57 protein-coding genes, 1 tRNA gene and 1 pseudogene (2 of these 59 only partly in view) are annotated in these 57,671 nt (G+C 34.5%); 38 read left to right on the plus strand and 21 right to left on the minus strand.

Translation table 11 applies throughout. The annotated features are described in order from the left end of the window. The 5 genes from WBM_RS01295 to WBM_RS01310 form a co-directional block, all read right to left on the minus strand. Window positions 1-496, minus strand: the 5' end (the start) of a protein-coding gene (locus WBM_RS01295; protein WP_041571405.1) for a type I secretion system permease/ATPase. 1,247 nt of this gene lie to the left of the window's left edge; only the first 496 of its 1,743 coding nucleotides appear in the window; the start codon lies at window positions 494-496; its stop codon lies off the left edge, out of view. 187 nt (window positions 497-683) lie between these two features. Further along, window positions 684-1,691 carry a tRNA (adenosine(37)-N6)-threonylcarbamoyltransferase complex transferase subunit TsaD gene (tsaD, locus tag WBM_RS01300; RefSeq protein ID WP_011256418.1) on the minus strand — a complete coding sequence of 336 codons (1,008 nt, stop codon included), beginning with the start codon at window positions 1,689-1,691 and terminating at the stop codon, window positions 684-686. Window positions 1,692-1,760: 69 nt separating this feature from the next. Continuing rightward, window positions 1,761-1,952: a hypothetical protein gene (locus tag WBM_RS06185; RefSeq protein ID WP_233417518.1), complete on the minus strand. Its 192-nt coding sequence runs from the start codon at window positions 1,950-1,952 to the stop codon at window positions 1,761-1,763. Between the two features lie 72 nt (window positions 1,953-2,024). Then, the gene (locus WBM_RS06190) at window positions 2,025-2,231 is read right to left on the minus strand and encodes a hypothetical protein (protein ID WP_011256419.1); all 207 of its coding nucleotides are present in this window, start codon (window positions 2,229-2,231) and stop codon (window positions 2,025-2,027) included. 628 nt (window positions 2,232-2,859) lie between these two features. Next, window positions 2,860-3,222, minus strand: coding sequence for a hypothetical protein (locus WBM_RS01310; RefSeq protein WP_011256420.1), 363 nt, complete (start codon window positions 3,220-3,222; stop codon window positions 2,860-2,862). 176 nt (window positions 3,223-3,398) lie between these two features. Between WBM_RS01310 and WBM_RS01315 the strand changes: the two genes are divergently transcribed. The 4 genes from WBM_RS01315 (at window position 3,399) to glmS (ending at window position 8,267) form a co-directional block, all read left to right on the plus strand. Continuing rightward, window positions 3,399-4,007 (plus strand): superoxide dismutase, encoded by a 609-nt coding sequence (locus WBM_RS01315; RefSeq protein WP_011256421.1) that lies wholly within the window; start codon window positions 3,399-3,401, stop codon window positions 4,005-4,007. Between the two features lies 1 nt (window position 4,008). Beyond that, window positions 4,009-5,280, plus strand: a complete 1,272-nt coding sequence (locus WBM_RS01320) for a M16 family metallopeptidase (protein ID WP_041571407.1) — start codon at window positions 4,009-4,011, stop codon at window positions 5,278-5,280. Window positions 5,281-5,987: 707 nt separating this feature from the next. Beyond that, window positions 5,988-6,422: a preprotein translocase subunit YajC gene (yajC, locus tag WBM_RS01325; protein WP_011256423.1), complete on the plus strand. Its 435-nt coding sequence runs from the start codon at window positions 5,988-5,990 to the stop codon at window positions 6,420-6,422. A 24-nt stretch (window positions 6,423-6,446) separates the two neighbouring features. Continuing rightward, entirely contained in the window at window positions 6,447-8,267 is a 1,821-nt protein-coding gene (gene glmS / locus WBM_RS01330; RefSeq protein ID WP_011256424.1) for a glutamine--fructose-6-phosphate transaminase (isomerizing), read from the plus strand. Between the two features lie 724 nt (window positions 8,268-8,991). Here the strand turns inward: glmS and WBM_RS01335 are convergent. Then, a complete protein-coding gene (locus tag WBM_RS01335) occupies window positions 8,992-9,354 on the minus strand; it encodes a hypothetical protein (RefSeq protein WP_158676336.1) in 363 nt (120 codons plus the stop codon). Further along, window positions 9,351-9,644: a hypothetical protein gene (locus tag WBM_RS01340; protein WP_011256426.1), complete on the minus strand. Its 294-nt coding sequence runs from the start codon at window positions 9,642-9,644 to the stop codon at window positions 9,351-9,353. The genes WBM_RS01335 and WBM_RS01340 overlap by 4 nt, the downstream gene beginning before the upstream one ends. A gap of 133 nt (window positions 9,645-9,777) precedes the next feature. Between WBM_RS01340 and purM the strand changes: the two genes are divergently transcribed. Beyond that, on the plus strand, window positions 9,778-10,812 hold the full coding sequence (gene purM / locus WBM_RS01345; RefSeq protein ID WP_041571547.1) for a phosphoribosylformylglycinamidine cyclo-ligase: 1,035 nt from the start codon (window positions 9,778-9,780) through the stop codon (window positions 10,810-10,812). On the opposite strand, the gene purC is transcribed toward purM, so the two are convergent. Further along, window positions 10,813-11,535, minus strand: coding sequence for a phosphoribosylaminoimidazolesuccinocarboxamide synthase (gene purC / locus WBM_RS01350; protein WP_011256428.1), 723 nt, complete (start codon window positions 11,533-11,535; stop codon window positions 10,813-10,815). A gap of 68 nt (window positions 11,536-11,603) precedes the next feature. On the opposite strand from purC, the gene trmD reads away from it, so the two are divergent. From trmD to WBM_RS01375, 5 genes are read left to right on the plus strand one after another with little or no spacing between them, the layout of a single operon-like run. Beyond that, window positions 11,604-12,311: a tRNA (guanosine(37)-N1)-methyltransferase TrmD gene (gene trmD / locus WBM_RS01355; protein ID WP_011256429.1), complete on the plus strand. Its 708-nt coding sequence runs from the start codon at window positions 11,604-11,606 to the stop codon at window positions 12,309-12,311. Next, window positions 12,295-12,672, plus strand: coding sequence for a 50S ribosomal protein L19 (rplS, locus tag WBM_RS01360; RefSeq protein ID WP_011256430.1), 378 nt, complete (start codon window positions 12,295-12,297; stop codon window positions 12,670-12,672). Before trmD ends, rplS begins: the two co-directional genes overlap by 17 nt. Window positions 12,673-12,693: 21 nt before the next feature. Next, entirely contained in the window at window positions 12,694-13,053 is a 360-nt protein-coding gene (locus tag WBM_RS01365) for a hypothetical protein (RefSeq protein ID WP_011256431.1), read from the plus strand. Between the two features lie 24 nt (window positions 13,054-13,077). Continuing rightward, window positions 13,078-14,328, plus strand: coding sequence for a PstA family ABC transporter permease (locus tag WBM_RS01370; RefSeq protein WP_011256432.1), 1,251 nt, complete (start codon window positions 13,078-13,080; stop codon window positions 14,326-14,328). A 3-nt stretch (window positions 14,329-14,331) separates the two neighbouring features. Then, window positions 14,332-15,129: a phosphoribosylformylglycinamidine synthase subunit PurQ gene (locus WBM_RS01375; RefSeq protein WP_011256433.1), complete on the plus strand. Its 798-nt coding sequence runs from the start codon at window positions 14,332-14,334 to the stop codon at window positions 15,127-15,129. A gap of 131 nt (window positions 15,130-15,260) precedes the next feature. Here WBM_RS01375 and WBM_RS01380 read toward each other — a convergent pair. The 3 genes and pseudogenes from WBM_RS01380 to rpe all read right to left on the minus strand — a co-directional run bounded on the left by WBM_RS01380 (window position 15,261) and on the right by rpe (window position 17,742). Continuing rightward, a pseudogene (locus WBM_RS01380) lies at window positions 15,261-16,259 on the minus strand (LD-carboxypeptidase). Continuing rightward, window positions 16,259-16,876 (minus strand): lipoyl(octanoyl) transferase LipB, encoded by a 618-nt coding sequence (gene lipB / locus WBM_RS01385; protein ID WP_011256434.1) that lies wholly within the window; start codon window positions 16,874-16,876, stop codon window positions 16,259-16,261. Before lipB ends, WBM_RS01380 begins: the two are co-directional and overlap by 1 nt. Window positions 16,877-17,061: 185 nt before the next feature. Further along, window positions 17,062-17,742: a ribulose-phosphate 3-epimerase gene (rpe, locus tag WBM_RS01390; protein ID WP_011256435.1), complete on the minus strand. Its 681-nt coding sequence runs from the start codon at window positions 17,740-17,742 to the stop codon at window positions 17,062-17,064. 190 nt (window positions 17,743-17,932) lie between these two features. Between rpe and WBM_RS01395 the strand changes: the two genes are divergently transcribed. After that, window positions 17,933-18,006: transfer RNA gene (locus WBM_RS01395), tRNA-Arg, on the plus strand. Between the two features lie 9 nt (window positions 18,007-18,015). Here the strand turns inward: WBM_RS01395 and WBM_RS01400 are convergent. Then, window positions 18,016-18,966, minus strand: coding sequence for a complex I NDUFA9 subunit family protein (locus WBM_RS01400; RefSeq protein ID WP_011256436.1), 951 nt, complete (start codon window positions 18,964-18,966; stop codon window positions 18,016-18,018). 48 nt (window positions 18,967-19,014) lie between these two features. Further along, window positions 19,015-20,382, minus strand: a complete 1,368-nt coding sequence (locus WBM_RS01405; RefSeq protein WP_011256437.1) for a UDP-N-acetylmuramoyl-tripeptide--D-alanyl-D-alanine ligase — start codon at window positions 20,380-20,382, stop codon at window positions 19,015-19,017. A gap of 183 nt (window positions 20,383-20,565) precedes the next feature. On the opposite strand from WBM_RS01405, the gene WBM_RS05030 reads away from it, so the two are divergent. From WBM_RS05030 to mdh, 6 genes are read left to right on the plus strand one after another with little or no spacing between them, the layout of a single operon-like run. Beyond that, entirely contained in the window at window positions 20,566-21,540 is a 975-nt protein-coding gene (locus WBM_RS05030; protein WP_011256438.1) for a hypothetical protein, read from the plus strand. Further along, window positions 21,537-21,905, plus strand: coding sequence for an HIT domain-containing protein (locus tag WBM_RS01415; protein ID WP_011256439.1), 369 nt, complete (start codon window positions 21,537-21,539; stop codon window positions 21,903-21,905). Before WBM_RS05030 ends, WBM_RS01415 begins: the two co-directional genes overlap by 4 nt. Before the next feature lie 25 nt (window positions 21,906-21,930). Continuing rightward, window positions 21,931-22,284 carry an NADH-quinone oxidoreductase subunit A gene (ndhC, locus tag WBM_RS01420; protein ID WP_011256440.1) on the plus strand — a complete coding sequence of 118 codons (354 nt, stop codon included), beginning with the start codon at window positions 21,931-21,933 and terminating at the stop codon, window positions 22,282-22,284. 4 nt (window positions 22,285-22,288) lie between these two features. Continuing rightward, window positions 22,289-22,795 (plus strand): NuoB/complex I 20 kDa subunit family protein, encoded by a 507-nt coding sequence (locus WBM_RS01425; RefSeq protein WP_011256441.1) that lies wholly within the window; start codon window positions 22,289-22,291, stop codon window positions 22,793-22,795. A gap of 1 nt (window position 22,796) precedes the next feature. Next, entirely contained in the window at window positions 22,797-23,369 is a 573-nt protein-coding gene (locus WBM_RS01430; RefSeq protein ID WP_011256442.1) for an NADH-quinone oxidoreductase subunit C, read from the plus strand. A gap of 2 nt (window positions 23,370-23,371) precedes the next feature. Then, the gene (mdh, locus tag WBM_RS01435; protein ID WP_011256443.1) at window positions 23,372-24,322 is read left to right on the plus strand and encodes a malate dehydrogenase; all 951 of its coding nucleotides are present in this window, start codon (window positions 23,372-23,374) and stop codon (window positions 24,320-24,322) included. A gap of 14 nt (window positions 24,323-24,336) precedes the next feature. Here the strand turns inward: mdh and WBM_RS01440 are convergent, their stop codons facing one another. Further along, a complete protein-coding gene (locus WBM_RS01440; RefSeq protein ID WP_011256444.1) occupies window positions 24,337-25,125 on the minus strand; it encodes a TatD family hydrolase in 789 nt (262 codons plus the stop codon). 16 nt (window positions 25,126-25,141) lie between these two features. Beyond that, window positions 25,142-25,627 (minus strand): RNA pyrophosphohydrolase, encoded by a 486-nt coding sequence (locus WBM_RS01445; protein WP_011256445.1) that lies wholly within the window; start codon window positions 25,625-25,627, stop codon window positions 25,142-25,144. Between the two features lie 745 nt (window positions 25,628-26,372). On the opposite strand from WBM_RS01445, the gene rsfS reads away from it, so the two are divergent. The 11 genes from rsfS (at window position 26,373) to WBM_RS01490 (ending at window position 33,209) form a co-directional block, all read left to right on the plus strand. Beyond that, window positions 26,373-26,699 carry a ribosome silencing factor gene (gene rsfS, locus WBM_RS01450; RefSeq protein WP_011256446.1) on the plus strand — a complete coding sequence of 109 codons (327 nt, stop codon included), beginning with the start codon at window positions 26,373-26,375 and terminating at the stop codon, window positions 26,697-26,699. A 58-nt stretch (window positions 26,700-26,757) separates the two neighbouring features. Beyond that, entirely contained in the window at window positions 26,758-28,008 is a 1,251-nt protein-coding gene (gene tyrS / locus WBM_RS01455) for a tyrosine--tRNA ligase (RefSeq protein WP_011256447.1), read from the plus strand. Between the two features lie 340 nt (window positions 28,009-28,348). Continuing rightward, window positions 28,349-28,597: a hypothetical protein gene (locus WBM_RS01460; RefSeq protein ID WP_011256448.1), complete on the plus strand. Its 249-nt coding sequence runs from the start codon at window positions 28,349-28,351 to the stop codon at window positions 28,595-28,597. Then, the gene (rhuM, locus tag WBM_RS06195) at window positions 28,590-28,892 is read left to right on the plus strand and encodes a RhuM family protein (RefSeq protein ID WP_050707660.1); all 303 of its coding nucleotides are present in this window, start codon (window positions 28,590-28,592) and stop codon (window positions 28,890-28,892) included. Before WBM_RS01460 ends, rhuM (WBM_RS06195) begins: the two co-directional genes overlap by 8 nt. 276 nt (window positions 28,893-29,168) lie before the next feature. Beyond that, the gene (rhuM, locus tag WBM_RS06200; RefSeq protein ID WP_225416064.1) at window positions 29,169-29,321 is read left to right on the plus strand and encodes a RhuM family protein; all 153 of its coding nucleotides are present in this window, start codon (window positions 29,169-29,171) and stop codon (window positions 29,319-29,321) included. Further along, window positions 29,322-29,540 carry a hypothetical protein gene (locus tag WBM_RS06205; protein WP_050707661.1) on the plus strand — a complete coding sequence of 73 codons (219 nt, stop codon included), beginning with the start codon at window positions 29,322-29,324 and terminating at the stop codon, window positions 29,538-29,540. Between the two features lie 142 nt (window positions 29,541-29,682). After that, the gene (locus WBM_RS01470) at window positions 29,683-29,871 is read left to right on the plus strand and encodes an SWIM zinc finger family protein (RefSeq protein ID WP_011256449.1); all 189 of its coding nucleotides are present in this window, start codon (window positions 29,683-29,685) and stop codon (window positions 29,869-29,871) included. Window positions 29,872-30,111: 240 nt separating this feature from the next. Continuing rightward, window positions 30,112-30,702 carry a Holliday junction branch migration protein RuvA gene (ruvA, locus tag WBM_RS01475; protein WP_011256450.1) on the plus strand — a complete coding sequence of 197 codons (591 nt, stop codon included), beginning with the start codon at window positions 30,112-30,114 and terminating at the stop codon, window positions 30,700-30,702. Further along, window positions 30,680-31,660: a Holliday junction branch migration DNA helicase RuvB gene (gene ruvB / locus WBM_RS01480; protein ID WP_011256451.1), complete on the plus strand. Its 981-nt coding sequence runs from the start codon at window positions 30,680-30,682 to the stop codon at window positions 31,658-31,660. Before ruvA ends, ruvB begins: the two co-directional genes overlap by 23 nt. Before the next feature lie 86 nt (window positions 31,661-31,746). Next, the gene (locus WBM_RS01485) at window positions 31,747-32,643 is read left to right on the plus strand and encodes a hypothetical protein (RefSeq protein ID WP_179943609.1); all 897 of its coding nucleotides are present in this window, start codon (window positions 31,747-31,749) and stop codon (window positions 32,641-32,643) included. A 56-nt stretch (window positions 32,644-32,699) separates the two neighbouring features. Beyond that, entirely contained in the window at window positions 32,700-33,209 is a 510-nt protein-coding gene (locus WBM_RS01490) for a DNA-3-methyladenine glycosylase (RefSeq protein ID WP_041571549.1), read from the plus strand. 26 nt (window positions 33,210-33,235) lie between these two features. On the opposite strand, the gene purF is transcribed toward WBM_RS01490, so the two are convergent. Further along, window positions 33,236-34,621 (minus strand): amidophosphoribosyltransferase, encoded by a 1,386-nt coding sequence (gene purF, locus WBM_RS01495; protein WP_011256454.1) that lies wholly within the window; start codon window positions 34,619-34,621, stop codon window positions 33,236-33,238. A gap of 141 nt (window positions 34,622-34,762) precedes the next feature. Here purF and WBM_RS01500 point away from each other — a divergent pair, with 141 nt between their 5' ends. Together WBM_RS01500 and WBM_RS01505 are read left to right on the plus strand one after the other, a co-directional pair. Further along, window positions 34,763-35,392 (plus strand): oxidoreductase NAD-binding domain protein, encoded by a 630-nt coding sequence (locus WBM_RS01500; protein WP_041571410.1) that lies wholly within the window; start codon window positions 34,763-34,765, stop codon window positions 35,390-35,392. Next, a complete protein-coding gene (locus tag WBM_RS01505; RefSeq protein WP_011256455.1) occupies window positions 35,376-35,918 on the plus strand; it encodes a 5-formyltetrahydrofolate cyclo-ligase in 543 nt (180 codons plus the stop codon). Before WBM_RS01500 ends, WBM_RS01505 begins: the two co-directional genes overlap by 17 nt. Window positions 35,919-36,034: 116 nt before the next feature. Here WBM_RS01505 and WBM_RS05045 read toward each other — a convergent pair whose 3' ends face one another. Then, a complete protein-coding gene (locus WBM_RS05045) occupies window positions 36,035-36,202 on the minus strand; it encodes a hypothetical protein (RefSeq protein ID WP_158676324.1) in 168 nt (55 codons plus the stop codon). A 1,279-nt stretch (window positions 36,203-37,481) separates the two neighbouring features. Between WBM_RS05045 and mutS the strand changes: the two genes are divergently transcribed. Then, window positions 37,482-39,986, plus strand: coding sequence for a DNA mismatch repair protein MutS (gene mutS / locus WBM_RS01515; protein ID WP_041571413.1), 2,505 nt, complete (start codon window positions 37,482-37,484; stop codon window positions 39,984-39,986). 66 nt (window positions 39,987-40,052) lie between these two features. After that, a complete protein-coding gene (locus WBM_RS01520; protein WP_011256457.1) occupies window positions 40,053-41,252 on the plus strand; it encodes a ribonuclease D in 1,200 nt (399 codons plus the stop codon). Here WBM_RS01520 and coaE read toward each other — a convergent pair. Beyond that, the gene (gene coaE, locus WBM_RS01525) at window positions 41,235-41,822 is read right to left on the minus strand and encodes a dephospho-CoA kinase (RefSeq protein WP_011256458.1); all 588 of its coding nucleotides are present in this window, start codon (window positions 41,820-41,822) and stop codon (window positions 41,235-41,237) included. The two genes, WBM_RS01520 and coaE, sit on opposite strands and share 18 nt — an antisense overlap. A gap of 166 nt (window positions 41,823-41,988) precedes the next feature. Between coaE and WBM_RS01530 the strand changes: the two genes are divergently transcribed. The 4 genes from WBM_RS01530 to WBM_RS01550 all read left to right on the plus strand — a co-directional run bounded on the left by WBM_RS01530 (window position 41,989) and on the right by WBM_RS01550 (window position 49,642). After that, on the plus strand, window positions 41,989-43,392 hold the full coding sequence (locus WBM_RS01530; protein ID WP_041571415.1) for an NAD(P)H-dependent flavin oxidoreductase: 1,404 nt from the start codon (window positions 41,989-41,991) through the stop codon (window positions 43,390-43,392). A gap of 511 nt (window positions 43,393-43,903) precedes the next feature. After that, window positions 43,904-44,299, plus strand: a complete 396-nt coding sequence (locus tag WBM_RS05055) for a hypothetical protein (RefSeq protein WP_136132036.1) — start codon at window positions 43,904-43,906, stop codon at window positions 44,297-44,299. Between the two features lie 1,262 nt (window positions 44,300-45,561). Continuing rightward, window positions 45,562-48,378 carry an excinuclease ABC subunit UvrA gene (uvrA, locus tag WBM_RS01540; RefSeq protein ID WP_011256462.1) on the plus strand — a complete coding sequence of 939 codons (2,817 nt, stop codon included), beginning with the start codon at window positions 45,562-45,564 and terminating at the stop codon, window positions 48,376-48,378. 919 nt (window positions 48,379-49,297) lie between these two features. After that, entirely contained in the window at window positions 49,298-49,642 is a 345-nt protein-coding gene (locus WBM_RS01550; RefSeq protein ID WP_160119449.1) for a hypothetical protein, read from the plus strand. 1,311 nt (window positions 49,643-50,953) lie between these two features. Here the strand turns inward: WBM_RS01550 and WBM_RS06210 are convergent. Beyond that, entirely contained in the window at window positions 50,954-51,175 is a 222-nt protein-coding gene (locus WBM_RS06210; protein ID WP_083750408.1) for a DUF6444 domain-containing protein, read from the minus strand. Between the two features lie 144 nt (window positions 51,176-51,319). Beyond that, entirely contained in the window at window positions 51,320-51,580 is a 261-nt protein-coding gene (locus tag WBM_RS06215) for a tetratricopeptide repeat protein (protein ID WP_233417520.1), read from the minus strand. 2,769 nt (window positions 51,581-54,349) lie between these two features. On the opposite strand from WBM_RS06215, the gene WBM_RS05705 reads away from it, so the two are divergent. Next, on the plus strand, window positions 54,350-54,499 hold the full coding sequence (locus WBM_RS05705) for a hypothetical protein (RefSeq protein ID WP_158676325.1): 150 nt from the start codon (window positions 54,350-54,352) through the stop codon (window positions 54,497-54,499). Between the two features lie 206 nt (window positions 54,500-54,705). Next, the gene (secA, locus tag WBM_RS01565; RefSeq protein ID WP_011256465.1) at window positions 54,706-57,363 is read left to right on the plus strand and encodes a preprotein translocase subunit SecA; all 2,658 of its coding nucleotides are present in this window, start codon (window positions 54,706-54,708) and stop codon (window positions 57,361-57,363) included. Between the two features lie 80 nt (window positions 57,364-57,443). Here secA and WBM_RS01570 read toward each other — a convergent pair whose 3' ends face one another. Next, window positions 57,444-57,671 carry the 3' portion of a hypothetical protein gene (locus tag WBM_RS01570; protein ID WP_041571420.1) on the minus strand. It continues 6 nt past the right edge of the window, so only the last 228 of its 234 coding nucleotides appear in the window; the start codon falls outside the window, past its right edge — the gene reads right to left on this strand; the stop codon is at window positions 57,444-57,446.

Consider the following 57,671-nt stretch of genomic DNA (forward strand, 5'->3'; position numbering starts at 1 on the left):
CTATGAACCCTGTGGAAGTATGTATCATAAAGATCACAACAAGGTAAATTAACGACCATGGAGTGTCGAACAGTGAGAATATACTATTTCCTGTAATAAAATTTTTTATCACTCCAAGATCCCGTATTGCTTCACCACTAGAAGCTGAGCTTTGTACTGATGTTAGCCTAATTGACCTTACTATCAGGTCTGGTGTTACAGCTTTATCAATCCAATCACCAATTTTTGCCATAGCTAAATATCGGCAAGTTTCAAGCATTGCAGAGCACGCAAACGCGGATAAGGTGATGATTGTTAGCATAGTTAGTGTTGATACGCTTTCGCTTGATATCACTCGGTCAAGCACTTGAGAGGTGTAAAGTGGCAGAAATAACATTAATAAATTGATTCCTGAACTGAACCAAAAAATAAACCAAAATGCACTTTTACATTTTCTTAGGCAGACATACAGTGTGCTTTGCTTCAATTCTTTTTTTATTGATGGAGTAATTTCCACAATTTCTCTCTTAATCTGATTAATGCACCGTATACAATTTTTATTACAAAAATATTAATAAAGGTAGTTATTTTACTTTAAGTTAATATAATAAAATATTAACATATGTAAATAGAAAATATAAACGACAATAAGAAAGAAATAAAATTGATATTTTCTTCATTACCTAATTCAGAGTTGGAAATTTTTAATAACTTCCCAATTCCCACCTTGGTCTTGGTGCAAAATTGAGGGAGTCTATGTAATCCTTCTGTAATATTTCAATTCCTGTCCACCCAACCATTACTGCATTGTCTGTACATAGATTAATTGGGGGAAAAAGTATGTTTAAATTTATGTGTTTTTTTAATTTTTTTCTTAGGAAATTATTTGCTGCAACTCCACCAGTAACTACAAAGTCATTGATCTTGATATTTAAAGATTCGGCCATAATAACCGCATTTTTGACTCTATCCAATAATATTTCACTAATACACTCTTGAAATGAAGCGCATACATCACACACATCTTGTTCACTCATTTCAAGTTCTTGTACTAAGTTTTTTACTGCAGTTTTGATTCCAGAAAATGAAAAATTACACCCAGGACGTTTTCTCATTGCCCTTGGAAGCTTAAATCTTGTGCCATTGCCTTTTTTAGCTAGCTTTTCGATTAATGGACCTCCTGGATAGCTTAACCCCAACATCCTAGCAACTTTGTCAAATGCTTCACCTAACGAGTCGTCAAGTGTTTCTCCAAGTTTAATATATTTACCTACATTCTGTGCAATTAAAAATTGGCAGTGACCACCTGATATTAAAAGGACTAGAAATGGAAATTTGACTTCATATAGTAACCTAATAACCAACACATGCGCTTCTAGGTGATTAACGGCAATGAATGGTTTTTGTGTTACATGTGCAATTGCTTTTGCCATCATTGTGCCAACTATTAATCCACCTATGAGTCCTGGTCCTGATGTTGCTGCAGTCGCGTCCAGATTACAAAAATTGAGGTTAGATTTTTCTATAGAGTTTTTTATTAGACTGCTTAGATGCTCCATATGGGCACGTGACGCTATCTCAGGAATCACACCACCGCGTTTTTTGTGTTCTGTTTGAGAAAGAATTTCTTGAGCAAGGACTTGCTTTTCACTATTTACAATCGCCACTGCAGTTTCATCGCAGCTTGTTTCAACGGCCAGAATGGTTTTCATTTATATCCAGTTATGTATTACTGAAACTATACTTTAAAATATTGTGAAAGTTAATTGTATTCTGCTGAGTTAATCATCATTTCCAAATATAGAGCTAATCTTTTTGCCTCTAGGAGAAAATTTGTTAATCCAGCTGCTTTGCACTTTGGTTACGTCTTTAAAAGCAGTTTTATTGCTGTATTCCTTGATTTCCTTATCCACTGCGTCCATTATTTGTGGATCTAAGCAGCTTTTTTTCCACTGGTCAGTAGCAAAAGACACTTTGTTAAATCTCGGGTGCGAATTAAGTATTCTTTGCCTTTAAGATAAACCTCTTGCGCCTAAGCAAATAGCTCAAAATAGTGCAAATAACTCAGATGTGCGTGGTTTTGCAGCTTGATAAGCTTGTATTTCTTTAAAGATAACTTGACCAATAATTTTCTGTACAAAAATATTTGCCTGCTTTAAGTTCCGCTCAATATCTTGATAAACTTTATAGAGAAACTCCTGCTCTAGACTTAAGTTAAGCTCATTTTCAACCATATGTGAAAGTTCATGCACTATAACGTACGGGTTTAACCTCTTAGTACAATAACATACCTACTTTACACCACAGACAGACCTAATTGTCTTACATACCCCTTCCTCGATGTCCACTAGTTCCTTTTGATATATTTTAAACGAAAGCCTATTTTACTTTATTAGCGACAAAGTAAGGTTCAATGTGCTTCCAAACTTCTCAAATTGATAGAGATATTCAATATATTGTACTACATTTTCACTGTTCTCTACCTGAGTTGCCCGTTTTATTAAATTTCTGATTATCATACCTTATATTATTAAGGGAATATTTTTTATATTCAAGAATTGAGTAGGTATAAAATGCTTTCCATTTACTTGGGTAACACCTTTTCTAAAAGGCCCATGACTAAACATCAAAGTCATGTACATTATATTATGTAGATTAGCTATGCAATAGCATTCTCGTCAAGAAGGCCTTTAGTAGGCTCAGGTTCTTTTACTCCACTCAATTTACTTGACACTTTATCAACAATCCAAGTCAGTGGTGTCATAATTAACGCAGCAGTTCAGATAACAGCTGAAACAATGTAAGATAGGAGTGAACCAAAGAAATCGGCACATTTTCCACCATATCGTTCCGCTGTGTGCTGCCAATCATTTGAATATTCTACGAGAGATTTCGGGCCTTCTGTTCCTTTGAAATATGAAAATAATTTTTTTGGCAAGTACATAAGATATGCAACTCCTGTATAGAGTACAAGTAATAAATTTGCAAAGCCAGAATAGCAATCATTGCGTCCGTGCCCCAAACTACTTTCTCTCTTCTTCCCATAGTTATTCCTGAAGTGTTAAGATCATGCTTTACTCCTACGAGCATGCCCTTAATTGGCCATAAAACGCTATTGATATAGTAAACGGATTTATAAAAACTATTTTGTAGAACTTTGCTGCCATTATTTTGTTCTACAGCAGGAACAGTTCCTTGTTGAGCATATTGCTTAAAATTGTTATATGTTAATGTAATCAACACATTAATCTCCTAAAAAATTATATAATGAAAAATGTAATTATTATTTACATTACTATATTAGTATAACCTTTTTTTAAGTAATTGCAATGGATGCTCAATATTTTAACTAAATTATATATTGCACAGGAGCACATATTATCCTACTATAGAAGTAGGTCAAAAATGAAGAGTTTAGCATGAATTTTACTTTACCTGAGTTACCATATGATAAAACAGCTTTAGAACCTTACATATCTGCAAAAACCTTAGATTTTCATTATGATAAGCATCATAAGGGATATTTAAATAAGCTCAATGAACTAATTGAGAATACAGATTATCAAAATGTGAAAATTGAGGAATTAATAATGAAAGTTCACGGCAATAGTGACGAAGTTCCTGTGTTCAACAATGCTGCACAAGTTTGGAACCACACTTTTTATTGGAATTCAATGAAAAAAAGTGGTGGTGATAAGCCTAAAGAAGATGGTCTTTTAGCAAAAAAAATTCAAGATGATATTGGTGGCTTTGATAAGTTCCATGAGGAATTTTTCAATCATGGAATAGGCCAGTTTGGTAGTGGATGGGTATGGTTAGTGCTTGAAAGAGGGAAACTCAAGATCACCAAAACTCCAAATGCGGATTTACCATTAATTTATGATCAAGTACCACTACTCACTATGGATGTATGGGAGCATGCCTATTACTTAGATTGTCAAAATCGTAGAATTGACTACATAAAGATCTTTCTTGACCACTTAATTAATTGGGATTTTGCAGAAGAGAATTTAAAGAAGAATACATAGGATAAATGTGCCAGAGGTAACAAAACTAGATAATGGTCTGCGTATAATAACTGAGCAGATGCGTGATATTGATTCTGTAGCTTTGAATATACGAGTTGGTGTTGGCAGTAGAGCTGAAAGTGCAAATCAAAATGGAATATCCCATTTTCTAGAACACATGGCTTTCAAAGGAACAAAGACAAGAACTGCATTTGAAATTGCAAAAACTTTTGACGATATAGGTGGAGTGTTCAATGCTAGCACCGGTAGAGAGCGCACAAGTTACTATGCAAAAGTTCTCAAGAAAGACGTAAAAATTGGTATCGATATATTAATAGATATATTAATGAATTCTACATTTCCAAAGGATGAGTTGGAACGTGAAAAGGGTGTTGTAATACAAGAGATTTTTCAAATCAATGATTCACCTAGTGACATCATTTTCGATAAATATTTTGAGGCAGCTTACAAAGATCAACCATTTGGTAGGTCGATTTTAGGTACGCAAGATACTGTAAAATCGTTTGCTCAAGGGGACCTAAATAACTACATAAACGAACATTACTTTGGCGAGAATATAATATTTGCTGTTGCTGGCAACGTTGAGCACGAGGAAATTGCTCAGTTAACCAAAGATTTTCTCTCAAAGGTTTCTTCTCAAAAACTAAAAGAAAGCCAAAATGCAAACTGCACTGGTGGTGAGTATTTGGAGCACCGTAAATTAGATCAAGTGCACTTGCTAATAGGTTTTCCTAGTGTTTCTTGCCATGATGATAGGTATCATACGTTTCAAGTACTTGATTCTATACTAGGAAGCGGAATGTCATCACGTCTATTCCAGGAAGTAAGAGAAAAGCAAGGGCTAGCTTACTCTGTCTATTCATTTAATTCCAGTTATACTGATACGGGAATGCTTTCCATTTTTGCTGGCACAGACAGTAGTAACTTAGATAAGCTTTTAAAATCCATAACGACGGAGTTGAAAAAATTATCTACAAATGATCTGAGGGAAGAAGAAGTAAATAGAGTGAAAGAGCGAATTAAATCCCAAATTTTAATGTCGCGTGAAAGTGTTAGTTCTTGTGCTGAAGCTTTGGAACACTACTATGGTAACTATAATAGATACATCAGCAAAGATGAACTGATAGAAAAAACTAGCGCGGTTACCACCGCTGATGTAAAAAGAGCAGTGGAAGAATTGCTATCTAAGCACGAAAAAACTACTTTAGCTGCAATTGGAGAAATTAAATCATTGCCGGGCTACGATAAAGTGGTTTCTATGCTTAGGGCTTAGTTTGTTCTATACGTCTTTACCAGATCCTTTGCCAAAGATGTTGCAAAATGATTGAAAAACCCTTTCCATGAAAAGCTTGCTTTCTTGTTCACAAAATAAGATATCTTTTGTTTAAGACATCAGTCTCACTATTTTGTAAAAATGAAGGCTTTCTGTTGCTTGTATACCAGGACAAGACAGTTAAAATTCCTTCTATAACTTAGGCAAGCAGCTATAGGAAGTACGGTACCTACTGCAACTACAAGTTACATTAACAATAATCCAATTAGGGATGTGATGACTGAAATACAGAACGCTATTTGATATTTTTCCTTATTACTAGCCATGAATACCTCACAAAATAATACTTTCAATATATCGGTATTGTCGCGTATTGTCAAATTTTTAGGAAGATTAAAAAATGTAGCGCATATGTGCAATACGTTAATTCTTGAGTTTATCTTATGCTTTATCAAATTTTATTATTGTACGTACTATTGTAACAAGTCTAGTTATTTTTTCTTTCTATAAGATTCTCTTCTGTGTTTTATCGAAGTAATGATTAATTCACACGTTGCAGCGTCTACTGTATAAATAATACGATAATCACTAACTTGTAATCTTTTGTAGAAAGCATTATTTTCTTTCACCAAACTTGACATGAAATGGTATTGTAATTAATACTTAAGCAGTTCATTTAATTTTATCGTTAACAATTAGGGTTAAATATGTTCATTTCTGAAGTTTTTGCGGCAGATGCAGCTAGTAATGTATCAAGCATTGGTGCACCTTTTGCTAATTTTGTTCCATTGATTTTAATATGTATAGTATTTTATTTCTTTATCATTCGCCCAAACCACAAGAAACTAAAAGAACATAGAAAGATGATAGATCAAATAAAGCGTGGTGATATAGTTGTTACCTCTGGTGGGATAATGGGTGAGGTTAACAAGGTTGATGAAGCAAATGCACAACTTATAATAGAAATAGCCCCGAAAGTTGAGATAAAAGTCCTAAAGACCGCTATATCCGAAGTTTCAAACAAAGAAACTCAAACCAAATCAATTGAAAAGGGTCAAACCGAGAAGGACAGCAAAAAGAGCCAAAATCAATCAGAGAAAAATAAAAAGGGGAAAGATAGTAAAGGTAAAAATACTTCATAACTCTAAAGAAAGGTTCAATTAGTTGTGTGTGGGATATTTGGTGCAGTAAGTGATGGTGATTCAGTAATACCAACTTTGCTGGCTGGGTTGCGGAAATTGGAGTATAGGGGGTATGACTCTTCAGGTATAGCAATCATAAACAATGAGGGCAAAATAGAAGTTCAAAAATCAGAAGGCAAAGTCGAGAGGTTATGTGAAGTTGTCGGTAACAGCAGGATGTCTAGCAGTACGGTTGGCATAGCACATACTCGCTGGGCTACACATGGAATCCCTGACCTTAAAAATGCTCATCCCATTCGTACAAATAATGTTGTTGTTGCTCACAACGGCGTAATTGAGAATTACAATCTGCTAAAAAAGGGTTTAGAAGAAAGGGGAATACCGTTTCATACTGACACCGACACAGAGGTTATACCAAATATGTTAACCCTATATCTTAATGAAGGATTGTCACCTATTGATTCTTTATTTAAGTGTTTAAGCAACCTACACGGCTCATTCGCTTTAGTCCTATTATTTGCGGAATATCCAGATGTTCTATTTGTTGCGAAAAGAAGTTTACCTTTAGCAATAGGCTATAATTATAATACTGTGTTTGCTGCATCTGATTCTAACACTTTAAATACACTGGTGGAAAGAATATCGTACCTCGAGGATAATGACGTTGCAGTGATAAAATCTAGCGGAGTGAGTATATATAACAACGGTGCACAAGTAAAACGCAGCATAGAAAACAATAGTTCAAGTAGCTTTCTAATCAGCAAAAACGGTTACTCTAGCTTTATGCTAAAGGAGATTTTTGAGCAGCCCTGTGTATTAAACAAAACAATAAATCAATTTTATAAAAAATATACAGAGGTAATATCTACTAGTAAAAAATTATTTTCCAAACTTAGTTACATTACTATAGTTGGGTGCGGGTCATCTTACTTTGCTGGGCTAATAGCGAAATATTGGTTAGAAAGTGTTGCTCAAGTGCGGGTATACTTGGAAATCTCATCAGAATTTAGGTATAGCAACATAAGACTAGAAGAAGGGAGCATTGGGTTATTCATCTCACAATCCGGAGAAACTGCCGATACCATGGAAGCATTACGCTATGCGAAATCACAAAAGCAAACAACCATTAGTATAACTAACACGTTTAACAGCGGCATTGAAAAAATCTCAGATGTTGTGTTACATACTCTTGCTGGGCCAGAAATTGGTGTTGCTTCAACAAAAACCTTTTCCACGCAGCTTGCTATTTTAGCATGCTTTACCTTAGAGCTTGCAAAAATAAAAGATACAATAGATGAAAAAAGAACAAAGCAGCTGAGTAATGCTATCAATTCTATTCCAGAATACGTTGAATACGTTTTAAATGTAATAAAAATACAACACATACCAGACATTATATTAGAACACAATAGCATTATTTTAATTGGTAGAGGAAGCTCATATGGAGTTGCAATGGAAGGTGCATTGAAGATAAAAGAACTTTCATACATTAATACTATTGGTATTGCAGCAGGGGAGATGAAGCATGGTTCGATTGCCTTGATAGATTCATCTGTACTTGTTATAGCAATTATTCCATACGACAATTTATTTTTTAAAACATTGTCTAATATACAAGAAGTCATCGCAAGAAAAGGCAAAGTGATTGCTTTTAGTGACAAGCAAGGAGTGCCATTCTTAAGAGAGATTTGTAAAGAAGTAATTCAACTTCCAGACATTGATAATTTTATCTCTCCAATAATTTATAGTGTTGCTATGCAATTTCTTGCCCATTCTGTTGCAATAGAAAAAGGGCTAGATGCCGATTGTCCAAGAAACCTGGCCAAATCTGTTACGGTTGAGTAATCCACTCTTTTATTGTCATGCCAGTGCTTCAACAAACAACTGCACGAAATCATGATTTAAAAAACAGAGAGCTGGAGCGGAAATCCATTTTACAGGCCTTAAGAACCCTTATATGGGGATGTTTTAGACCTAAAATTTATCCTTAATCTTTATTTAAGTGACAAAAGCACATTATTAAACTAGGTGTGTTATGTTTAATTTTTCTTATATAGACACTCCATGTCTTTATAAATTTTTATCTACGTTAGCTGAATCTCGCTTATTAAGTAATGTAATAAGCGCCAAGTTTTTGAGAGAACAGTAAACAACTCACATTGCATTGTTCTTTTTGTCTTTATTTAAGAATTAGTTCAAAAATCAACTAATCTTCTTTTTTTATAAAGAAATTATTTGAAAAACTTCTGCATTACCCTTATCGTGACGTTATGGATATTTATAATTCCAAGGTTGACTACTTACCAAGCATATAAGACATTAATGTCAAGTTCCTACAAGAGATATCACTAGGGTTTCTTTTGCTTTTTTTCCTGCTTGGTGAGTTCCTTAAACATTTACAGCTAAAGCAATTTAAAAGTATCCAGCGTTTAAAACTTTTAAAATACTAATTTGCCCTGTTTTCATTTGGTTTAGGTTGTACAGAAAGTCTAATGCCACAATAAAGAAATTATGTTTCCCACACTGGCACTTAAACTTACAAACACTTTTCATGAGCTATGGGATTGTTTTAAGTTAAGGTCAAACCTATTTCCAGCAAGTTGTTTTCACAAATACAGTGCATTTTAACGTTATAATGCTCTAATAACAGGTGGGTCATGTAAATACTAATATCTTTTGTACTTAAATTGTCATCTTCTTTCTTGTTTAACTTTTCTACTAATGATCTGCTCAGGGACTTATGCTCGTTTAGAACTTGCATTGTTAGTAGAGTTTCATGCTTCACTTGGCTCAACAAAATAGACATTCGTTCAACCTCTGCTACTGCGCTGGCTATAGTTATTACCATATTAGAGATTATTTTATTTATCTTTTCAATTAAACTTACTTTACACTTCGCAAAGTATTCATTCGTTTTCCACGTGAATTTTATTTTTTTTTTAGTAAATAATTTTCAATGTTCAATTTGGTCTGACTAAAGCTACGATTGTCCGCTGAAGAAGAGTATGCTTGTTTCATAACTTTGTGCTTATATATCAAATCATCGGAGCTTTCCTTAAGCAGCAATAATGCTTCCCTATGTGTACTAGCATCGTTCTGGTTGCCTGCTTCAAGCTCTTCTAGGCCAAACATTATTCCATTCATAGAGTTAGCAAAGTCATGAAGCAACCATCCTGATAATAACTCTGTTATTGACAGTATGTTTTTGATGTTCTTGCTCATTGGATAATTATAAATGATTTAAGTTACTCTATATTAGTAAACATATGATAGTCAATTGAGAGAAAGTTTCGTTGTACTTTTTGTGTCGATTCATTAATATAGTGTTAATAGTCATAGAATTTATAAAATGGTCATGAATACTTACGCCAAATCTGGAGTAGATCTTAAACTGTATAATAAGCTGATGAAAGAAGTTAAGCTTGTTGTTGATGAAAATAAAAGAGAAGAAGTAATTAGCGAAGTGGGTTCATTTTCTGCATTATTTGATTTTGCTGCGTTAAGTAAGAAATATGACCATCCTGTACTGGTTTCTTCAACTGATGGGGTAGGCACAAAGCTGTTGATAGCCCAAGAAGTAGATAAACATGACACTATAGGTATAGATTTAGTTGCAATGTGCGTAAATGATTTACTTGCACAGGGAGCAACACCTTTATTTTTCCTCGATTATTTTGCAACAGGTGCTTTGAACAAAGATGTTCTATTGTCTGTAGTTCAGGGTATTACAGAGGGGTGTAAGCAGGCCAAGATAACATTAGTTGGTGGAGAAACCGCAGAGATGCCTGGAATGTATGGTAATAATCACTATGACCTTGCAGGATTTGTGGTTGGAGTGGTTGATAAGAGCAAGATTCTTCCAAATTACGGTGTGATGAGAGCAGGTGATTATATAGTTGGCTTAGAATCAAGTGGAATTCATTCAAATGGGTTTTCTTTGGTGCGTCATATCTTTGAAGATTTAGGCATAAGTTACAATGATCTATCTCCGTGGGATAATCAACTTTGGGGGGAGGTATTACTCAAGCCAACAAAAATATATGTTGATTCTTTACTGCCTATTATGTCGCAGGTAAAAGGTATTGCACACATCACAGGTGGTGGCTTAATAGATAATGTTCCACGAATTCTTCCAAAAAATTTATTTGCAGATGTAGATATCAGTTCTTTGGAATGGCCAGATATATTTTTGTGGCTGACGAAAGAGGGTAAAGTGGAGAAGAGAGAAATGTTAAGAACATTTAATTGTGGTATTGGTATGATATTGATCATAGATCCTGAAAATATGCAAGGCGTAAAAAATCATTTCCAAAAACTTGGGGAAAAAATTGAGATCATTGGAAAACTTAATGAGAAATACAACCCGTCATTTAATGGAGTAGTATCTTAATTAGCATAACTTTACTGATAATCTTTTCGCGACCTCTAAGTATGCTTCCTTCAAGTTTCCTAAATTCAAGCGGAAAACGTCTTTATCTAATTTTTTGTGCGTATTTTTATCCCACAGCCTACAGTTGTCAGGGCTGATCTCATCTGCTAAAGTAATCTTTGTATTATCGTTTATTGGTCTGCCAAATTCCAATTTAAGGTCGACTAAATCTATCCCTGCATTTAAAAATAAATCGATTAGAACTGTGTTGATTTTAATGGTTATAGTTTTAATTTCTTCCATTTCTTCGTAAGATAGCCAGCCAAAATATAGCACGTGATTTTCGTTTACCATTGGATCAGCTAGGCCATCGTTTTTATAAAAAAACTCGATTATAGGAAATGCGAGTTTCTCACCTTCTTTTATATTGAAACGCTTACAAAAACTACCAGCTGCGATATTTCTTACTACTATTTCAAGAGGTATAATTTTTAATTTTTTAACTAGCTGTTCTCTTTCGCTTAGAGTTTTTATAAAGTGTGTGTTAATTCCTGCTTTCTCAAGTGTTTCCATAATAAAAGTGCTAATGCGATTGTTAATTGTTCCTTTGCCCTCAATAATTTTATATTTTTCTTTATTGAAAGCTGTAACTTCATCTTTGAAGTATTGTATGACGGTTAATGGATCTTTAGTTTCAATAATGAACTTTGCTTTACCTTCATATATTATTTTGTCTGGCAACATGTGTGATTTAAGTATATATTATAAGCATTATATCAAATCACACTTAAGTTTACTACAAATTTATAAAGATGTTCGATGTTACAATATTAACCATATTTCCAGAAATGTTTCCTGGATTTTTGAACTATTCCCTTGCTGGAAAAGCATTAGAGAAGAAGATATGGAACCTTCAAGTGATAAATATTCGTTTTTTTGCTAAAGATAGGCATTTGACGGTAGACCATATTCCATATGGGGGTGGAGCAGGAATGATTATGCGCCCTGATGTAGTTGGTGATGCAGTTGATAGTGTACTTTCTACTCATAAAGATACTAAATTTATTTATATGACTCCGTCTGGCACAAAATTTGATCAGAGTATTGCAAGGGAATTGGTAGGATTTCCTCATATAACGATATTATGTGGTCGATTTGAGGGTATTGACCAAAGGGTGATAGATGAGTATACTCCTTATGAGTTAAGCATTGGAGATTATATTCTTTCAGGAGGTGAACCAGCTGCGATGGTAATTCTTGATGTGTGCGTTAGACTTCTTCCTGGTGTGGTAAATAATTCCGGTAGTATTACTGAGGAGAGTTTTAGTTATAGCGGTGGTGTGCTTGAGTATCCTCAGTATACCAGACCTAAGCAGTGGAGAAAACATAGAGTGCCTAAAATTTTGTTATCTGGTAATCACAAAAAAATAAGTGATTGGAGACAGAAACAGTCTCAAGTTATAACAAAAAGACGTAGGCCTGAATTATTAGATGGAGAGATAAATGACAAATTTACTTAAAAAGTTCAATGAGCAACAAATGCAAGTATTAGCTAAGGAAGTACCAGAATTTCGTCCTGGTGATGATTTGAAAGTTACTTTTAAAGTAGTTGACAGTACAAGTGAGCGTATACAAATATTTGAAGGTGTATGTATATCAAAAAGAAATCGAGGGTTACATTCTTCTTTTGCGGTTAGAAAAGTAAGTCATGGAGAAAGTATAGTATCTCAATTTTTTATTTACTCTCCTGCATTAGTTTCAGTGCAAGTAACAAGAAGAGGAAAGGTTCGTAGGGCAAAGTTGTACTACCTATGTAAACTATTTGGAAAAGCTGCAAGAATAAAAGAGCGCGCTACTTACAAAAACAATAAGTCTAATTAGGTACAATGGAGAGTCATGTTAATGGTGTCATTCCCAGTGCATGATATACAACTATATAAGCATTTTGATATGATAAGGCGTTACATAGTAAACGATGTCATGAAAGTGGCTGACACTGGAATCCAGCTTTTTATGCAATCCCATCAAAGATATTTATTTAGTATAAGATCAACTGCTTTCTATGTTCAACAAATCAGTTTGCTTATTTACAAGCAAACTTTCCTGGATCCTAGTGTCGCGCACTGGGATGATACCGACAGTTATGTCTTGTATTTACAAAACTACAATGCAGAAAGTTCACACAGTTGTGGGTTTGACCTAAGATTTGGGAAGAAAGAAGAGACTTCAGTATTAGCTTGCATGACATCATTACACACTTGAGCAACAAAAAGGAACTGAAAGTAAATGAGTATAAAGACAAAATTTCTTAAACTGCTTCAGTCCAGGCGTATGCATGCTCACATAAAAAGGAAGAATAAAAAAGATAAAGCGTTATATTCCTGTTCTTTTATGACGCTAGTTATTTCACTTAGTTGCCCTGTATGTATATTGCTAAGTATATTGATTAACTCTTATAGCGCCTTAACAGTAACAAAAATTCTATTACCGATTGAAATAAACACTGATTTTGCTTTAGCAGATAATCCTAGCAATTTGCGGTATAAATCTATTAATTCACTAAATGATTCTCTGCGAAAGATATTTAAGGGAACTGATTTTAAGAGTGGTGAAGAGATTTTAAGTCGTAATTCTTATAAGGAGCTAGAGAATTTTGTTCGTAGAAAAGTAAAACATAATGGTGAATATGAAATCTGGTTTACCGCGTCAAGTATAATAAATTCAATAAATAAGGGTAAGTATTTTAACAGTCATTATGTTGAATTGCTTAGTTGGCTAAAAAAACAGGGGAGAGTAGGAAAATTTTTCAATAGATCTCTATTTCTTAAGTCTGACTCTCGTGAACCTGAAAACGCGGGAATCTTAGGAGCATTTATTGGCTCATTAATGACGATAATGGTATGCCTGGCTTTGGCGTTACCAGCGGGGATTATGTCGGGTATCTGTCTCCACGAATTTATGCCTAGAAATAGTATGATAACTAATGTTATAGAGGTTAGCATAAATAATCTTGCCGCAGTGCCTTCAATAATATTTGGTGTAGTAGGCTTGACTCTCTATCTTGGCATATTTGAGCTACCCCGTTCTTCGCCACTTGTTGGTGGAATGACTCTTTCATTTATGATGTTACCTAATATTATAATTGCAACAAAAAATGCCTTTGCTAATGTTTCTATTACAATAAAAGATGCAGCTTTTGCTCTTGGAGCGCCTCACATCAGGGTGATATTAGACCACTCTTTACCGATTGCATTGCCAAGGATAATACATGGTACTATGCTTGCAGTTGCAAGAGTTTTAGGTGAGTCTTCTCCTTTGCTTATGATAGGTATGGTAGCATTTATTACTGATACACCCAGGTCCTTTTTCGATCCGGCAACTGTTCTACCTGTACAAATATACATATGGTCAAGTAGTCCTGAAATTGCATTTGTTGAACTTGCTGCTATCGCAATTATAGCCTTGTTGATAGTGTTATTTGCTCTTAATTTAGTAGCAAATTTTGTAAAAAGAAAATTCGAATTTTTTAATTTTTAACTCATGAAAATTGTCGTTTTATCTGGTTATGGCTTAAATTGCGAAAAGGAAACTGCATTTGCATTTGTAGAATGTGGTAGAAAACTTGGTGTCAACAATATAGAAGTAAGAATCGTTCACATTAATGAGATCATAAAGAATCCAGGTGAACTGAGGTTGAGTAATATACTTGCAATCCCAGGGGGTTTTTCCTATGGTGATGACACTGGTGCTGGTAATGCTTTTGCTTTGCGCGTTAAGAACAACTTGTTAGATAAGTTTCAAGAGTTTTTATCTCAGGATAAGCTTGTCATAGGAATATGTAACGGTTGTCAGATATTAGCGAAGTTAATCCCAGAGTTTTCTAACCTGGCTTTAATACGTAATGATATAGGTAATTATCAATGCCGTTGGATTAAAGTAAAAGTTAGCCCACAAAGTAGTTCTGTTTGGTTGCAGGATCTGAATGAGTTGTATCTTCCTATTGCTCATGGAGAAGGCAAGTTCTTTATGAATCAAGGTGTTTTAGATCAATTGATTGAAAATAATTCTGTTGCACTACGTTACATTAATGAAAGTGGTGACTACGCCAACTTGCAATTTCCTTATAATCCGAACGGATCTACATATGACCTAGCGGCTTTATCGGATAAAAGTGGTAGAGTGTTGGCTTTAATGCCTCATCCAGAAAGGGGAATATTTTTTACTCAGCAGGATAACTGGCCACTTGAAAAAGAAAAGTGCAAGCGCTTAAAGATTGCTATGCCAAAATATGGAGACGGAATGCTTATATTTGAAAATGCATTAAGATATTTTTGTTGAAATTTGTTGGTAGGGATTTGTAGTCAAAATTGAACAAATATTTCCTATAAAATCATCGGTAAATCTAAATTATTTTAGCTTAACGTCGTGCATTCATTCTACTGTGACACAGAAGGCTAGTACAATATAGATCAATCCGTAAAGCCAATATTCTGTACATCCATAAAAATAACCTTCTTTTTTGTCTTGAACGCTAATAGTAGCATGGGTGTTGAGAGGTTAAAGGGTCATTTATATATTCGTGGCCTATCTCTTGGACTTTGAACACTGGAAAATTAACACTCTTTGCAGATCTCTCTTTTACGACTTTAACAAGATTGTCGTTACCGAAGTTAATAAAGTTTCTAAAAATTACTGCGTATACTTCATCAAAAATACAAGCTTGTTTTAGGTGATCTAAACTGCCCCCATTGCATATGAATAAACTCTTGTATCTTTTAGAAATAGAATTTTTCCTTTTGCATTTATTTGCCAAGCTGTTCCTATACTATTTTTAACCAAAATCATGTTTCCACAACGATTTTGGACTCTAATCTACCATTTTTTAGTTTGATGTCATCATTAATTATTTTTAGGTTATTAGACCTAATAGAGCTCTGCTGACTTAGGATTAGCCTTTTTAATTTTTTAACAAAATTTTCAGAAACGAAATTATTTACTATCATTTCCAACATGGACTGTGAAGAATTTGCCAATCGTATTTGACTTGTAAATAAATGTGCAAGGCGGCTATATCGCTGTAGTCTATAAGAGTTTTTTTTTGTTTTTATTTTGAACGATTCTTGCTTTTTTATCGTTGAGTAATTTTTCTAGACAGGGAATTAACGAGAAGCTCCTGTTCCTCCTCTGATACACCAAATTATTTTGCTATCGTTAATTAAAACACTAATCAAATCGCTTGCTCTAAATTCATCGGAGTTAGGGTAGAATGGATTATTATTGCTATATATTTTCTCTAAAATATGAAAGTTAAAATCCAAAGCTTCTATATATTCTTTTATAGTAGTTAGATCTGGCTCTTTTCCCTTGGAAGAAGGAGCAATAATATCGACTTGATTGATTGCATAAATACCTGTATTAGCACATAAAGTGAAAATAAAATATAAGAAGTAGATGACAACAGAGTACATTAAAATATCTTATAAAACTCTTTTTTTAGTATATTATCTAATTTAAAGAGTGGAGCTTTAACACCTAGTTCTTTTATTGATGTAACACCGTAACCTTTCAATCCGCAAGGAATAATACCCTTATAATGGGAAAGATCTGGGGAGAAATTAAGCGCTATGCCATGGTAAGTTATCCATTTTCTTAAACGTATGCCAAAAGCTGCTATTTTTTCTTCTACTCCATTGTTATTCACCCAAACACCTATTCTATCTTCTTTGAATTCTCCAAATATGTTAAAGTGCTTTAAAACATTTATTATCCAACTACCAAGCTCTCTAATATATAGTTTTATATCACATTTATTTCTTTTTTTAAGATTCAGCATTAGATATATAATGCGTTGCCCTGGTCCATGATATGTGTATTTACCACCCCTACCTGTTTTATATATAGGAAGTAATTTTTCAACAACGTCATCATCTGTTGCACTAATTCCTGCTGTGTATAATGGAGGATGCTGGAGTAGCCATACCAATTCATCAGATGAGTTATTGTGGATTTGTTGAATTTTTTTTTCCATGAATTTTACAGCGTAGTTATAATTAATAAGCTGATCAGATATTAGCCACTCTACCATGTTCAATCTCTTCTCTTTTTAGTTTATAGAATAAGCTAAGTATAGTTAAAAATATATATTATCACAATTTTATGGACATTTTTGACTTGATTTGCTGAGATGGGTGTCCTTAAGTAGATGATACTTGCATCCAGAAATTTTTTTACTTATAGAATGACAGAAGTGATTTGTGTTGGGCTATGGGGTTACAATGATAGGTTTTTAAAATCATTTACAGCTTTCTTCATATTTTTAGCTCTAAATATTGCTGATCCAGCGACTAAGATATCTGCACCTGCTTTTATTATATCAGCTGCGTTTGAAAGACTCACTCCGCCATCTACTGAAATTTGTGTTTTAAGGCCGCGCTCTCGTATCATTTTCTTCACAACAGATATCTTGCCCAGTTGTGAATAAATAAACTCCTGTCCTCCAAATCCAGGGTTGACTGTCATAATTAATACAATATCCAACTCATGTATTATATACTCAAATATACCTGGGGAAGTTGAAGGAACAATTGACACTCCAACTTGAACCTTTTTTTTCGCATCGTTTACATTTTTGTATGACTTTATCTTTCTTATCAGCCTTTCAAGGTGTACCTCTGCTTCTGCGTGTATAGTAATGATATCAGCACCAGCATTTATAAAGCTTTCAACATGGTCACCAGGAGACTTAATCATTAAGTGTACATCAAAAAAAAGGTTAGTATATTTACGTATTGTAGAGATAACGCCTGGACCAATTGTAATGTTTGGAACAAAATTTCCATCCATAACGTCTATGTGTATATAATCTACACCTAAGTTGTTAATTCTTTTTACCTCTTCTCCTAATTTTGCGAAATTTGCTGAAAGTATAGAAGGTGCAATTTTGATACCCATGGGCTGTCTTTTTACTAAAAAATAAAAAAATAACTTATTTTTAAAACTCTGTCATCTTGGTACTTAAATCCAGAAAAAGTTAGCACCGCATACTAGAATGATAAGGTCTTGCAAGAATTTGCTATAAGCATTGTATTTACATGAAATGCCTTGACTTTATACGTGTTAAGAAGCATTTTATATATGCTGTGCGCCCGTAGCTCAGCTGGATAGAGCAACAGCCTTCTAAGCTGTGGGTCGTAGGTTCAAATCCTACTGGGCGCACTCTTTATGTCAATACTTTTTATAAACCTTCAAATACTCTGGTACTACGTTTTCAATTGATAATGGCCGGATTTTTATTGCTTCAAAATCAGTTGATTTTTCAATTGAGCTACTCATCATAACTCTTACCTGATCTCGAGTAAGCATAGGGCTTATATCCCCGGTTATGGGTTTTAACAATATAGAAATGATCCTACTTTCTAAGAAGAAGGCTATTAACTTTGCCATTGGAAAAGATACATTGACTAATAAGCATTTTCTGTTGGTAACATTCAGAATAAACTTTAGTAAGCTTTTAAAAGAGTAGATTTTCGGTCCACCTATATTATAAATCTTCTTATCTTGCTTATTAAGATTGATAATGCGGTATACCATCTCAGCTAAATCGGTTACACATATCGGCTGAAATTTAGTTGTACCACTGCCAATTAGCGGCAAGAAAGGAAGAATAGTTGCTAGTCTTGCAAATTTGGTAAAGAAGTTATCTTCTTTGCCAAATACAAGACTCGGCTTAATTATTATTGCTTCTGGGAATGCTGCGGTTACAGCTTTTTCACCTTTCAGTTTACTTTGAGCATATTCTGACAGCTTACTGTTTTCTATTCCCATAGCAGAAAAATGTATCATCATAGATACATTTTTTATTTTTGCAGCTCTTGCTATTTTTTCAGCTATCCCAACATGAACAGCGTAGAAACTGTGCTCTTTTACTTCATATAATATTCCCACTAAGTTTATGACTACATTACATTCCTCTACACTTTCCAGAATTAACTTCTCGTCAAAAAAATCGCCTTTAAATATAGATATTTGTCCTAAATTGCCGCATAACTTTAAACAAGCAGCTTTTTCTTGGTTACGGACAAATACCCTTATTAAATACCCTGCTGTTGCCAAACGTCTTACGATGTGTTTCCCTATAAACCCTGTTCCACCAAAAATAACTACACGTTTTATCACGATTAAAACTTCTAATAACTTAACCTTAAATTAATACAATAGTTTTATTTAATATTCTATTATGAATCCTTGCACTATGAAATCCATTTTCACTCCACGTGAACCCTTGACCAGAACTACATCATTATTTTGAACAATGTTAGCTAAGTTGCTTTTCAATTGATTAGAATCATTAAAATGCGTGCCTTTTATATTGCCTGGTAAAAGCCTATGCAACTTTAACATAAATTTACCAACCGTATAAACTTTATCCACGTCATATTTTACGATAGAATCAAGTAACTTCATATGAAATGTTATGCTTTTGTTACCAAGTTCTAGCATATCACCAAGTAATGCTACTTTCCTCCGATTAGAATATATACCTAAAGTTCTTATTGCAGCTTTCATTGAAGCAGGACTGGCATTATAGGAGTCATCAATCAAATGTATACACTTTCCATTGTATTTAGCCTTGTGAACACTACCTCTGCCTTTCGTTATATTAAAATTCTCAAGTGCAAGTGGTAATTTTGATAAATTAAGTCCAAGATTTTGTATGACTGCAACAACAGCCAGTACAGAGTATACAAAATGTTTGCCTTGCACACATAAATTACAGTTCATAATCTGATTATTATTCAGTCTAATTTTTAAATTTAGCCCTTTGTCATTTTTTATTACATTCAACAAGCAAACTGTAGCGCTTTCACTCCTACCAAAGCTTACTACATCTCTATCGACGTGCGATAAGAGATAATCATAATATTTATTGTCTTTGTTTAGGATCAAAGTACCGTTATTTTTCACACCGTACAAAATTTCTAATTTTGCTTGAGCAATATCAAATAGCGACGAAAAATTTTCAACGTGCACAGGTTCGATATTGGTGATAACCGCAATATTTGGGTTACTAATCTTTGATAATTCTTTTATCTCGCCAGCTTTATTCATCCCCATTTCAAGAATTAAGTACCGGCAGTTTTCTGGAGCTTTTAGAATCGTTAAAGGTAGCCCTATGTTATTATTCAAATTACCATCATTCACATGAGACACTCCATACTGTGATAGAACAGTATGTAGCATATCTTTTGTGGTGGTTTTTCCTACACTGCCTGTAATTGCAATAACTTCAGCATTAACAAGAACATTTCTGATGTAATACGATGCCATATCATGCAAAGCTTTTAGAGTATCTTGCACAACAATTACAGGAAGATTCCTATATTTGTCTTCGCTCACTACCGCAGCTGCTGCCCCTTTCAAAAAGGCTTCATGTAAAAAATCATGTCCATCAAAATTCTTTCCCTTAAGTGCGATAAATAAGTCACCTTTTTTTATATTTCTTGTGTCTGTTGAAATATTTAAGTTATGGCAACCACTCTTCCCTCTTCCGCCAGTAGCATCAATAATATTATTAGTATTCCATTCGAACATAGTTTAACTTTAAAGCAAGATTAATAATAAAAGTAGCGAAATACCTCACGTTTTAGACAGTATATAAATAATAGTTGCAATCTCTGTAATTTCATCTTATAATAGATATAGAAATTTAAATGTTTTTATCTATAATTTAGAATACACTATAGTATTTAGTGTTAGAATACTTCGGGGGTATATATGGAACAAGATAAAAAAGGAGATATTTCAAGCAAAGAGTCTACTTCTATATTAGGTAAAGCTAAAAATGCAGCTTTGGGAGTGCGAGGGTTTCTAATTGAAGGTGGAAAAATCTTATTTAAGGGTGTAGGTAGGGGTTTATTTGTCTTATTTAAAGGTACAATAATATATCCTTTCCAACTAAAAAGTCAGTTAAAGTCTTGGGATGAAATGTGGCACGATATAAAAAATGGTTGGCGTTATGTTATTGGCAAAATACCTAAAGAATACTACCTGCCTATAAAGACTACACAAGCTAGTGAAGATCTTGGTGTACACATAACAGAACAAGAGAAAGGAAAGGGAGGGGTTATATTTAAAGCATCAAGGACTTTGGTAGGAGACATACCTTATTTGAGCCAGGAGCAATTAGATCAAATAAAAAACAATTTGCCAAGTGTAACTATTTTCAGGAAAAAAAACGAAGCTATAATCGAAGTTGATGTTAAGGAAATTACCAATGGCATTAAAGCTGGTCCTGAATACAAAGGAAAGAGTCCGGAAGAGGTAAAACAACTTATTATTGGCAAAATTTACGATAAAGTGAATGAAAATCTTAAAGGCCTGGCAGAAATTACTGGTGGAGAGTTTAAAGTTCACACAGACCAGAAATTGCTATATGGTATTGCTGAAAAATTGTACCGGTGGTATCGCGAACAGCCATCAGAAGTTGTAAAGCCTATAGAGAAGTCACCAGAATCTAATGAATTTATCACTCAAAGCAATATGACTGATCCTTTGGGAATGTATCATGTAAAAGCTGGAAAAACTACTTCTAAAGGTATAGAATTAGAAGATAAGTTGAGGGAAGCTATTGGTAACGAATCTAATCTACGCTTTGAAGGAGATGTTTCTAACAGTAAAATGGAGAGCCCTTCATCTACACCTGTTCTGAACCCAGGAAGAGAAAAAGGTGGTCGTGCCTCTAAAGCATGAGCAATAAATACTATGATAGCAATAACATCTTTGCTCAAATATTAAGGGGTGAGTTGCCTTGCAAGAAGGTTTATGAGGATGAGGATGTCTTGGCATTTTACGATAAGTATCCTGATGCACCAGTTCACATTTTAGTTGTACCGAAAAGTCAATATATTTCATATGATGATTTTATTTTTAAAGCTTCTGCGGAGGAAATAGTAGGCTTCTTTAAAACTGTAAGAGAGATAACATATAAATATAACCTAGAAAAAACAGGATATAGATTAGTTACTAACTGCGGTGAAAACGGGGAACAAGTTGTGCCGCACTTTCATATGCATATTTTAGGTGGTAAAAGATTAGGAAAGCATGTAAATTTGTAGTGTTGCTTTCTACAAGTTTTATTAAATGAGTGAATATTTAGCTATAGCAATTTTTATCTGCGTATCAATTATACTATCTCTTGCTTTGGGTGTATTGCCTATGTTTCTTGCAATAAGCAAACCAGATAGTGAAAAACTTTCTACATATGAGTGCGGTTTTAACCCTTTATCAAGAGCAAGAAAAAATTTTGACATTAAGTTTTATTTAGTTTCAATATTATTTATGATATTTGACTTAGAAATTGCTTTTCTTTTTCCTTGGGCTATTTCTTTATCTAAAATAAGCTATTGTGGATTTTGGTCTATGATGGTATTTCTTGCAATACTTACTGTAGGCTTTATCTATGAGTGGTGTAAAGGTGCATTAGAATGGGAATAAGTTTATGATAGGTCAAGTTCTATCTAACGATGACTGGAATCGTTATAAGAAAGAAGGGTTTCTTGTTACTAAATTCGGTAGTTTAATAGATTATGTAATCAATTGGGCAAGATCTGGCTCATTATGGCCAATGACATTTGGTCTTGCATGTTGTGCAGTAGAAATGATGCACACTGCATCCAGTCGTTATGATCTTGATAGATATGGTATAATGTTTCGTGCGAGTCCAAGACAGGCGGATGTTATGATTGTTGCTGGTACACTAACCAACAAAATGGCAGCAGCCTTGCGTAAGGTTTATGACCAAATGGCAGACCCCAAGTACGTTGTTTCTATGGGAAGTTGTGCAAATGGCGGTGGTTATTATCATTACTCCTACTCGGTAGTTCGTGGTTGTGATAGAATTGTACCAGTTGATATATATGTTCCTGGATGCCCGCCAACTGCAGAGGCATTGCTATATGGAATGCTGTGCCTACAAAATAAAATAAAAAGAACTCAGAATATATAGTATGGATAAAACTGCAAAGTACATACAAAAAAAGACCAAATGTGAATTTATTCAGCAAGGTGATGGTACTATTGTAATATATTCAACTTTAGATAATATTGAGGATCACTTACTCTTTCTACGCGATGATGAAAAATGTAGGTTTGAATTATTAGTTGATATTTTTGGGGTTGATTATCCAGATAGGGAGAAACGTTTTGAGCTAATATATAATTTGCTCAGCATTGTGCATAATATTAGGGTACATATAAAACTTCAATTATATGAAGATGATATGCCTCCAAGCGTAGTAAGGATATTTAACACAGCTTCGTGGTTTGAGCGCGAAGTTTTTGATATGTATGGAATAGAATTCTCTAATCATCCTGATTTGCGTAGGATTCTAACGGATTATGGATTCAAAGGTCATCCAATGTTAAAAGATTTTCCTCTTACTGGTTACGAAGAAGTTAGATATGACATAGAGGCAAAAAAGGTTGTGTATAATCCTATAGATTTACCGCAAGATTTTCGTATGTTTGACAGCCTATCCCCTTGGGAAGGTGAAACCGCAAAAGCAAATACAAAGGAGTAGAAATGACAGTACAAAGAAAAAAAATATCTTTGATTGGTGCAGGAAATATCGGTGGGGCTCTCGCACATATGGTTACATTAAGAGAGCTTGGTGATGTTGTTTTGTTTGACGTTAACGATGGAATACCACAAGGTAAAGCACTCGATATAGCAGAATCATCCCCTATTGGTGGGTTTAGTGTTAATATTATTGGCACAAATAGGTATGGAGATATAAAAAACTCTGATGCAATTATAATAACCGCTGGCATTGCGAGAAAACCGGGAATGAGCAGAGATGATCTCCTTCAAACTAATGCTAAAGTAATGAAGGAGGTTGGAGAAAATATTAGAAAATATTCTCCAAATGCGTTTGTGATAGTGGTTACCAATCCTTTAGATGCCATGGTTTCAGTAGTGCATAAGTTTTCAAACCTCCCAGCCAATATGATTGTTGGAATGGCTGGAGTGCTTGATTCTTCCCGCTTTCGTTATTTTCTTGCAAGAGAACTCAATATTTCTGTTGAGGATGTATCTGCTTTTGTGCTTGGAGGACATGGTGACACTATGGTGCCGCTGATTCGTTGTGCTTCCATCGCTGGCATTCCACTTACCCAAATCATTGATATGGGTCTCATCACACAGGAAAAAGTTGATGAAATAGTCAAGCGCACTCGTAATGGCGGTAAAGAAATAATTGATTTACTTAAGTCTGGGTCTGCATACTATGCTCCTGCATCTTCTAGTATATATATGTTGGAATCATATTTACGTGATGAAAAGCGTATATTACCGTGCGCTACTTATCTTAATGGTGAATATGGTGTAAAAGATTTGTTCATTGGTGTCCCTGTAATTATTGGTAAAAACGGAATTGAAAAGGTTCTGGAGGTTAAAATGGATGATAGTGAACAAGAAATGTTCAACAAATCCGTAAATGCAGTAAAAGAATTGGTGAAATCTTTAAGCTTATAAACAAGTGAATGATTTTATAGGATTTCTTTAAGCTTAAGTTTTGTAAACAGCCTGAAAAAGTTGTTTGTGGTTACTTCTGCTACCTTATCTGGTGATGCACTCCACAATTCCGCTAGACAATCTACAACATATTTTACCATTGCTGGCTCGTTCTTTTTTCCTCTGTGAGGTTCAGGTGATAGATACGGTGCATCAGTTTCAACTAAAACACGCTCACGTGGTACATCTTGTGCAATTCTTCTGAGTAAGCTTGCATTTTTAAAAGTAATAATTCCAGAAAATGAAATGTATAACCCTAAATCTATAGATTGATGAGCAAGCTCCTTAGAGGAAGTAAAACAATGCATTACTCCATTAAAAGGGCCATTTTTCATTTCTGACTTTAGCATATCGATCACTTCACTGTCAACACCTCTAGTGTGGATGACTAAAGGCAACCCTGTTATTCTTGCTGCTTCTATGTGTGATGCAAAACTTTTTTTCTGATTGCTTTTATTATTAGATTTATAAAAATCTAACCCGGTTTCGCCTATACTAACTACCTTTTGATTCTTAATGAGTTCAACCAATTCATCAGCATGCATACACTTGCCGTTCTCTACAGAAGCATCAAGTGGGTGTATACCAATAGAGGAATAGACTTGATTATAGGATGAAGCAATTTTCAATAATTTAGGAACATCATCAGCGTTTACGCATATGTTATGTAAAATTTTTACACCATTTTGCTCTGCTCTTGAAATCACTTCCGGTATTTCATCATCAGAGAAATAAATCAAATGGCAATGAGAATCTACTATCACGAACTTATTGTAAATTTTACTTAATAATAGAGACTTTGATTTGAGAAGAAAACTCTTCTATCACTGTTTTATAAACTTCCTTTTTAAATGGTATGGCACCTGCTACCAAATTATCTACACTCTGCCAACGCCACTCCTTGAATTCTGGATGATCAGTATAGTTGATATTAATATCCTTACCTTCTCCATAAAATTTCATTAAGAACCACCTTTGCTTTTGGCCAGAATATCTTCCATTCCAGCATGTTGGTATAACTTCCTCAGGTAAGTTATAATATATCCAATCCTTATTTTTAGCTATAATCTTTGCTTTATCAGTACCAACTTCCTCTAGCAATTCACGTAGTGCTGCTTGCTCTAGCTTTTCACCATCATCAATTCCCCCTTGTGGCATCTGCCAGTAAGAGTCGCTATCAAAGCGTTTTCCAATGAACACATGTCCTTGTTTGTTAAATAGCATTATGCCAACGCAAGGACGATATTTATCTTTCTGCTCAACCACGAGTACGTCCTGTTATTAATTATTTGTTACAGAAGCTTCAACTAATCTTTTTCTGTCTTTTATCTTGTTAGCGGTTCTTTTTGCAACTCCCTTTGTGCTTAATTCTAAGTTATTTAATTTCAAAAGCGCCTTTAGGTACAAATAACCTTTTTCCTTTAATTTTCTTATAGCAAAATCCGGATTGGTAATTTCATTCTCCTGATACCTAATCTGATTGGATATGCTCCACTAGTTCTTTACTCTATTACAGTGTATTACCACAGGAAGAATTTTCAAACCCATTTTTTTACTTAAGTTTACTACTAAGTTGTATAACTTTTGGTCGTGGGGATCACCATCTATCAATTCATTTGTAAATATGTAATGCTTTGATTTTATGTAATACTATTCTAGCATTGCTAACAATTTTCTCTGACTGCAAAAATTTTTCCCGTAAGTCACCTGTAATTTCAGCGTTTCTTAATTTAACGATTTTGAGTATAATATTATTAAACAGGTTATTGCTTACTATAACCGCATCAATGATCTTACATAGTTCTTTCGCAGTAAGTAAGAATGAAAGTCTTGCTCACAATAAATAATGTATAGAGAAACTGTCTTTCATTATATATAATAAGGATATGTGCTGTACATGCTGTTACACTAAAAGTTCAAACTTCTTGCTTAGCAAATAGTTATATCGAAAATAGTTCATATTTAGAGATTTTGAGTGTATTATTATAAATAAATTATATAATCTAGAATAATGGCTAATGTATCCAGTGATACAGAATTGATAAAAAGCACAATTATGAGTATAATAGATCAAAATAAAGGTCGTGATATAGTCACTTTTGATGTGCAGAATAAAACCATTATTGCAAAATATATGATTATTGCATCTGGTGATTCAAGCCGACATGTGAAGGCATTAGCTGAACACGTAATGAAAAGTCTCAAGCAATATTATAAAATGGATGTGGAAGGTATGGATGAAGGTAATTGGGTGATTTTGAATTTTCAAGGCATAATGGTTCACATATTCAGGCCAGAAGTAAGGGAGTATTATAAAATAGAAGAACTATGGAATTAACTTTCTTCCACTTGTAAGATTTGTGGATTTAAATTACTTTAATTGATGAAAACAAGTCGTGAAACACAAGTCTGAATTTTTAAATTTCATTCAGGAAAGAGGATACCTATGTCAGTGTACAAACATTGAAGGGTTAGACCAACTACTATTGCAGAATAACTACGTAGTTGCATATATTGGGTTTGATTGTACAGCATCAAGTCTTCATGTTGGTAGCTTAATCCAGATTATGATGCTTCGTCACCTGCAGAAATTTGGTTATAAGCCAATAGTTTTACTTGGAGGTAGCACAACAAAGATTGGCGATCCATCTGGTAAAGACAAAGCAAGAAGTGTTTTGCCTATTGAAGATATCAACCAAAATATATCTGGTATAAAAAAAGCACTTAAGAAAATGGTATACTTTAATGATGGAAAGGCTGGTGCAATTATAGTAAATAACGCAGATTGGCTAGATAGTATAAAATACATAGATTTTTTGCGTGATATAGGGGCGCATTTTTCTGTAAATCGCATGCTAAGTTTCGATAGTGCAAAAACTAGACTTGATAGAGAACAAAATCTAAGCTTTCTGGAATTTAATTACATGCTATTGCAGGCTTACGATTTTGCTGAATTGAACAAAAAGTATGGCTGCCGTTTGCAGATAGGAGGATCGGACCAGTGGGGAAATATAGTAAACGGAATTGAACTTGGCAAAAAGTTGAATTTACCCGAGTTGTTTGGTCTTACTACGCCTCTTTTGTTGAGTGCTCAAGGAAAAAAAATGGGCAAAACTGAAAGTGGAACTGTGTGGCTTGATGGTGATATGCTAAAGCCTTATGACTACTGGCAGTACTTTCGCAATATCGATGACCAAGACATTGGGCGTTTTTTGAGATTTTTCACTGATTTGCCAATTGATGAAATTAAAAAACTGGAATCTTTAAAGAATCAAGAAATAAACGAAGCAAAAAAAGCTTTGGCAACAGAGGTAACAAAAATATGTCATGGTGATAAAGAAGCAGAACTTGCACAATCTTCTGCAGTCTCCGTTTTTGAAAATGGAGACAGCTCACTACTTCCTGATTACACTATAACAAAAAAACAAGTTGCAAATGGTATATCCTTAATAGACCTACTGCACGATATAGGTCTTGAACCTTCAAAAGGCGCTGCAAAGCGTTTAATACAGGGCAATGGATGCAAAGTTAATGATTATACTATAAATGATATCAATTACATAATAAATTCTAAAAGCTTTAAAGATCAGTCATTTATAAAACTGTCTGCAGGGAAAAAACGCCACATAAAAGTTATGGTGAGTTAGCTTTTGAAGCGAGAAGGCAAATTTCATACAAATGAGCAATTATGATGTTAATGACTTAAATTCAATATATTTATCTCATCATAAGCCTATATCAAATCTCTTTTTAACTTTGGATATTACTACCTTTTGCAAGGCACTAGAATATGCACATGAATTACCTTAGGGACGTAATCTTGATCGTAGTGATTATCTATCAGTACTCAATGAAAAACGAGAAATGTGTGGTATAAAACATGCACTGATTTATAAGTTAAGCCACGGGATGAGACCAATATTACACTGCACATGGCAGTTTTTATGATGAGCAAAATAAACATTCCAAAAATTTCTGCAGTTCTAAATGAGTATAACTTGTCACACATTCCAGAAATGGATTGCTATTTTTATTATAGTAGGTCAAATTATTGATATAATTTGTCTAGAAAACAGCGCATTATTAGAACTGGTAGAGGAAGAGAGAATTAAGCCTAGATACCTTGGGAATTATAAAATAGAAAAGCACAAACAATCTATTGAGGACTGGCTGATTAACAACCCAAGCAACCCTACAGTATGGAACAAATTTTCAAAATTTGAGAACTATGCATAAAACAACTGGAAAGATAGTAGAAAGCGAAATCCTATTATATACAACTCCAGATGGAGATATAAAATCAACCTTTTGTACCAGGATGAGAGCATTCAGCTCACGCAAAAAAAATAGCAGAGTTGTTTCCATTTTGGAAATAACTGCTTCTGATTGTAAGAAGTATCCTACACAATTTTATAACCTAGATGCAATTTTAGCTGTTGGTTATAGAGTAAGTTCTCAAAAGGCAACCGCATTTAGGGTGTGGGCACAAAATTCTAAAGGAGTTCATCATCAAATGGTTTGCATTGGATAACAAACGACTGAAGTATGGTGACAAATTTGATGAAAATTATTTCCGATAAGTTGCTCGAAAAGATCAGAGAAATACAAACTTCAGAACGTAGATTCTATCAAAAATTACAGATATTTATGTTGAATGCTCTGCTGATTATGATCCAACTTCAGAAGTAACAAAACAGTTTTGTTCAAAAGTGCAAAATAAATTATATTAGACAGTTCACAGGTTAACTGCAGGAGAGTTGATACGTTCCAGAGTTAGTCACAAAAGACCATTCATGGGTCTTACTACATGGAGAAATATCCAGGTGGCGAGATTTTAAAGAGTGACGCAAACATTGCAAAAAGTTATTTGACTGAAGCAGAATTAAGTAAATTAAATCATATTGTTTCAATATATTTGGACTATGCTGAGCTCCAGGTGAGAAGACAGCGCTTAGTGTGAATGCAAGATTGGATTGCCAAGTTAAACTTATTTTTGCTATTTAATGATTATAAGTTGCTTGAAGATGCTAAAAGAGTTGGTGCTGAAGTTGCTAAGTTCTTGCTGAAGAAGAGTTTACAAAAGTACCGGATTATTCAAGATCAGCTGTATAAGTCTGACTTTGATAAACTAATTAAAGCAAGCAAAAACGGAACTGATAACAAGATGAAAGGACGATAAATTCAGATGTGCAGCACTATAAAATTATCTACAGGAAAAAAACGTTGTATTAGGGTTGTAAAGGGTTTACTTTTGAAATAAGAAAAAGGATTTTATCGGTAAACCTTATTTCTCTAGAGAGGAATTTTACTTTAATCACAAAATGGTACATATTGTATCTGTTAGCAATTTTGACGTTAAGTTAAAAGTTGTTGGCTCAGGAGTATATAAAGTAACACTAAGGCATGATGGCAACTCTCTTGATGGAGAATGTTTTTGTCCAGCATTCGATTTTGGCCCATGCAAGCACATAGCTGCAACAGACTTCGCTTTGATTCAATATAATTATTAACGAGGATATAAAGCATCCAGAAGATGCATTGATCGTATTAATAGCAAGATCACTTCGAAAAGTTGCTACTAAAAAGGCAAAGGAGAAACTTATTGAGATGATCCTAAATTTGAGTGTTTATTATCTAGAAATTGTTAGTGAATTGGAGTATAAGGAATATGAGTAAATTTAATCTCTATGATCCTAACACTTGACCTGTGATCCAGGAATTTTTAAACTGAACTCTATACAGTGCTAAAAATGATAGGAAATTTAAGCGGGACAGTAGATGAAGTTTACGGCGATCACATAATCCTGAATGTAAATGATGTTGGCTATATAATATACCTTTCAGCCAAAGCTTTAAATGTATGTTATATAGGAAGTAAAATCAAGTTACTTATCGAAACTTGTGCAAACAACAGAGAAAACACCACGCAGCTATATGGTTTTATAAATAAGGAAGAACAATCATGCTTGCGTTTGCTTGTTAAGGTGAGCGGCGTTAGCTATAAAACTGCAATGTCGATCCTGAGCAAATTAACCCCAGAACAGCTATTTTTAGCAATTATGAATGAAGATAAAATAGCACTCAAGATAAGCGGGCTTGGTCCAAAACTCATAAATCGAATTATCACTGAATTGAGTGGCAAAGTGAGCAAATTAGAAACAAATAACAACAATTTCTATCCAATTAACGAGGATGCCGTTTCAGCATTGATCAATCTTGGATATGAAAAAACGAAAGTTTATGATACCATAAAAAAGTACAAACCGAATCTGGATACTAAGGATATTATTCGCACAGCGCTTAAGGAGCTTTCAAATTATGAGATCGATATCATGCAGTAAAGAATATGCTGAAGATGTACGTAATTTAAACATTAGACCTGAGCAACTTGATGATTTTTTCGGGCAAAAAGACTTAATACAAAATCTAAAAGTGTTTATAAACGCTGCGAAGACGAGAACTGAAGCTTTAGATCATGTTTTACTGCATGGTCCTCCAGGACTTGGCAAAACAACTTTAGCGCAAATTATCTCTAAAGAGTTAAGGGTTAGCTTCCGCGCAACTTCTGGTCCACTATTAAATAAAGCTGGAGATTTAGCTGCAGTGCTCACTACTTTAAATGCAAAAGATGTCTTATTCATTGACGAAATCCACAGATTAAATCGCAGCATTGAAGAAGTTTTATATACTGCTATGGAAGATTTTTGCCTAGACCTATTAGTAGGTGAAGGTCCATCTACCCGTACTTTAAGGATAGATCTACCACCATTTACGTTGGTCGGTGCAACAACACGACTTGGACTACTTTCTGCACCGCTGAGGGATCGTTTTGGTATTCCTTTGCGTCTTGAGTTTTATTCTTTTGAGGAGCTGGTTGACATTATAAAGAGAGGTACAAAAGTTTTTTCTGCAGAAATCGAAGAGGATGCCATACAGGAAATTGCCTGCCGTGCACGTGGCACTCCAAGAATTGCTTTGAGGTTGCTTAGAAGAATAAGGGACTTTGTTGAAGTGAAAGATAATAAAAAAATTACTCACAAAATTGCTGACTCTGCGCTGTCAAAATTGGGCATAGATAAAATGGGATTAAATAAATTAGATGTGGACTATCTAAGATTTTTATTCAATACTTCAGGATCTGTTGGAATTGATACCATATCTATTGCGCTATCTGAGGACTCTGGCAATATTGAGGAAACAGTAGAACCTTATTTAGTCAAAATTAGCTTTGTAAAGCGCACACCAAGAGGACGTGTTTTAACTGATCAGGGGAAAGAATATTTGAGCCTTCAATATTAAATAACTTTTCTACCATAATTAAGTGTTGACTAATTGATATAGTAATTATATGCTGGTGTCATGTGTTAACAATAATGGAGGCATATATGTTAGCTAGTAATAGTACTGAAACTATATTAGTTGCTGATCAAAATATTTACAACAGCTCTGCTAGTAATAATCCAGCTTTGAATACTCAAGACTTATCTGGGTCAACACCGGATAAAGACAAATATGTTACTCTTAATAGTAAGGAAGAATGGGATAAGTTCTTTAAATTACAAAACAACCCTTCTACTAATATTACTAATAAAGTAAGAACAAAACCTCATGTTCGTAAGAATAGTAATGGTATGTATAGATATACTGCTGAGGAGAACAAGTACAATGGTAAGGAGATTATAGGCAAAGTTGCTGAACAAATTAAAGAAGAGATATCTCAAAAAATAAAAAGTGATACCATGAAACTTGTAAAGCTCAAAGAAAGTAAAAATGAAGATAATAGTGTTAAGCCTGCTATAAGAATAGTGCTGAATGATAATGTAAAAGAAATAAACATGGCAGATCTTCTAAGTGGTAGTGTATGCAAAGAATATAACGTAAAAGCAATTACATTTTGCTTTCCTGATAAAAGTAATACAAGAGGAATTCGTTGTCGGATCGATGAACATGGGACAAGGATTTATGAAGTGGCTAATGGGTCATATGAGATGGATTTGAGATGGTATTGTGAAGGCAAGGAATGTAAAATTAAGATCCTCATGAAAGATGACGGCTCTATAAGACTTATCGAGGATAATGGAATAACTGAAGAGCAGTTAAAAGCGCATAAAGAGATAAGGGTAGGAAGACAATATGAGGCAAAATCTTTACACGAAGCGTTAGCACTACAATTGCCACAGTTACAACAAAAATGTTCTGAAACAACAGAAATTTTGTCGCGACTGGCAGATGTGAGCACATCGCAAGCACAACAAGTTCTCTCTGCTCAAGTAAGTAAGTAAGAAAAAGCAAAAATAGTATAAGTTGCTTGTAGATGCAAGTGACTTATACTTTTATAATGAACAATGAAATACTACCAAGAAACTTCTACGAACGGCCAACTTTGGTTGTAGCTGGGGAGTTGTTAGGAAAAATACTAAAATTTTCCAATTTCAGTGGAGTGATAACTGAAGTTGAAGCATATATAGGAATGGATGACCCAGCTTGTCATGCAGCACGAGGTTATACTGATCGAACCTCAGTAATGTTTGGTATACCGGGGTTTTCATATGTGTACTTTATATATGGGATGTACTATTGCTTAAACATTGTAACAGAAACAGAAGGGTTCCCAGCAGCAGTTCTAATACGAGGGTTAAAGCTTATTGAACCGCTTAAAGCAAATTTAAGCGGGCCGGGAATATTGTGCAAAAGATTGAATATTACAAGAGAACATAACAAACTAGATCTCACTATAAGCCACGAGTTTTGTGTTTACGAATCCCACATCAACCTGGATTATGTTTGCACTCCAAGAATTGGGATCAGTAAAGGCAAAGAAAAGTTTTGGCGGTTTAAAATTTTCTAAACCAAGTTCCAGTGACCTTGCTTAGATTACTTACCAATCGGATAATCACCAGTGAAACAGGCATCGCAGTATTGCGGTGCTGTGTTATTACGTTTCTCTCCGTTAACAGCCTGATATAATCCATCGATGCTTAAGAAGGTTAAACTATTTACCCCTATAATTGCTTCTATTTCCCTTACAGACTTACTTGCGGCAATTAGATCCTTGCACTCTGGTGTGTCAATTCCGTAAAAACAAGAATACTTAATTGGTGGACTTGAGATTTTTAGGTGAATTTCTTTTACTCCTGCATCTTTTAGCATAACTATTATGCTTTTTAGTGTACTACCACGTACTATACTATCGTCTATTAAAATTATGTTCTTACCCTTTAAAATGTCTTTATTAGCATTAAATTTTAATTTTATTCTAACTTTACGTACTTCAGCGGTTGGTTGTATAAAAGTTCTTCCAATGTAATGATTACGGATTATTCCGAGTTCTATAGGTAATCCTGAATATTTTGTGTATCCGATGGCTGCAGGTATTCCAGAATCAGGTATTGGTACAACCATATCCACATTGTTTTTCGGTGGACTCTCTTCTGCAAGTGTTCTTCCTATCTCTTTTCTTATATCATATATGGACCTATCTTCTATTATGCTGTCTGGCCTTGAAAAATAAATGTATTCAAAGATACAGAAACTTGACTTTTGCTGAGAAAGAGGAAATGCTGAAGCTAGATTACCATTTTGATCGATAGTAACTAGTTCACCTGGTTCTATTTCTCTAATAAACTCTGCATTTACTATATCAAGGGCGCAAGTCTCAGATGCGAGCACGTAAGAACTGTTCAATTTTCCTAAAACAAGAGGTCTGATTCCTGCTGAATCACGTACTCCAACAACTACTTCTCGGTTGATTGCTACAAAAGAATAAGCGCCTTGTATTTGCTTTAATGCATATATGAAACTCCCTAGAAAGCTATTTTTCGTATTGGCTTCTACCAAACGAGCTACCACCTCTGTATCAATATCTGATTGAAAAACGCGTCCCTGTTTAATCAACTGCTCGCGTATTGGAGAAATATTAATTAAGTTACCATTATGTGCTATGGCAAAATCTCCAAACTTGTTACTTTTGCCAAGGATAGGCTGCACTCCAGATTTATTGCCACTTGTTGAGTATCGAACGTGACCTATTGCATAATTTCCAGGCAAGGATTTTTTTATTTCATCTATATTGTCAAGTACACTACTCACCTGACCTTGAAAATGATAAGAATGCAGCTTATCGTTGTTACTTGTTACTACGCCAAAAGATTCTTGACCCCTGTGCTGCAAAGCATGAAGACCTAGTATAGAGTCAAAGGCAGAATCTTTATTGCAGCTTATACCAAATACTCCGCACTCTTCGTACATTTTATCGAGCATAAAAACTACTGAGTAAAGTTTAATTTTACTTTAGCATGGGTAAAGCACAAGCATTTTATTTACCATCTCCCTTCAAAATCAGTTTTTCTATAAAACTTCAGAAAATTTGAACAGAATAAGCTTCTGTGGTTAGAATAGTACATGAAGAATGTAATGCTAATTGGTGGTGGAGTTGGAAATGCAGTGTTATTTTCAATAGGGAAAGCATGTATTGAAAATAATAATAAGGTTTTGTACTTTGCTGGCTATAGGAAATTAAATGACGTATTTAAACGGACACTAATAGAACATGCATCAAGTGCGGTAGTTTGGGCATGTGAAGAAGGTTTGATAGAAACAAGCAGAGATCAGGACAAATCCTTTCATGGTAATGTAGTTGATGCGATAATCTCTTACCAACAGGAAATATTAAGTGATGCTGCGATTAATTTAAATGCCATAGATAAAATTATCACTATCGGTTCAGATAAAATGATGAAGGCTGTAAATAAAGCGAGAAAAACAATTTTAAAGCCATATCTGAAATCAGGCCACTTGGCAATATCATCGATCAATTCTCCTATGCAATGTATGATGAAGGAAATCTGCGCTCAGTGTGTGCAGCGACATGTAAATATAAAAACAGGAGAAGAGAGTTATGTGTATAGTTGCAATAACCAAGACCAGGCTATGGAGTTTATTGATTTTGATTTTTTAAGTGAGCGCTTGAAACAAAACAATTTACAAGAAAAACTCACTACAAAATGGATAGATCATGCTCAAAGATATTAAACAAAAAAAAAAAGAGATAAGAGAGCAATATAGAACTATAAGAAAAAATATTGATGAGGGCTATTCCAGTTATGCAACGAATTCCCTTATTAATTTCTTTAATCAGAACTTAAGTTACGTTAAAGGCAAAACAGTTGCTGCTTACATTCCAATTGACGGGGAAATAAATGTTATACCTTTGATGTATAATTTGCTCGGTCTAGGTTATAAAGTGGCAGTTTCTGATAAAAATAAGCTACTGAGATTTAAGGAATGGAATAAAACAAGTGAAGACATAATCCCTGATACGATTATCACTCCTGTTGTTGCTTTTGATGATCACCTCAATAGATTGGGTTTTGGTGGTGGTTGGTATGATGCTGTGATAAAAGAGTTACGACCACTTGGGAAAGTATTTATAGGCGTAGCTTACGAAGAACAATATTGTAAAGATTTACTAGTAGAAGAACATGATCAAAAACTGGATATTATAATCACTGAGATGTGTGTTAGGCATAGGGTTATGTACTGTCAAAATTTCCTATAATCCTAAATTAACTCTTCTAAAGTATTTAAAATATCAGTTACATAATAAACCCAATCTCTCTTTCCCTTAGAAGTTTGTGAAACAATACCTAAATCCTCAAGTTTCATTGTTGCTCTTTAGGCTATTGTAAATGCAACACCTAAGTTTTCAACTACTTTCTTTATAGTAAAATAAGGGTTTACAGCTAGGTATCTTACAATATCACTAGTAACTCCTTCGGTTTTATGATTTTGCCAATCTGTAATTAGATTGTTAATTTGCTCTGCTCTTGATAATACGTCCAATGATTGGCAATGCCACACCATTTGATAAGAAAGCTAATCGTGCCACGTGCCTTTGCTGCTTATATTGTAAAGCTGTTTATAGTACTCACTTCTTGTTGCTTCGAAAGATGCACTTAAATATAACAAAGGCGATGATGATAATTTTCTTTCGATGAGGAGTAATGTTATCAATAGACGTCCAATGTCCCCGTTACCGTCTAAGAATGAATGAATCGCTTAAAATTGATAATGGTATAAAGCTATGTGTATGAGTGGGATAGTGTCCTATCGTACAGAAACTTTTCAAAGGAATCCAAACAACCTATAAATTCATTTAATATTGGTAGCACATGTTTTGCTGTGTTTATTATACACCCTAGACTTCCAATCCAATTTTATACCTGGCAAAATTCCCCTGGGGTTGCATAAAAACCTCTTATACCTTGCATAAGTTTTTCATGAATTTCTTTAATCGGCTAAAGCAGCAGTGGAAGAGATTATGAACGTTTCAATCCATACTGGTGCTAATATATAGTTGTGCACTTCTTGTAGATTATAGGGATTACAATCTACATTAGTGTCTGCTTCTTGAACTAAAATTTCACTCAGAGTTACTTAAGCTCCCTCAATTCTACTTGAAATAACTGCTTCACGTGCTATAAAAGGTCACATGAGAAGATGAGGATTAGGCAATTTAGCTCCTTTCCTGGATGACATACCCAAAATATGGTCTGCTCTGGAAAGGCTGTTGACTAAGGCATTATCCCATTCAAAATTTGATAGCAAGGGGTTAGATACAAATGCTCGGTAGCCAGCTAATGCATTGATAACTTTACCTGATGTAATTCTTTGATATTCATTCGCCAACCTAGCAGACTGTTTTTATAGTCTATGTTATTTTCAAAAAGTCAAAAATGAAAATAAGGCTTAATTTTATTTGTGTGTATGAAAATAAAAAACCTCTTTATTTTCAATTTTGCCCAAAGATAGAAATAGGCAAGGGTTTCTGTTTTTTTTCTCTGGTTGCTATTTCTACGCTGTGATTCAATTTGGCAAAAAGATTACATGTATACCTTCCGCAAATGGCAGTTTGGGCTTTTCAAAAAGCCAAAATTCTATATAATTTTAGTTATAAGTTATGGCTTATAGAAGAGGCTACCACAGATCCATTGCATATGCACAATTTTCTAAAAAAATAGTAGTATTGCCTTTGCATAGTATAAAGTATTCCTATGTAAATTCTATGTTGTCCATATAATAAAGTTGAAGCTATTGCTAACGTAACGTATTTAAAAATGTTATGAACTTCGTAAGAGAAAAAAATACTCCTGTGATGGAGCAATATTTGAACCTAAAAGCTCAATATCAGGATCATCTGTTATTTTATAGGCTGGGAGATTTTTATGAGTTGTTTTTTGATGATGCTATTAAAGCTGCGAAGTTGCTGAATATAGTACTAACTAAGAGAGGTAATTCGTATGGGCAAGAGGTACCAATGTGTGGAGTGCCAGCGCATAGTAGTGAATCTTACCTTCATAAGTTAATAGATTTAGGATTCAAAGTAGCAATCTGCGATCAGTTAGAAACTGCTGATGAAGCAAAAAGGAGGGGCTATAAATCTATAGTAAAACGTGATGTAGTGCGAATTGTAACTCCAGGAACAATTGTTGAAGATTCGCTATTAGAGGATAAAAACAACAATTATCTTGCGTCCATAGTTAAACAAAATGGGGAATATGCTATTGGCTGGCTTGAATTATCAACAGGAAAATTTTTTCATACCTTAACGAATTTAAAAGCTCTGGATAGTGATTTATTGCGTATATCACCAAAAGAATTACTAATTTCTGATGAACTAGCTGAGGATGAAAAAATCAGATCAATTTTAAAAAATTATAAAATATCGATTACGCAGCATGCACAGAGCTTTTTTGAGTATAATAAATCTAATAGAACGCTGTGCGAATTTTATAAGGTTAGAGAACTTGGGGTTATAGGAAGTTTCAGCAAAGTGGAGATTATGGCGTGTGGTGCACTGCTTGAATATGTAAAAGTAACGCAAAGAGGCTCTGTTCCAAGACTTGAGTTACCAGAACCCTATAAGCAGCAAAATTTCATGCTTGTAGATGCTTCAGCAAGAAGAAATCTTGAGTTATTTTTAACTCAGTTTGGTGAAAAAAAAGGCTCGCTAATCTCAGTTATCGATCACACAGTAACAGCTTCTGGTGGGCGTTTGCTAAAACAAATGCTTGCATCACCGCTCGCTTGTTCTAAGGCAATTAATTTGAGGCTCAGCACCGTTGAATTTTTTGTAAATAACTATGAATCACGCAAGAGAATACGGGAAATACTATCTAACATTCCAGATATTGAGAGGTCTTTGTCACGTTTAATGCTGGAGCGTGGTTCACCAAAAGACATTAATTTATTGAAAGTGGGCCTTGGGAAAACTTTAGAGTTATCTGAGTTCTTGTATAAAATTGAATCTGGTAAAAATGAATCTCTCTTACAACAATATGTTATCCCAGTGCTTGACACTGGGATCCAGCCAGCGTTGAACGCTGAAATAACAGTAAAATCAGATGAAAATGAACTTAGCACAATATATAAAAGCCTTGGCAACCATAAAGACCTATTCGAGCTTCTAAACAGTGCTATGCTCGATAATAATCTCAGTTCCGTGAAAGAAGGAGGATTTATTAATCCAAAATATAATCAAGAGCTATCTGAGTTATCATATGTGTTAAGTAATAGCAACAAGCTAATAACCAGACTTCGTGAATCTTACCGTGATCTGACTGGTATTGCTGCGCTGAAAATATTGCACAACAATATGCTAGGTTATTACATTGAAGTGTCAGCGAATCATAAAATAACTTCAGACATATTTATTCACAGGCAAAGCTTAGCAAACAGTATGCGCTATACTACTAATGAATTGAAAGAATTAGAAAATAAAATTCTTACGGCGCGTGATGCTGTAATCAGCTTAGAGATAAAAATCTTTGGTGAACTGTGTAGTGAAATTGCTAAAGAATCTGAAAGGATTGCTCTTACTGCAAATGCTTTGGCAAAACTTGATATCAGAACCGCGTTTGCAGAGCTTGCAGTGCAAAATGATTACACGAAACCCATCATTAACGATAGCAAGGAATTCAATATTTGCAATGGAAGACACCCAGTTGTTGAAGTTAACGATAAGTTCATTGCAAATAGCATCAATTTGTCTGGTATACATCTAATTACTGGCCCTAATATGGCTGGAAAAAGCACTTTCTTGAGGCAAAACGCTCTCATTGCAATTTTAGCTCACATGGGTTCATTTGTGCCAGCAGATAGTGCACATATTGGAGTGATTGATAAGATATTCAGCAGGGTTGGCGCAACGGATAATATAACGGCTGGTTATTCCACCTTCATGGTGGAGATGATTGAAACAGCAACCATAGTCAACCAAGCAACAGACCGTTCCTTGGTAATACTTGATGAAATTGGTAGAGGAACAGGAGTGTATGATGGCTTATCTATTGCTCAGGCGGTAATTGAACATATTCACAATGTAAATAAGTGCCGCGCTATCTTTGCAACTCATTATCATGAGTTAACTAAAGTAAGCAAATACTTGAAAAGTGTCAAGTGTTTTTGTGTGAGAATAAAAGAATGGAAAGAGGAGGTGATCTTTCTACATGAAGTAGTTGAGGGCGTTGCAGATGAGTCATATGGAATACATGTGGCAAAACTTGCTGGTTTTCCTGATTCTATTTTAAATAGAGCAAGTGAAGTGTTTAAAGAACTAAAAGCTTAATTAAGAAAGTCGTTAATTGCAAAATTTAATATAAGTAGTAAAATAGAACTACTTAATAAAAAATATATGTTAATTAATACAACATCAGAGCTGGAAGATATATGTGAAGAGTTAATAGCAAAAAAGCCGAAGTTTATAGCAGCTGACACGGAGTTCATTAGAAATCACTTAACTTACTATCCAAGATTGTCGTTAATTCAGATTTCTTACGGAGAGAAGAGTTTTATTGTAGATGCATTAGCGCCAGAGGTTGATTTATCATTTATTAAGAAAATCATGCTCAATCGGGAAATAACTAAAGTATTTCATAGTTGTCGGCAGGATATAGAATCCTTATTCACTGTGTTTAAGTGTATTCCTGCTCCCATTTTTGATACCCAAGTTGCTGCTATGTTTTGTCATTATTATCACGACTTTATTGGTTACTCAAAAGTAGTAGAGCAATATCAAGGGGTAGTATTAGATAAAATTAAAGCTAAAAATTCAGACTGGTTAAGAAGGCCATTGTCTAAGGATCAGTTAGACTACGCAATAAGTGACGTGGTACACCTATATGACTTACACCAAATATTGTGCGATAGACTTGAAGAAAGTGGTAGAATGGGCTGGTTTCACGAGGAGATGGAATCAGTGGTTGATATAAATAAATATTTACATAGTCCAAAAGATGCATGGAAGAGGATTAAGTTTAATTATGAGGCAAATCCAAAATTGATGATAATTATTAAAGCGGTTAGTGAATGGCAAGAGACCTTAGCACAGCGTTATAATATAAATCGTAATAAGATAGTGAACAATGCCGTAGTAGCTGGTTTTTTTGAAAAAAACGTGGAACACGTTGATGAAGTTTTGGATGATCTTAGGAAGAACACAAAAAATATAAGAGAGGAGGATTTATTAGAATTTATAGATGTTTTTAATGAGAATGAGAAAAATTTTGTGCAGCAAGATTATACTCTATCAAATAGTTATGATAGATCTGTATTCGATATGCTCTCAATTATTTTAGAAAGCAAATGTAAAGAAAATAATATATCAAGAAAATTGGTTTCATCAAAAGATGAATTAGTTGGGTCAATGTCTGGGCAGGTAGACAAACTATTTAAGGGATGGAGGTATGATTTTTTTGGCAGGTCAGTTAAGTCATTTTTGAATGCAAATTCAAAGTTTGAAATTTCAGTGGTAAAATCTACAAATAATACAGTCAAAATTCAGAGTGATTTAATAAAAGCAAGTTGTGGATTGAAATCAACTGCTGAGGCTTAACGAGTCTACTATATCTTTTACTTGAGAGAGAACATGTTCTTTACTTGTACTGGTATCAATGGTAAAGTCACTCATCTGCCTTTTTTCTTTGACAGGTAGTTGAATACTGGAAATTAGATCTAGCTTTTCTTTATCTATATTACGTTCACTGAGCCTTTGAGCTTGTGCGGCACTATCTGCATAGATGAAAATAATAAAGTCGCAATATAAATGAAATCTCGTTTCCAGCAAAAGTGGAACGTCTAGAACTAAGAGCTTCCTATTGATCTCTTTATCCTGAGCAATAAAAATTTCTAGTTCATTTTGCACAGCTGAATGGACTAAGGATTGGAATTGCTTCCAATTTTCATCATAATCTAAGAAATATTTGGACAATACTGTTTTATCTATTTCACCATTTGCTATCGCTCCAGGGAAATTTTTCTCTGCGTAGCTTATTATGTTTTTGTCCACTCTGTAAAGCTGGTGTACAATAAAATCAGCATCAAACACAGCAGCACCGAATTCTTTAAAGCAATTGGCTATAAAACTCTTCCCTACTCCAATTCCTCCTGTTAGACCTATAATCATATAACAAAAAACACATTATGAAGCTATACCTACAGTAGCTGCTTTTTTTTGTGTGTCTACTTAAAACCCAAATTTGCTGCGTAGTTCTGATAGTATCGAAAGAAAATAAACAGCTATTATTTTTTTAGTAATTAAATAAAATAGAATAAAAGATTACGAGGAAGCTTTGAAAAATAAGATAAAAAAAATGATAATTTCAGGAAAGGAAGTGTGGCCAATCATCGAGGGCGGTAAAGGTATTGCAGTTAGTGATGGAGGATCGAGCGGAGCATTTGCTGCAGCAGATGCTGTTGGAACGTTTTCTGGTGCAAATGCCAAGCTTATTGATGATAACGGTGAGTTAGTGCCATTGGTTTACAAAGGTAAAACAAGAAATGAAAAACATGAAGAATTGATTGAGTATAGTATTGGGGCTGGAGTTAGTCAGGCAAGAATAGCAAATGAAATATCAAAAGGTCGTGGAAGAGTACATATGAATGTGCTTTGGGAGATGGGAGCGGCAGAACGTGTACTTCATGGTATATTAGAAAAAGCAAAGGGCTTAGTCCATGGTATTACCTGTGGTGCTGGTATGCCTTACAGGCTTGGAGAAATTGCAGCCAAATATCAGGTTTATTATTACCCTATTATTTCATCGGTACGTGCTTTTAAAGCATTGTGGAAACGTGCTTATCAAAGAATATCTTCTTTTTTGCTCGGTGGAGTAGTATATGAGGATCCGTGGCTTGCTGGAGGGCATAATGGATTAAGTAATAGTGAGAACCCGGAGTTACCACAAGCTCCATTTGAGAGAGTTGTGGAACTTAGGTCTTTTATGAACGAGATCGGTCTTTCAGAAACACCAATTGTTATGGCGGGGGGAGTGTGGCGTTTAAAAGATTGGGAACATTGGTTTGACAATCTGCAAATCGGACCAATAGCTTTTCAGTTTGGCACTCGTCTGCTTTTAACGAAAGAAAGCCCAATTTCCGCAGAGTGGAAAAAGAAGCTGTTGACTTTGGAAGAAGGTGATGTGTTTTTAAATAAATTCAGTCCAACAGGGTTTTACTCATCTGCAGTAAGAAATAACTTCATACGTGAGTTACAGGAACGGAATTCACGTCAAATAAAATTCTCAGAAAATGCCAGCGAAGAGTTCGATAGTGAATTTGCGATTGGTGCAAGAGGTAGAAATATTTACCTTACTTCAAAAGATAAGGAACTGGCAGATACATGGAGTAAAGCAGGATATACAGAAGCAATGAGAACTCCAGATACAACTGTTATTTTTGTAACACCAGACAAATTTGCAGAGATCAGGCGAGATCAAATCAATTGCATGGGGTGTTTAAGCCATTGTTTATTTAGTAATTGGAAAGATCATGGTGACTATTCAACAGGGCGAAAGCCAGATCCGCGGAGTTTTTGTATACAAAAGACACTGCAAAACATTATACATGACGGCAATATTGAAAATGAGCTCATGTTTTCTGGGCACAGTGTTTACAGATTCAAGCAAGATCCGTTTTATGAGAACGGCTACATACCGACAGTAAAAGAGCTGGTGGAAAGAATATTGACAGGATATTAAGTTATGTTTGAGTTGATAAGGAAGCATTGCTTTATTATAGTAAGTATTTATTAATTTAATTTTAATTTGGAAAAGTGTCTATGCTAGCGAGCAGGAGTATTTTAGAAGGGTATGCATTGGCCTATTAAAAATTTTGGTGGTACAGTAACGTTAAAGGGTTTTTACAATTTTGTGATGTATGAAACGCAACAGATTGGAATGAGGAGAATTTTGAAAGATTATATAAAGGATTTGTGTGCTCGGATTTAAGCAGTGGTGAAACGGGAAAGTGATCAATGTAATGAAGAGAGTAACAGGCAATCTACTACACATATACATGTATACAATAGAAGTTTAGATTTCTTGGGTTATTTACTATTGCGATATTGTATCGATTCTTTACTTGTTAGGTGTGGTCACACTATAGTTATCTATGGCAATACCACTAACCAAAGCAGAGAAAATAAGAAAAAAGACTCGGAAGACAGTAGAAAGTTGTTAGCTTTAGGTATAGTAGCTGCAGTAGTATGTGTTGGCTTTCCATGTTAGTATGTGCTTTTGGTACCACAGTAGCAAAAAAGCGGCAAGAAAAGAAGAAAAAATAGATTACCTAGATAACAAACTTAAAATGTTCAGAAATATTGAGTTTATAGTTAGTGCAATTTCTTTAGCGCCTTTAATAGCTTGTGTATTTTGCCCAGTTTTATCAGAATTTGGATTAGTTACCCTTGGCGTTAATTTTCTTGTATGTTTTGTTGGTAGCTTGGCTTTTCATATGAAACATGAAAAGAAGTCAGATAATATTGAGAAGGCTAAGGAAGCTGTAAACAGCTATAATACACCACCTTCTTACTTTCAAAATCCTGATGTTGGGAATTCTTTTCCGAGTGCTTCTCCTTATGGGAGTCAGTACTTTCCTTTTTATTAGTTTTATAATGCTAGTACAATAGGGCAAGGAGCTGATTATAGACAGTGAACTTGCCATAAAACCCACAGCTGTATAAACATTGTAGTTTTAAGGCAATCTCGACCAGTAGGGTGTCATGCCAGTATGTGACACTGGTATCTAGAAAGGTTTGCTTGCTAAACTAACTCGGTAGTTATAGAAAGTGGCTAATCTTATACTAAATAAATATGTCTGTTCAGTGGTATGATTGAGGAGGAAAGCGAAAAGACTTCAAATGATCGATTTTTCGCCTCAAATTATGTAAAGTGTGAAAATTTAACCACATTACACCTTATTTAGCCCATTTTATTCTAACAATTCGCTTGTTCAACCACTTTTTGCTGCTCTGCTGAGCAGGTACCGTGATTTCGCTTCCATAAATGATTTCCTATTGACCAATTGGAATACCCTTTTATACTTTATTACGCTGTTAAGTTAAATATGCCAAATGATCTTAAAGGTTTGCTTTCAACTTAACCTTCCCCTAATCAAAATGTAAGTAGCAGTTTTTATACACGTACAACAGACGAATTTTATAAAAATCTGGATAAGTTAACACCAGATAATGAGCTATTTATAGGTACTGAGAATATAAATAAATATATCAATATTGACAATAATGAGGCATAGTACAAACACTTTTCTACTGTAGTTGCTAATGAAGAAGAACAATAAGGTATAGGCATAAGTTTAATAATAGATATGAACATAGGCATGAGCATAAGTATGATTCTAAAAATATTATAGATAAAATTGCTGAGCAAATTGCAAACTAGATTAGTAAAAGTATAAAAGATAATACTGTAGAATGTGTTGGATTCAAAGAAAGTAGAAAGAAAGGTAAGATTAACCTCAGTAAGAATTACGCTAAATGACCTTATTATCAGCTGGTGGTTTTTTTATGTTTAAGCGCTCAGCAAGCGCGATTTACAGCACTAGTTGGTAATGTAAACAAAAATGTAAAAAATACGAGGTGTACATAGTACGAAAAACTAAACATAAAACACTAGATACGCTAAGCTTTTTTGTCGTTTAATTTGTACAGAGAAGATAAATAATCAGCTTCAGCACTTGATAAGGGGGTTGGCAAAGTTTGTCAAGCGATTCCGTATTTTTAGAGCTATTTGAATGATGTTCTTCTTGTAAGCTTGTGTTCTATTATTTTCCATAATAGTTAAAAATTAGTAGAAAGTTACTGCAAGTTCATGTATTTATAGGCTATAATAATTGAAGGTATGCGATGTATGGACGATTTTATAAGAATTAAGGGTGCAAGAGAGCATAATCTACAAGGTGTAGATGTCAATATACCAAAAAATAAGCTAGTTGTTATAACTGGGCTAAGTGGCTCTGGTAAATCTAGCCTTGCGTTTGACACAATTTATGCAGAAGGCCAGCGTAGGTATGTTGAAAGCCTGTCGGCTTACGCACGTCAATTTCTTAACATTCAAGATAAACCAGATGTTGAATCGATTACAGGCCTCTCTCCTGCAATATCTATTAATCAGAAGTCAATTTCAAAAAATCCAAGATCAACAGTTGGAACTGTTACTGAAATTTACGATTACTTGCGCTTAATGTATGCCCGAATAGGAATACCTTATTCACCTGCAACAGGATTACCAATAGCAAAGCAAACTGTATCTCAAATTGTAGATACTATAATGGCGCTGCCTTTGGAAACTAAAATATATATACTTGCTCCCATTGTACGTGGCAGAAAGGGAGAGCATCTTAAAGAGATATTGGAAATAAAAAAGCAAGGCTATGTGAGGTTAAAAATAGATGGTGAAGTACATAATATAGATGATTTACCTAAGCTCGATGAAAACAAGAAACACAATATTTTCGTTGTTGCAGACAGGATATTGGTATCAGACAATATAGGGAACCGGCTGCCAAGTAGTATAGAATCAGCATTGAGGCTTGGCCATGGCTTAATGTATGCGGAAATAATGAGCTTGCCTGATAATCATAATTCTGAGTATAAAGACGGTCAAATTTTAACTTTCTCAGAAAATTTTGCATGTCCGGAATCTGGTTTCACTCTTGAGGAATTAGAACCAAGATTATTCTCCTTTAACAGTCCCTACGGGGCATGTTATTTATGTAATGGGCTTGGTAAAAAGCTGGATATTGATATAAAGTTGATAGTGCCAGACGAAACACTTTCAATATCTGAAGGTGCTTTAAGGCCAGTGGGATCAATGTCTCGTCAAGTGCATGCAAGCTATGGATTTCTAAAAAGTGCGATCCTATCACTGGCTGAAAACCGCAAATTTAGCCTTGATATTCCTTGGAAGAACATAGATCAAAAAGTGAAGAATGTAATACTTTTTGGTTCTAAAGAAACGAAGTTTCGAGGTTTGGTAGGTATCTTGGAAAACCAGATAGATTATGATGAAACGCTTATTGAACGATATTGCTCTGTTGCTAACTGTAAGGAATGTGTTGGTTTTAGAATAAGAAAAGAAGCACTAACAGTGAAGATTGATGGTAGACATATAGGTGAGATATCTAGGCTTAGCATCGATGAATTCCTTAAATGGTTTGAGAATTTGCCGAGCAAGCTTACAGAACAACAGAAGCAAATCTCAAATAAAATATTAAATGAAATAATTAAGAGACTAACTTTTTTAAAGAATGTAGGGTTGAATTATCTTACACTTGATCGTGAGTCTAGTACTCTTTCTGGTGGTGAGAGTCAAAGAATCAGGCTTGCTTCACAAATTGGTTCAGGGTTAACAGGTGTTCTATATGTGCTTGATGAACCATCAATAGGCCTTCATCAATGTGATAATGATCGATTAATTGCCACACTTAAAAACCTGAGAGATATGGGAAACACCGTAATCGTTGTTGAGCATGATGAAGATACAATAATGGCTGCTGATTATGCAATTGATATTGGTCCTGGAGCTGGCGTGAATGGAGGAAAAATTGTTGCAGAAGGAACACCAGATCAGGTGCAAAGAAGCTCGAAAAGCATAACAGGGCAATATTTAAGTGGAAAGAAAACAATCTCAATTCCAAAAAGAAGAAAGCGAGCAACTCAGTACATAAAAGTGGTAAACGCATGTGAGAATAACTTAAAAAATATAGATGTTGAGTTTCCTATAGGGAATCTTATTTGTGTAACTGGGATATCAGGGGGGGGGAAATCAAGTTTAGTTGTAGAAACATTATATAAATATTTAGCGCGCAAAATGTATGATTCATCCGCGAAGTATGGCCAATGCGATAAGATAGAAGGCCTTGAATATATAGATAAAATTATAGAAATAGACCAATCGCCAATTGGTAGAACTCCGGCATCGAATCCAGCAACATATGTCGGCATTTTCACTCATGTGAGAAATTGGTTTGCGGGTCTCCCAGAGTCAAAAGCACGAGGTTACAACATAGGCCGATTTTCGTTTAACACCAAGGGAGGAAGATGCGAAGCGTGTAAAGGTGATGGGCATTTAAGGGTAGAAATGCATTTTTTGCCGGACGTTTATGTAAAATGTGAGCAGTGTAAAGGTCGGCGGTATAACCGAGAAACACTAGAAGTTACTTACAAAGGAAAATCAGTTTCTGATGTGCTTGATATGACAATAGATCAAGCATGTGATTTTTTTGACAACCTTCCAATGGTGAAAGAAAAATTGGTCTCTTTGCAGGAAGTGGGACTTGGCTATATAAAACTCGGGCAGCCGTCAACAACATTGTCTGGAGGTGAAGCACAACGGATAAAACTATCCAGAGAGCTATCGAAACGGTCTACTGGGAGGACATTATACATTCTTGATGAACCAACGACAGGATTGCATTTTGAGGATGTGAATAATTTACTAAAGATACTCCATAAGTTAGTTGATTTAGGAAATACTGTTATAGTTATCGAGCACAACTTGCACGTTATAAAAACTGCGGATTATATAATAGACATCGGTCCAGAAGGTGGAATGAAAGGCGGGAAAGTAGTTGCCACTGGAACTCCAGAAGAAATAATAGATATACCAGAAAGTATTACTGGTAAATATCTTAAGCCATATCTGTCAAAGTTAATCAAGGTGTAAAGCTATTATAGTAACTAAGGTATGTAGGATGAGGAAATAAATATCTGTGGTAGAGGAACATGGTTTTTTTGTTGGCCTGCCCATATTATGGTGAATACTTGGAAGCTAGTGAGTAATGGTTGTATAGTATGAATGGTGGAGGTGAACTAATGAATAAGGAGCTGGCTAATTATGTAGCTGCTTGCCAAGCTTAAAGTTGCCAGCAAATGACAATCGAATTCCGGGAAACTTGCTTTTAAGGAAATAACGAGCACCATCAATTGAAAAGCCATCTAAGAGGAAGAAAGTAGGAACACAAAATAGTGAGAAATATATAGTTTCAGATTGTATTTCCGGTAATAATAATCAGGCTTAGAACTTAATCACTTTTCAGGTGAGAATAGTAATCAACATACTTCCGGTAGTACTTATTCAGGACAGCCAGAAGGCAATAATTGTACAGACAGAAGTTATGGTCAAGAAATGCCAGATAGTACAAGCGAATGCAGTACAAAAATTGAAGGGAGTGTTTGAGAAAATATACTTGATGGTTCTAAGAGCTAGGGCCGGAGGTGCGTTAATCAAATAACTAGTTAGTCAGATGAAAATGATTAGGTGATAGGTGCTGATTCCAATTTTGAAGATTGGGGCTTACTGCCAGGTGTTGTACACAATAATTAGATGAATGCTTAAGGAGTAAGGCTAATTTATGTTATAGGTATAGTAGAACTGTAACAGACTTATAATATTTGAGGTATTAATAGACGTTACTAATAGTAAAGATCTATGCCCTAGCAGTAAAGCACGTGCATTGAGATCAGGATATTTACTACAGTGGTGAAAATCAAGATAATAGCAATACAGGTAAGGTAATAGAGGATAAAAGTTTAGGAGTTTTGTGAAAAACATTATTAGTAGTTTATTATCAAAAGGTGGGAAAATGAAAAGAGATGACTTCTATGGTGGTGAGTTGGGGCATGTAACTTATGATAAAGACTTTGTTAATGGTCTCTCTGCACAATGTGAGAAGGTTAAAAGCGACTTAAAGAATCCAGCATATGAAGATATAGTAAATAAGGATACACAAATTCAAGAAGATGGTTTAGTGGTAGACATAGATAACTGCTATTTTTATATAAAATATCCACAAGATGTCATTATTGAGGTTGTAAAAGTTATAAATAGCCCAAAAGTAGAAGAGTTAAGCTTAAAACACTATATATTTTATGTTGAGGAGAGTATAATAAGAGTTGAAAAAAAACTAAAAGGAGAAAAAAGAAATTAGTCTACGGTGTGGTATTGAAATATTTTTTGTTACCAAAGTAGGAATGATTAGTGTCCATTTATACCCTAACAGTACAGAGATAAAAGATGGAGATGGAAAAGCAGAAAAGGAAATAAAAGTAGAGATCAATGAGGAGAGCAAAGTGTTTCAGAAGTTATAATCAGAAGTCTTAAAAAGAAGTAACCGTTTACAAATTGTGGAAATGAATAAAGAATTAAGCAGTAACAGTTACTAGATTCTGTAACTTTTGAAAGGAATTTTGGCCATTTAGACGCGAAGTTAAAATATCGACAACATCTTTATGAATCTTTCTCCACGTTCTGACCAAGTGAAAAAGCTGTTCTTACAATAGATTACATAGCGCCTCATTTACCGTTCTGCAAGGTTATTGGTTGTATCTATCACTTCAAGTTTTCGTAAAAACTTCCATATCCTCAGATCTTAACATCTTGGCAGCCATCCTCAAAGTTTGAGTACCATTTATAACCCTAGTCATTTTACACAAAAGATGTTCTACCCTTTTTCAAAATTTTTACATTAGTTGATAAAATCGTAAATCATCTACCAAATTTTATTTTTTTGCTTTTGTACCACAAATACTCTGTTATTGAGTGACTTGAGCGCCTGGCCAATTTTGCTCACTTCAATATTTTTACTATACGCAAATCTTTGAAAATCTCTTGTCAAATGTGTCCAACATATCTATCTATTTTCAAACTAAAATAATTGTACGCAGCGTATTGTTGCTTACAACTATGCCATTGTATTCTGGCAGTAAACTTTGCAACACCTTCTTGCCACGAGACTCGGTCATCTTTAGAAGTGTCAGAGCGCTTTGTTGTTATTACCCAACCCAGCCTCTTTCTCCTTGATTTCTGTGCTATGTTTCATCTATATGCAGGTTTCTTTCAATTCTTCCTTCATTTTCTCATATTCAGATGCGCATCTTTTGATACTCTGTGCTCAGTCTTTGATACTAAACTAAGACTTATATTGAGGTTAAATATACTGCTTAAAATTTGTTGTACTTTTCTTTTCGAGTTAATAAAAAAGCCACTTAGGCTGCTAATTGTTGTTTTAGCATTGAACCCTAGAGGACCTCTTGAAACCCCCATGGTTAAACTAGCTGAACCCTTCCTATCACAAGCTCTGTAATAGTTTCTTTGCAACCTGTACTCAGTTACGATTGGTTTGATTTCTGGTAATTCTACCTTTTAATGGACAATTTCATCTTCTAAAACAACCTTATTTCCACACACACAAACCTGATAAAATTGTATAGTCTACTACTATATTTGCTACCATCAAATCTCACTTATATACCTTATGCCCTGGCTGACCTCCTGGTTTTTTATCACTTTTCTTTTTTGTTTTTTTGCGATATATATCTTGCGATGGTGGTAGAGATGAACTTTTTGAGTTCAGACCCAGTTTATCTTCTAGCTCAATTATTTTTGCTTTTAAGCCATCATTTTCTATAATCAGAGCCTTTATTTCTTCTTTGAGATTAGCGTTTTTTGATTTGTACGCCACAATCTTTTCTGCAGCCCTGTTATCATACCCACTCTATACTTAGCTTCTCATGTCTTTACACTTTTACAATCACTTTGTAAATCCCTTATTTCCGTGAACGGTTACACCTAGTATTGCTAAAACCCTAAACTTCATCCAGTTCTACTAGCAATTTAACAACTTCTGAATGATCAGAGTCATAATGTTTCTTAAAGATAGATAAAGCCTACTCAAGTAACTCCTTTTCTTGTGTTTACCTAAAGCTCTATGAACAATACCTAGGTTTGCAAGTATAATAGCAACTTTAAAATGGTCAGTTCCATAATATTTTTCAAAAATAGGTAAAGCCCGTTCGGGCAACTCCTGTTGTTTTTTGGGGTTACCTAAGCTAAAGTATCCATGACTTATCAATATTAACAAATACACAAGATAATCCTTCTCCATTGTCTGTTTTTTAAAGGATTTTCTTCTAGCCAATTATCTATATGTGATAAGAACGTTTCTAAATGCGGCAATAATTGTTGTTTCTAAGTATAATCTTCTAATTTATCCTGTCTTCAGGGAAGCTTTCTTTTAATAATTGAAAAACAGTTTTTATATCTCTTTTAATTTTTCTACTTTCCTCTGACTTTAGCCTAATTGTATCTTGTACTAAACAGCGAATAAAGATACTCTCTCTGTTCATCGGATACTAGCATCGAATATCTCAATAATATACCTAATACTTCTTTTCAAAAGGTTTTTTCAGAATTACTCTCTACAACTCTAGGAAATATTCTTGGCAAATTTTTGAGAATATCATTGTCTAAATATGCACAGGCTACTAACAACTTGCTTACTAGTTTAGGTTCATTACAAATTGCATTCATTGTAATATTTAAGTAATAAACACAGGCTTATGGTTAGAATCCTTAGGCAGGGTTTTATAAGATAATAAATAAAGCTTCCTTTCTGCATAAATTTCTAAGTAACGTAAGATAGTCATTTTATTTTCTTTGATGTAAGTGCAGGCCTGAGCCAAAGCCAAAGGTAATCTACTTAATTTTTCTGCTTAATGTGCCTATTTTTGGCCTAGCACTTTCTGAAACACGACCTAGAATTTTCTTAACGTATGATTCTGATTCTGGAGGAGTAAAAACGTCTACACCTATACTTCCTTATGACCATTCAGTATTATGGAACGTAACTATTATTTTACTGCCTTTTGTAGGCCTTAATTTAGAAATGACTTCATAATTTGGTACATTATCATAAATCAACAACTAGACTTCACGTTTAGAATCTTCTAGCCAGTTTTTCACATAATAAGCTCGCTGTGTAGTAGGAACTTTGTCCTCATCGTTAATAATGTTTAATGTTCTTCCAACTTAACGTACTCACTGGTTGGCTGATTTTTGTCTTTTGTATTAAACTAACATACTCTCTTGTATTCTTTTCATGTTTTTGAATAAAGTTTAGCACTGACTGTGTTTTACCTATTCCACCTAGACTGTACAGAGCAGTTAATATGACAGGCTCATTTTCCGTTTTTAGATGATCTAATATTTTTTCATTGAGGTATTCTCGTTCAATGAAATTTCTACTATCTATTTTAGGTGGAATGTTCCACTGTTCAAATAGACTCTCTCTAGGTTTGAGACTATAAAGGTGTTTTATAGCTTCCTTAAAATAATCATCTTTTCTTGTTAGATAAGAAACTTAGCTATCCTATTATTCCCACCATTTTCTATCTTCCCGCGTGCAAAGTAAAAACCATATCAATGTCTTTCTTGTCTGATATTTTGTATATATTCCCTATTTCTTTCTTAATGATATCATCTAATTTTGAGTGGTTAGGTTGATTAACTATAAACCTTATTCTAAGTAGAAAATCTTCTATTTTATTATCACTATCACAACTGAATTATTTTTTCAGTTTAGTATGATTTTTTATTTTGTAGCATGTTCCTTTTTGACCTTCATAGATGCTTAAAATATTATTATCTGTTAGACTCTTCCAAATACTTCTCTAATATCTCTATGTTATATTACTTTGCTTGACCTTTTTTTAAATTCACGTTGACATTAGTATGAATGACAAGTGTAGTATTACTGTCTTGAAATTCAGTGTTTTACTTAGTCTTAAGTAAGATTCAAAAAAATATTTGTTTAATCCGAAATCCTCTTTCTGCCGCTTTCCATCGTTTCTATCAGTAAACAAACCTTTAAAGGTAATATTTTTTGGGGCACTATGTGTTATTGCAGTGCTTAGCTTGAACCAGGACAATTCTCAATTTATTTTCCTAATTTTTATACTCAAAAGAAATATCATCAAAGGCTCTAAAACCTCCTATGTTTTATGCTAACCAAAAGTCAATTTCACCACTTAGCCCGTGGAGTAGGTACAGCATTGATAATTTTACTTCATACTTACGACCTTTATCACCTCTTGACATGCCAGCTCTTTTCTTAAATGTAGGATTAACAAGTACTTCAAACTGTTTATTTTCTATGTTGATATCCTACTAAATCTACAAGTAACTCCGTCCTATAAAAAATTAAAGATTACCAGATACCTAAAATAATGCAATAGAATCTTTAGTGTTTTGATAGAAGGCCTTTGAGAATAGGGATTGCTTGTAACTCTTAATTTGAAAAGATTTCTTAGGTCTTGTCGACATTAAGAGTAGTGATATAATGGAACCTTTAGTTATGAGGTAAAGAGAATACTATAATATTTAAAGGATGAGCAATAGAAGAAGATATAAAGACAGTCTGCTAGGTAAGAAAGTGGGTAAAGGAAGAAGTACACAAAAATAACAGGAAATTCATAGTTGCGGTAATGTGGATAGGTAGAACAGGAGCAACATGGAGAGCATTACCAGCTGGGTTGGAAAATGGTCGAGATACATAAATGTTTTATAAGATAGGAAAAACTGGTATTTGGCAGATGATTTTCAATACATTAGCTGTTAATAAAGACCGGAATGGCTCATGATAGGCTCAACAGTAATCAGAGCACATCAATATGCTGCTGTTACAGGAAAAAATGTGGAAACTAGTAGATAAGAACAAAAGCTGGGGCGATACAGAGGAGGCTTTTCAAGTAAATTACGCGCTGCTTGTGATGCTCTTGGTAATCTACTGAAGTTTTTCGTTACTGCTGGCCAGGGATCTAATTATTCAAAAGCTTTAGATCTGATAGATGACAGATATATGGAAGCACTTATTGCTGATAGAAGCTACGATGCAAATTACGTGGTTGGGGCAGCGAAAGCTGTGAACGTTGAATCTGTTACTCCATCACGTTCCAATAGAAAATACCAAGAGAATATGATAAAGAGTTATATAAAGAGAGGAATTTAATTGAGAGAATGTTTAACAAAATCAAGCATTTCCGTAGAGTTACCACTCGTTATAACAAACTAGCTATGGCATTTTATCATTTGTTCATCTCACTAGTATATATCTCTAGCTGAAATAAATATCGACACTACCTAAATCTAATATATCATTGCTGCGGGCTACGTTTGGTAATATAATCTCATATTAAATATACGTTACTTAAGTTTATGTCAGGTTTTACTATAATTTTAACAACTATTCTTATATTTTTCATTTTTGTATTGTCGTTTTTTTTTAAAAGGACGTTTGGGTCAATAAATAAAAAGATAATAAAATCCTTCAGAAAGATTGTTGAACAAATTAATGCACTAGAGACAAAAATGCAGAGTTTATCCGACGAGGAGCTTGCTGATAAAACCGAGGAATTCAAACGGGAATTGAAAAATGGAAAAACATTAAATGATCTTCTTGTACCCGCATTTGCAGTTGTGCGTGAAGCCTCTCGCAGGTTTCTTAATATGAGACACTTCGACGTTCAACTAATTGGTGGGATGGTCCTTCATAATGGCATGGTATCAGAAATGAAAACAGGAGAGGGGAAGACACTCGTTGCAACCTTAGCTGCATACCTAAATTCCTTAGAAGGAAAAGGCGTGCATGTCGTGACTGTTAACGACTACCTTGCAAAACGAGATACAGAATGGATGAGTAAATTGTATAACTCTCTTGGAGTTTCTGTTGCATTTATCACGAATGATTTGACGGATGAAGAAAGGAAAGAGGCTTATAGTGCAGATATCGTATATTCAACAAACAATGAACTTGCCTTTGATTACTTGCGGGACAATATGAAATTTTCTCGAGAAGATATGGTTCAGAGAGGCTTCAATTATGCGATAGTAGATGAAGTGGATTCCATATTAATTGATGAGGCGCGTACTCCACTTATTATTTCTGGCCCGGTTGAGGAAAACAATCAAATATATAAGCACATAGATAAAATAGTTACTAAATTAGTTGACTCTGATTATGAAGTAGACGAAAAGGGTAGGGCAGTATTCCTCACTGAAGATGGTATTTCACAAGTAGAGGAACTACTCAGGTCATATAATCTCATTTCTGAAAAATCCTCGCTCTATGATGCTGGCAACATGATAATGACTCATTATATAGACCAAGCATTGCGTGCGCATAAGCTGTTCACTGCTGATAAAGATTATATAGTAAAGGATGGCAAGGTGGTAATTATTGATGAGTTTACTGGGCGTATGATGGAAGGCAGGAGATATTCTGATGGTCTTCACCAGGCACTTGAAGCGAAAGAGAATCTTGAAATTCAGTATGAAAACCAAACTTTAGCATCGGTCACGTTTCAGAATTACTTTCGTATGTACAATAAGCTTTCTGGTATGACGGGAACAGCGGCAACAGAGGCAGAAGAGCTTCGCGATATATATAGACTAAATGTAGTGAAAATTCCCACTAACGTGACTGTAAAAAGAATAGATGTTGATGATGAAATTTATGGTACAGAAAAAGAAAAATTTAATGCTGTGTTGAAGTTTATAAAAGAATGCCACAAACGCCTTCAACCGGTCCTCGTTGGTACGGTAAGCATTGAAAACTCTGAAAAACTTTCTGCACTTTTGCGAAATCATTTTCTTAGGCATTCAGTATTGAACGCTCGTTATCACGAACAGGAAGCATACATAATAGCACAAGCTGGAGTACCAGGTAATATTACTATAGCAACTAACATGGCAGGACGTGGAACTGATATTCAGCTTGGCGGAAATGCTGAAATGATAGCAAAAGTAGAGCTGAAAAAGATCAAAAATGCTGATGAAAGAGAAAAAAAGTACCAAGAAATAATCGAAAGAGTAAAAAGAGATAAAGAAATTGCTATGAAAGCTGGCGGTTTATGTGTTATTGGAACCGAAAGGCATGAAAGCAGGAGGATAGATGATCAATTACGTGGCCGTTCTGGACGTCAAGGTGATCCTGGACTTTCTAAGTTCTTTTTATCGCTTGAAGATGATTTAATGAGAATATTTGGCTCTGATAGAATGAGAAGCTTTTTAAAAAGAGTGGGGCTAAAGAACAACGAAGCTATTCATCACCCATGGATCAATAAAGCACTGGAGAAAGCGCAGAAGAAAGTTGAAGCTAGAAACTATGATGTGCGAAAATCCCTACTTAAGTTTGATGATGTGATCAATAACCAACGCAAAGTTATTTTTGAACAGAGAAACCACATTTTAGGCAATGAAATTAATGATCTGTTTGAAGTGTATAGTGAAGTAAATAAGAGTGTGATGGAAAGTATAGTACAAGGTGGTTATTACGAAGATTATGTTGAAGATATAGCCAAAGAATTTCATATAAGGTATGGAATAACACTTGATAAAAAAGACTTGGCGAAATTTTTGAACAAACAGGAAGCTTTGGATTATATAAATGGCAAGGTAAAAGAATTCTTTACTGAGAAAGAAAAATATTTCAATGGCCAGCAGACTACAGATTTGTGGAATACTATAGTAAAGCAAGTAATGATCATGACACTTGATCATTTATGGAGGGAACACCTTTCAATTCTGGAGAGCTTAAGGCAAAGCATAGGTTTACGCGCTATGGGGCAGAAGGACCCACTGAATGAATTTAAACGTGAGGCTTTCTTGATATTTGAGTGTATGCTTGAAAGGGGGAAGGAGCTTACCATTCATCGTCTAGCGCACTTTAAGTTGGTAGATAACCAAGAAGTAGGTGGTAGGTTGCACCCTACTAGAAAAGACAATCTTCCCAAAGTCTCAAGAAACGATAAATGCCCTTGTAACTCAGGAAAAAAGTACAAACACTGCCACGGTGCGGTTACTGTGATGAATTAGTAACACCGCTGGTTGCTTGCTCACATATGCTAATCTCTTTTAACGTGTTTGATAGATTTTGTGATTCCTCTTTTGTTTTTTTAGGAAGATCTAGGCTCTTTCTCTAATGACCTCATTAATTTCTTAATTTTATTTGATACAATAGCTATTCCAATTGCAGCTACAATTAGGAATAATAGTGCTGTAACCACTATAGCTAATAAAGAATTTGCTGTAATTGGTAAAGATAACAGGGAATCTATTTTAGTTATTGGGGCAGCACAACAAGGCCAATTCCAGTTACGGTACTTCCAATAGATAAGCCACCT

It is taken from the genome of Wolbachia endosymbiont strain TRS of Brugia malayi (assembly GCF_000008385.1).
Classification (GTDB): domain Bacteria; phylum Pseudomonadota; class Alphaproteobacteria; order Rickettsiales; family Anaplasmataceae; genus Wolbachia.

Coding starts and splice junctions, on each gene's coding strand:
- purM (WP_041571547.1), top strand. CDS start 9,778: ATGAATACTTACGCCAAATCTGGAGTAGATCTTAAACTGTATAATAAG.
- WBM_RS01460 (WP_011256448.1), top strand. CDS start 28,349: ATGAGTATAACTTGTCACACATTCCAGAAATGGATTGCTATTTTTATT.
- WBM_RS01425 (WP_011256441.1), top strand. CDS start 22,289: ATGATAGGTCAAGTTCTATCTAACGATGACTGGAATCGTTATAAGAAA.
- yajC (WP_011256423.1), top strand. CDS start 5,988: ATGTTCATTTCTGAAGTTTTTGCGGCAGATGCAGCTAGTAATGTATCA.
- WBM_RS01340 (WP_011256426.1), bottom strand. CDS start 9,644: ATGAGCAAGAACATCAAAAACATACTGTCAATAACAGAGTTATTATCA.
- coaE (WP_011256458.1), bottom strand. CDS start 41,822: ATGATTATAGGTCTAACAGGAGGAATTGGAGTAGGGAAGAGTTTTATA.
- rhuM (WP_050707660.1), top strand. CDS start 28,590: ATGCATAAAACAACTGGAAAGATAGTAGAAAGCGAAATCCTATTATAT.
- rhuM (WP_225416064.1), top strand. CDS start 29,169: ATGGAGAAATATCCAGGTGGCGAGATTTTAAAGAGTGACGCAAACATT.
- ruvA (WP_011256450.1), top strand. CDS start 30,112: ATGATAGGAAATTTAAGCGGGACAGTAGATGAAGTTTACGGCGATCAC.
- WBM_RS01505 (WP_011256455.1), top strand. CDS start 35,376: ATGCTCAAAGATATTAAACAAAAAAAAAAAGAGATAAGAGAGCAATAT.
- ndhC (WP_011256440.1), top strand. CDS start 21,931: ATGAGTGAATATTTAGCTATAGCAATTTTTATCTGCGTATCAATTATA.
- uvrA (WP_011256462.1), top strand. CDS start 45,562: ATGGACGATTTTATAAGAATTAAGGGTGCAAGAGAGCATAATCTACAA.
- mdh (WP_011256443.1), top strand. CDS start 23,372: ATGACAGTACAAAGAAAAAAAATATCTTTGATTGGTGCAGGAAATATC.
- WBM_RS01365 (WP_011256431.1), top strand. CDS start 12,694: ATGGTGTCATTCCCAGTGCATGATATACAACTATATAAGCATTTTGAT.
- WBM_RS01405 (WP_011256437.1), bottom strand. CDS start 20,382: ATGTTCGAATGGAATACTAATAATATTATTGATGCTACTGGCGGAAGA.
- WBM_RS05030 (WP_011256438.1), top strand. CDS start 20,566: ATGGAACAAGATAAAAAAGGAGATATTTCAAGCAAAGAGTCTACTTCT.
- secA (WP_011256465.1), top strand. CDS start 54,706: ATGTCAGGTTTTACTATAATTTTAACAACTATTCTTATATTTTTCATT.
- WBM_RS06205 (WP_050707661.1), top strand. CDS start 29,322: ATGCAAGATTGGATTGCCAAGTTAAACTTATTTTTGCTATTTAATGAT.
- ruvB (WP_011256451.1), top strand. CDS start 30,680: ATGAGATCGATATCATGCAGTAAAGAATATGCTGAAGATGTACGTAAT.
- rsfS (WP_011256446.1), top strand. CDS start 26,373: ATGGCTAATGTATCCAGTGATACAGAATTGATAAAAAGCACAATTATG.
- WBM_RS01500 (WP_041571410.1), top strand. CDS start 34,763: ATGAAGAATGTAATGCTAATTGGTGGTGGAGTTGGAAATGCAGTGTTA.
- WBM_RS01520 (WP_011256457.1), top strand. CDS start 40,053: ATGTTAATTAATACAACATCAGAGCTGGAAGATATATGTGAAGAGTTA.
- WBM_RS01470 (WP_011256449.1), top strand. CDS start 29,683: ATGGTACATATTGTATCTGTTAGCAATTTTGACGTTAAGTTAAAAGTT.
- WBM_RS01430 (WP_011256442.1), top strand. CDS start 22,797: ATGGATAAAACTGCAAAGTACATACAAAAAAAGACCAAATGTGAATTT.
- purF (WP_011256454.1), bottom strand. CDS start 34,621: ATGCTCGATAAAATGTACGAAGAGTGCGGAGTATTTGGTATAAGCTGC.
- WBM_RS01370 (WP_011256432.1), top strand. CDS start 13,078: ATGAGTATAAAGACAAAATTTCTTAAACTGCTTCAGTCCAGGCGTATG.
- rpe (WP_011256435.1), bottom strand. CDS start 17,742: ATGGGTATCAAAATTGCACCTTCTATACTTTCAGCAAATTTCGCAAAA.
- WBM_RS01315 (WP_011256421.1), top strand. CDS start 3,399: ATGAATTTTACTTTACCTGAGTTACCATATGATAAAACAGCTTTAGAA.
- purC (WP_011256428.1), bottom strand. CDS start 11,535: ATGTTGCCAGACAAAATAATATATGAAGGTAAAGCAAAGTTCATTATT.
- tsaD (WP_011256418.1), bottom strand. CDS start 1,691: ATGAAAACCATTCTGGCCGTTGAAACAAGCTGCGATGAAACTGCAGTG.
- WBM_RS01550 (WP_160119449.1), top strand. CDS start 49,298: ATGAAAAGAGATGACTTCTATGGTGGTGAGTTGGGGCATGTAACTTAT.
- WBM_RS01490 (WP_041571549.1), top strand. CDS start 32,700: ATGAACAATGAAATACTACCAAGAAACTTCTACGAACGGCCAACTTTG.
- lipB (WP_011256434.1), bottom strand. CDS start 16,876: ATGGTAGAGTGGCTAATATCTGATCAGCTTATTAATTATAACTACGCT.
- WBM_RS01375 (WP_011256433.1), top strand. CDS start 14,332: ATGAAAATTGTCGTTTTATCTGGTTATGGCTTAAATTGCGAAAAGGAA.
- rplS (WP_011256430.1), top strand. CDS start 12,295: ATGACAAATTTACTTAAAAAGTTCAATGAGCAACAAATGCAAGTATTA.
- WBM_RS01485 (WP_179943609.1), top strand. CDS start 31,747: ATGTTAGCTAGTAATAGTACTGAAACTATATTAGTTGCTGATCAAAAT.
- WBM_RS01415 (WP_011256439.1), top strand. CDS start 21,537: ATGAGCAATAAATACTATGATAGCAATAACATCTTTGCTCAAATATTA.
- mutS (WP_041571413.1), top strand. CDS start 37,482: ATGAACTTCGTAAGAGAAAAAAATACTCCTGTGATGGAGCAATATTTG.
- trmD (WP_011256429.1), top strand. CDS start 11,604: ATGTTCGATGTTACAATATTAACCATATTTCCAGAAATGTTTCCTGGA.
- WBM_RS05705 (WP_158676325.1), top strand. CDS start 54,350: ATGGAAGCACTTATTGCTGATAGAAGCTACGATGCAAATTACGTGGTT.